Source organism: Actinocorallia libanotica, assembly GCF_039525175.1.
Lineage (GTDB): Bacteria > Actinomycetota > Actinomycetes > Streptosporangiales > Streptosporangiaceae > Actinocorallia > Actinocorallia libanotica.
Window position 1 is genome coordinate 167534 of the sequence record NZ_BAAAHH010000009.1, and the last position, 49432, is coordinate 216965.

Annotated in this window: 46 protein-coding genes, 1 rRNA gene and 1 pseudogene (1 of these 48 only partly in view); 31 read left to right on the forward strand and 17 right to left on the reverse strand. The window is 71.8% G+C overall.

The features are described from left to right. The 5 genes in view from ABD140_RS14120 to ABD140_RS14140 are tightly spaced (at most 44 nt apart) and all read left to right on the forward strand, a layout consistent with a single transcriptional unit that may run on beyond the window. On the forward strand, positions 1–305 hold the 3' end of the coding sequence (locus tag ABD140_RS14120; protein WP_344240756.1) for a VOC family protein. The gene continues 571 nt to the left of window position 1, outside the view; the window shows 305 of its 876 coding nt (coding positions 572–876); its start codon lies off the left edge, out of view; its stop codon occupies positions 303–305. Beyond that, complete coding sequence (locus ABD140_RS14125) at positions 302–1969, forward strand: FAD-dependent oxidoreductase (protein WP_344240758.1); 1668 nt, start codon at positions 302–304, stop codon at positions 1967–1969. The genes ABD140_RS14120 and ABD140_RS14125 overlap by 4 nt, the downstream gene beginning before the upstream one ends. Further along, positions 1966–3129, forward strand: a complete 1164-nt coding sequence (locus ABD140_RS14130) for a 3-ketosteroid-9-alpha-monooxygenase, oxygenase component (RefSeq protein ID WP_344240760.1) — start codon at positions 1966–1968, stop codon at positions 3127–3129. The genes ABD140_RS14125 and ABD140_RS14130 overlap by 4 nt, the downstream gene beginning before the upstream one ends. 44 nt (positions 3130–3173) lie before the next feature. After that, on the forward strand, positions 3174–3362 hold the full coding sequence (locus ABD140_RS14135; RefSeq protein ID WP_344240762.1) for a hypothetical protein: 189 nt from the start codon (positions 3174–3176) through the stop codon (positions 3360–3362). Further along, positions 3355–4347 (forward strand): 2Fe-2S iron-sulfur cluster-binding protein, encoded by a 993-nt coding sequence (locus ABD140_RS14140; RefSeq protein ID WP_344240764.1) that lies wholly within the window; start codon positions 3355–3357, stop codon positions 4345–4347. The genes ABD140_RS14135 and ABD140_RS14140 overlap by 8 nt, the downstream gene beginning before the upstream one ends. A gap of 7 nt (positions 4348–4354) precedes the next feature. Here the strand turns inward: ABD140_RS14140 and ABD140_RS14145 are convergent, their stop codons facing one another. Further along, positions 4355–5167, reverse strand: coding sequence for a class I SAM-dependent methyltransferase (locus ABD140_RS14145; RefSeq protein WP_344240766.1), 813 nt, complete (start codon positions 5165–5167; stop codon positions 4355–4357). Positions 5168–5352: 185 nt separating this feature from the next. Here ABD140_RS14145 and ABD140_RS14150 point away from each other — a divergent pair, with 185 nt between their 5' ends. The 13 genes from ABD140_RS14150 (at position 5353) to hypE (ending at position 15452) form a co-directional block, all read left to right on the forward strand. Further along, the gene (locus ABD140_RS14150) at positions 5353–5916 is read left to right on the forward strand and encodes an RICIN domain-containing protein (RefSeq protein ID WP_344240768.1); all 564 of its coding nucleotides are present in this window, start codon (positions 5353–5355) and stop codon (positions 5914–5916) included. A gap of 85 nt (positions 5917–6001) precedes the next feature. Next, a complete protein-coding gene (locus ABD140_RS14155) occupies positions 6002–6397 on the forward strand; it encodes a hypothetical protein (protein WP_344240770.1) in 396 nt (131 codons plus the stop codon). Positions 6398–6581: 184 nt separating this feature from the next. After that, positions 6582–7946, forward strand: a complete 1365-nt coding sequence (locus tag ABD140_RS14160; RefSeq protein ID WP_344240848.1) for a hypothetical protein — start codon at positions 6582–6584, stop codon at positions 7944–7946. Beyond that, the gene (locus ABD140_RS14165; RefSeq protein WP_344240772.1) at positions 7943–8476 is read left to right on the forward strand and encodes a hydrogenase maturation protease; all 534 of its coding nucleotides are present in this window, start codon (positions 7943–7945) and stop codon (positions 8474–8476) included. Before ABD140_RS14160 ends, ABD140_RS14165 begins: the two co-directional genes overlap by 4 nt. Beyond that, complete coding sequence (locus ABD140_RS14170) at positions 8469–8825, forward strand: hydrogenase maturation nickel metallochaperone HypA/HybF (protein WP_344240774.1); 357 nt, start codon at positions 8469–8471, stop codon at positions 8823–8825. Before ABD140_RS14165 ends, ABD140_RS14170 begins: the two co-directional genes overlap by 8 nt. Before the next feature lie 14 nt (positions 8826–8839). Next, positions 8840–9907 (forward strand): NADH-quinone oxidoreductase subunit B family protein, encoded by a 1068-nt coding sequence (locus tag ABD140_RS14175; protein ID WP_344240776.1) that lies wholly within the window; start codon positions 8840–8842, stop codon positions 9905–9907. A 19-nt stretch (positions 9908–9926) separates the two neighbouring features. Continuing rightward, a complete protein-coding gene (locus tag ABD140_RS14180) occupies positions 9927–11723 on the forward strand; it encodes a nickel-dependent hydrogenase large subunit (RefSeq protein WP_344240778.1) in 1797 nt (598 codons plus the stop codon). After that, complete coding sequence (locus ABD140_RS14185) at positions 11716–12237, forward strand: NifU family protein (protein ID WP_344240780.1); 522 nt, start codon at positions 11716–11718, stop codon at positions 12235–12237. The genes ABD140_RS14180 and ABD140_RS14185 overlap by 8 nt, the downstream gene beginning before the upstream one ends. Further along, the gene (locus ABD140_RS14190; RefSeq protein ID WP_344240782.1) at positions 12234–12827 is read left to right on the forward strand and encodes a DUF5947 family protein; all 594 of its coding nucleotides are present in this window, start codon (positions 12234–12236) and stop codon (positions 12825–12827) included. The genes ABD140_RS14185 and ABD140_RS14190 overlap by 4 nt, the downstream gene beginning before the upstream one ends. After that, entirely contained in the window at positions 12815–12928 is a 114-nt protein-coding gene (locus tag ABD140_RS40125; protein WP_425544113.1) for a DUF6893 family small protein, read from the forward strand. Before ABD140_RS14190 ends, ABD140_RS40125 begins: the two co-directional genes overlap by 13 nt. Before the next feature lie 5 nt (positions 12929–12933). Continuing rightward, on the forward strand, positions 12934–13206 hold the full coding sequence (locus tag ABD140_RS14195) for a HypC/HybG/HupF family hydrogenase formation chaperone (protein WP_344240784.1): 273 nt from the start codon (positions 12934–12936) through the stop codon (positions 13204–13206). A gap of 45 nt (positions 13207–13251) precedes the next feature. Continuing rightward, positions 13252–14379, forward strand: a complete 1128-nt coding sequence (gene hypD, locus ABD140_RS14200) for a hydrogenase formation protein HypD (RefSeq protein WP_344240786.1) — start codon at positions 13252–13254, stop codon at positions 14377–14379. Continuing rightward, positions 14376–15452, forward strand: a complete 1077-nt coding sequence (hypE, locus tag ABD140_RS14205; protein ID WP_344240788.1) for a hydrogenase expression/formation protein HypE — start codon at positions 14376–14378, stop codon at positions 15450–15452. Before hypD ends, hypE begins: the two co-directional genes overlap by 4 nt. Here hypE and hypF read toward each other — a convergent pair. From hypF to ABD140_RS14235, 6 genes are all read right to left on the reverse strand, one after another. Further along, a complete protein-coding gene (gene hypF, locus ABD140_RS14210) occupies positions 15417–17729 on the reverse strand; it encodes a carbamoyltransferase HypF (protein WP_344240790.1) in 2313 nt (770 codons plus the stop codon). The two genes, hypE and hypF, sit on opposite strands and share 36 nt — an antisense overlap. Further along, entirely contained in the window at positions 17729–18397 is a 669-nt protein-coding gene (locus tag ABD140_RS14215) for a D-sedoheptulose-7-phosphate isomerase (protein WP_344240792.1), read from the reverse strand. Before ABD140_RS14215 ends, hypF begins: the two co-directional genes overlap by 1 nt. Then, positions 18394–18615: a HypC/HybG/HupF family hydrogenase formation chaperone gene (locus tag ABD140_RS14220; RefSeq protein WP_344240794.1), complete on the reverse strand. Its 222-nt coding sequence runs from the start codon at positions 18613–18615 to the stop codon at positions 18394–18396. The genes ABD140_RS14215 and ABD140_RS14220 overlap by 4 nt, the downstream gene beginning before the upstream one ends. After that, positions 18612–19163, reverse strand: a complete 552-nt coding sequence (locus ABD140_RS14225; RefSeq protein WP_344240796.1) for a D-sedoheptulose-7-phosphate isomerase — start codon at positions 19161–19163, stop codon at positions 18612–18614. The genes ABD140_RS14220 and ABD140_RS14225 overlap by 4 nt, the downstream gene beginning before the upstream one ends. Next, on the reverse strand, positions 19160–19537 hold the full coding sequence (locus ABD140_RS14230) for a helix-turn-helix transcriptional regulator (protein WP_344240797.1): 378 nt from the start codon (positions 19535–19537) through the stop codon (positions 19160–19162). The genes ABD140_RS14225 and ABD140_RS14230 overlap by 4 nt, the downstream gene beginning before the upstream one ends. A 185-nt stretch (positions 19538–19722) precedes the next feature. Next, positions 19723–20613 carry a 1-aminocyclopropane-1-carboxylate deaminase/D-cysteine desulfhydrase gene (locus ABD140_RS14235; protein WP_344240799.1) on the reverse strand — a complete coding sequence of 297 codons (891 nt, stop codon included), beginning with the start codon at positions 20611–20613 and terminating at the stop codon, positions 19723–19725. Between the two features lie 29 nt (positions 20614–20642). Between ABD140_RS14235 and ABD140_RS14240 the strand changes: the two genes are divergently transcribed. From ABD140_RS14240 to narI, 5 genes are all read left to right on the forward strand, one after another. Next, positions 20643–21860, forward strand: coding sequence for an MFS transporter (locus tag ABD140_RS14240; RefSeq protein ID WP_344240802.1), 1218 nt, complete (start codon positions 20643–20645; stop codon positions 21858–21860). A gap of 69 nt (positions 21861–21929) precedes the next feature. Continuing rightward, complete coding sequence (locus ABD140_RS14245; protein WP_344240804.1) at positions 21930–25646, forward strand: nitrate reductase subunit alpha; 3717 nt, start codon at positions 21930–21932, stop codon at positions 25644–25646. After that, positions 25646–27364, forward strand: coding sequence for a nitrate reductase subunit beta (gene narH / locus ABD140_RS14250; protein WP_344240806.1), 1719 nt, complete (start codon positions 25646–25648; stop codon positions 27362–27364). The genes ABD140_RS14245 and narH overlap by 1 nt, the downstream gene beginning before the upstream one ends. After that, on the forward strand, positions 27361–28041 hold the full coding sequence (gene narJ, locus ABD140_RS14255) for a nitrate reductase molybdenum cofactor assembly chaperone (protein WP_344240808.1): 681 nt from the start codon (positions 27361–27363) through the stop codon (positions 28039–28041). Before narH ends, narJ begins: the two co-directional genes overlap by 4 nt. Further along, positions 28038–28820, forward strand: coding sequence for a respiratory nitrate reductase subunit gamma (gene narI, locus ABD140_RS14260; protein ID WP_344240810.1), 783 nt, complete (start codon positions 28038–28040; stop codon positions 28818–28820). Before narJ ends, narI begins: the two co-directional genes overlap by 4 nt. Positions 28821–28826: 6 nt before the next feature. On the opposite strand, the gene ABD140_RS14265 is transcribed toward narI, so the two are convergent. The 3 genes from ABD140_RS14265 to ABD140_RS14275 form a co-directional block, all read right to left on the reverse strand. Beyond that, entirely contained in the window at positions 28827–29897 is a 1071-nt protein-coding gene (locus tag ABD140_RS14265) for a threonine aldolase family protein (RefSeq protein ID WP_344240812.1), read from the reverse strand. After that, the gene (locus ABD140_RS14270; protein ID WP_344240814.1) at positions 29881–30501 is read right to left on the reverse strand and encodes an SDR family NAD(P)-dependent oxidoreductase; all 621 of its coding nucleotides are present in this window, start codon (positions 30499–30501) and stop codon (positions 29881–29883) included. The genes ABD140_RS14265 and ABD140_RS14270 overlap by 17 nt, the downstream gene beginning before the upstream one ends. Before the next feature lie 77 nt (positions 30502–30578). Next, positions 30579–32654, reverse strand: coding sequence for a DUF6421 family protein (locus ABD140_RS14275; RefSeq protein WP_344240816.1), 2076 nt, complete (start codon positions 32652–32654; stop codon positions 30579–30581). Between the two features lie 104 nt (positions 32655–32758). On the opposite strand from ABD140_RS14275, the gene gltX reads away from it, so the two are divergent. Both gltX and galT read left to right on the forward strand, forming a co-directional pair. Next, complete coding sequence (gene gltX, locus ABD140_RS14280) at positions 32759–34144, forward strand: glutamate--tRNA ligase (protein ID WP_344240818.1); 1386 nt, start codon at positions 32759–32761, stop codon at positions 34142–34144. 38 nt (positions 34145–34182) lie between these two features. Beyond that, entirely contained in the window at positions 34183–35244 is a 1062-nt protein-coding gene (galT, locus tag ABD140_RS14285) for a galactose-1-phosphate uridylyltransferase (RefSeq protein WP_344240820.1), read from the forward strand. Positions 35245–35248: 4 nt separating this feature from the next. Here galT and ABD140_RS14290 read toward each other — a convergent pair whose 3' ends face one another. The 4 genes and pseudogenes from ABD140_RS14290 to ABD140_RS14305 all read right to left on the reverse strand — a co-directional run bounded on the left by ABD140_RS14290 (position 35249) and on the right by ABD140_RS14305 (position 41873). Continuing rightward, on the reverse strand, positions 35249–36172 hold the full coding sequence (locus ABD140_RS14290) for an urease accessory protein UreH domain-containing protein (protein ID WP_344240822.1): 924 nt from the start codon (positions 36170–36172) through the stop codon (positions 35249–35251). A gap of 29 nt (positions 36173–36201) precedes the next feature. Then, positions 36202–37281 carry a DUF3616 domain-containing protein gene (locus ABD140_RS14295; protein ID WP_344240824.1) on the reverse strand — a complete coding sequence of 360 codons (1080 nt, stop codon included), beginning with the start codon at positions 37279–37281 and terminating at the stop codon, positions 36202–36204. Positions 37282–37331: 50 nt separating this feature from the next. Next, positions 37332–37799: pseudogene (locus tag ABD140_RS14300) on the reverse strand (response regulator); the annotation flags it as partial. 3 nt (positions 37800–37802) lie between these two features. Continuing rightward, positions 37803–41873 carry a HAMP domain-containing protein gene (locus ABD140_RS14305; RefSeq protein ID WP_425544114.1) on the reverse strand — a complete coding sequence of 1357 codons (4071 nt, stop codon included), beginning with the start codon at positions 41871–41873 and terminating at the stop codon, positions 37803–37805. A gap of 173 nt (positions 41874–42046) precedes the next feature. Here ABD140_RS14305 and ABD140_RS14310 point away from each other — a divergent pair, with 173 nt between their 5' ends. Genes ABD140_RS14310 through ABD140_RS14320 form a run of 3 tightly spaced genes read left to right on the forward strand, consistent with a single transcriptional unit; the run spans position 42047 to position 43911 of the window. Then, positions 42047–43180: a PP2C family protein-serine/threonine phosphatase gene (locus ABD140_RS14310; RefSeq protein ID WP_344240828.1), complete on the forward strand. Its 1134-nt coding sequence runs from the start codon at positions 42047–42049 to the stop codon at positions 43178–43180. Positions 43181–43201: 21 nt separating this feature from the next. Continuing rightward, positions 43202–43513: an STAS domain-containing protein gene (locus ABD140_RS14315; protein WP_344240830.1), complete on the forward strand. Its 312-nt coding sequence runs from the start codon at positions 43202–43204 to the stop codon at positions 43511–43513. After that, a complete protein-coding gene (locus ABD140_RS14320) occupies positions 43513–43911 on the forward strand; it encodes an ATP-binding protein (protein WP_344240832.1) in 399 nt (132 codons plus the stop codon). Before ABD140_RS14315 ends, ABD140_RS14320 begins: the two co-directional genes overlap by 1 nt. 187 nt (positions 43912–44098) lie before the next feature. Here the strand turns inward: ABD140_RS14320 and ABD140_RS14325 are convergent, their stop codons facing one another. Both ABD140_RS14325 and ABD140_RS14330 read right to left on the reverse strand, forming a co-directional pair. Then, positions 44099–45445, reverse strand: coding sequence for a class II 3-deoxy-7-phosphoheptulonate synthase (locus ABD140_RS14325; RefSeq protein WP_344240834.1), 1347 nt, complete (start codon positions 45443–45445; stop codon positions 44099–44101). A 121-nt stretch (positions 45446–45566) separates the two neighbouring features. Next, the gene (locus tag ABD140_RS14330; protein ID WP_344240836.1) at positions 45567–46577 is read right to left on the reverse strand and encodes a sigma-70 family RNA polymerase sigma factor; all 1011 of its coding nucleotides are present in this window, start codon (positions 46575–46577) and stop codon (positions 45567–45569) included. Positions 46578–46736: 159 nt separating this feature from the next. On the opposite strand from ABD140_RS14330, the gene ABD140_RS14335 reads away from it, so the two are divergent. Together ABD140_RS14335 and ABD140_RS14340 are read left to right on the forward strand one after the other, a co-directional pair. Beyond that, positions 46737–47093, forward strand: coding sequence for a thioredoxin family protein (locus ABD140_RS14335; RefSeq protein WP_344240838.1), 357 nt, complete (start codon positions 46737–46739; stop codon positions 47091–47093). A 20-nt stretch (positions 47094–47113) separates the two neighbouring features. After that, a complete protein-coding gene (locus ABD140_RS14340; RefSeq protein WP_344240840.1) occupies positions 47114–47935 on the forward strand; it encodes a putative RNA methyltransferase in 822 nt (273 codons plus the stop codon). Between the two features lie 19 nt (positions 47936–47954). On the opposite strand, the gene ABD140_RS14345 is transcribed toward ABD140_RS14340, so the two are convergent. Then, entirely contained in the window at positions 47955–48656 is a 702-nt protein-coding gene (locus ABD140_RS14345; RefSeq protein ID WP_344240842.1) for a hypothetical protein, read from the reverse strand. A 702-nt stretch (positions 48657–49358) separates the two neighbouring features. Here ABD140_RS14345 and ABD140_RS14350 point away from each other — a divergent pair. After that, positions 49359–49432: ribosomal RNA gene (locus ABD140_RS14350) — 16S ribosomal RNA — on the forward strand; the annotation flags it as partial.

A 49432-nucleotide genomic window follows, 5' to 3' on the forward strand; every position in this document is an offset into this window, starting at 1 on the left:
TCGGCGTCAACGCCCGCCACCACAGCCTCGGCCTGTGCGAGATGCCGATGCCCGGCATGCTCCTCCACTTCATGCTGGAGCTCTCCAGCCTGGACGAGGTCGGCCGCGGCCTCGACCGCTTCAACAAGGCGGGCCACGCCGTCCAGCAGTCCCTCGGCCGGCACACCAACGACAAGATGGTCTCCTTCTACGCCGCCACCCCCGGCCCGTTCCAGGTCGAGTACGGCTACGACGCGATCCTCGTCGACGATGCGACCTGGACCGTCAAGGAGATCACCGAGGACGCCTACTGGGGCCACCAGTGACCCGCGGCACGACCTGGGACCACGAGTACGACGTGGTCGTCGTCGGCTCGGGCGCGGGGGGCCTGGCCGCGGCGGCCACCGCAGGCCGGCGCGGCCTGTCCGCGCTGGTGGTGGAGAAGACCGACAAGTACGGCGGGTCCAGCGCCCTGTCCGGCGGCGCGATCTGGGTGCCGAACAACGTGTACCTGGAGCGCGCGGGCGAGCGCGACACGCTGGAGAACGCGCGTACGTACATGGACGCGACCGTGGGCGACCGGGTGCCGGCCGACCGCAAGGAGGCCTACCTGACGCGCGGTCCGGAGATGGTCGAGTTCTTCGACCGCGAGACCTCCCACGTGCGGTTCATGTACACGCCGGGCTACTCCGACTACTACCCGGAGGCACCCGGCGGGAAGCCGCAGGGGCGCTCCGTCGAGCCGTGCATCATCGACGGCAAGAAGCTCGGCCCCGAGTTCAAGAACCTGCGCCGGGCGGGGCTGCCCACGTACGGGCTGACGATGACGTCCGGCGAGTTCGGCAAGCTCAACATGGTCATGCGCACCTGGAAGGGCAAGCAGACCTCTCTGGTCGTCGGCCTGCGGGCCGTGAAGGCGCTGCTCACCGGCCAGAAACTGCTGTCGCTCGGCGAGGCGCTGGTGGCGCGGCTGCGGCTGGCGCTCCGCGAGGCCGGGGGAGAGCTGTGGCTGTCCACCCCCTTCCAGGACCTCGTCGTGGAGGACGGCCGGGTCACCGGCATCAAGGTGCTCCGGAACGGGCGGGAGGTGGCCATCCGGGCGCGCGGGGGAGTGGTCCTCGCCGCCGGCGGCTTCTCCCACGACCAGGAACTGCGCGAGCAGTACCTGCCGAAGCCGACGAAGACCGCGTGGACGCACGCCTCGGAGGGCCAGACCGGCGACACGCTGCGGGCGGGCCTGGCCGCGGGCGCCGCGGTCGATCTGATGGACAAGGTCTGGGGTGCGCCCTCGGTGCCGACCCCCGACGGGAAGCTGTTCTTCCTCGTGGCCGACCGCGCCGTCCCCTCGATGGTCATCGTCGACGCCGAGGGCGACCGGTACGTCAAGGAGACCCTGCCGTACCACGAGTTCCTCGACCGGATGTACGAGCACGGCGAGAAGGCCATGACCTCGTGGATGATCATCGACGAGTGGGCGCACCGGAAGTACGTCTGGGTCGGCCTGTTCCCCGGGCAGCCGTTCCCGAAGGACTGGAAGTCCACCGGATTCCTCAAGAGCGGTGAGACCGCCGAGGAGCTGGCGGCGCAGATCGGCGTCCCCGCGGACAGGCTGAAGGCGACCATCGAGCGCTTCAACGCCATGGCCGCCGGCGCCAAGGACGAGGACTTCGGCCGCGGAGACAGCGCCTACGACAACTACTACGGCGACCCGACGCTGCCCAACCCCAACCTCCGCCCCATGAAGGGCCCGTTCTACGCGGTGCCCGTCGTCCCCGGCGACATCGGCACCAAGGGCGGGCTGGTCACCGACACCGAGGCGCGCGTGCTGCGGCACGACGGCTCGGTGATCGAGGGCCTGTACGCCACCGGCAACTGCTCGGCCGCCGTCACCGGCGAGACCTACCCCGGACCGGGCGCCACGCTCGGCCCGGCGATGACCTTCGGCTATGTCGCCGCCACCCACATCGCTGCACAGGGAGCCACCGCATGAACCACCGCGTCATCGAGTCCGCGCCGCCGCCCGCCCGCTTCGCCCGGGGCTGGCACTGCCTCGGCCTCGCCGAGACCTTCAAGGACGGCAAGCCGCACGCCGTCGAGGCGTTCGGCACCAAGCTCGTCGTCTTCCAGGGCGCCGGCGGTGAGCTGAAGGTGCTCAACGCCTACTGCCCCCACATGGGCGGCGACCTCACCCAGGGGACCGTCAAGGGCGACGCCGTCGCCTGCCCCTTCCACGACTGGCGCTGGGGCGGGGACGGCAAGTGCGCGGGCATCCCCTACGCCACCCGTGTCCCCCGCGCCGCGCGCACCAGGGCGTGGCGGACCCTCGAGGTCAACCAGCAGCTGTTCGTCTACAACGACCCGCAGGGCAACCCGCCGCCGCCGGAGGTGACCATCCCCCAAATCGAGGGCGCCTACAGCGACGAGTGGTCGTCGTGGACCTGGAACCAGCTGCGGGTGGACGGCTCCCACTGCCGGGAGATCGTCGACAACGTCGTGGACATGGCGCACTTCTACTACGTGCACTTCGCGCTCCCGACATACTTCAAGAACGTCTTCGAGGGGCACATCGCCACGCAGTACTACGACGGGTACTCGCGCGACGACGCCAACCTCGGGCTGGTCCCGGGCGCGGAGACCGAGCAGATCAGGCAGCGGTCGGAGGCCGCCTACCACGGCCCCTCCTACATGATCGACTACCTCTGGAACGAGGCGTCGGGCAGCACGGTGGAGAGCGTGCTGATCAACTGCCACTACCCGATCTCCAACGACAGCTTCATGCTCCAGTGGGGCGTGATCGTCAAGAAGTTCCCGGGCATGGGCGACGAGGAGGCCGACGCCATGGCCAAGCAGGTCGGCGACGGCATCGGGCTCGGATTCATGCAGGACATCGAGATCTGGCGCAACAAGGCGGCCATCGACAACCCGCTGCTGTGCGACCAGGACGGCCCCGTCTACCAGCTGCGCCGCTGGTACGAGCAGTTCTACGTGGACGTCGAGGACGTCACGCCCGAGATGGTCGACCGGTTCGAGTTCGAGATCGACACCGAGCGGGCCGTCGAGGCGTGGAAGGAGGAGGTCGCGGAGAACGTCGCGAACGGCGTCTCCTTCTCCATGATCCCGAAGTCGATGCGCGAGACGATGCGGGGCTAGGAATGCAAGAGGTCGGCTGCCGGACGTGCGGAACCCGCGTCCTGGTGAAGAAGAACAGCCTTGCGCACACCAGCGTCCAGTGGACGACCGACGCCGCCGTCACCTGCGAGGAGATCTCCTCGCGGGTGGCGGGCGGAGAGTACGCGGCATGCGTCACCCACTGCGGTGCGCTGCGCGCGTTGATCGAGCGGGCGGTGCGCGAAGGCCTCGTGAAAGTTTCCTCCGATGACTGAATCCCTGCACCTCACCGTCGCCGAGGTCGTCCGCGAGACGGCCGACGCGCACACCCTGGTGTTCGACGCCGCGCTGCCGTTCGCTCCCGGGCAGTTCCTGACGCTGCGGCTGCCCGACGGCACGGCGCGGTGCTACTCGCTGTGCTGCGGGCCGGGAGAACGGCTGATGGTCACCGTCAAGCGGGTCACCGGAGGGCACGCCTCCAACTGGATCTGCGACAACGTGGCCGCCGGTTCGGTCCTGGAGGCGCTGCCTCCGTCCGGGGTGTTCACCCCGCGCTCCCCGGACGGGGACTTCCTGCTGCTGGCGGGCGGCAGCGGCATCACCCCGGTGCTGTCGATCCTCAAGACGGCGCTGGCCCGGGGGAGGGGGCGGATCGTCCTCGTCTACGCCAACCGGGACGAGGAATCCGTCATCTTCGCGGCCGCCCTGCGCGAGCTGGCGGCCGCCCACCCCGACCGGCTGACCGTCGTCCACTGGCTGGAGTCGGTGCAGGGGCTCCCCGCGGCGCCGCGGCTCGCGTCGCTGCTGCGGCCCTACCAGGCCTACGAGGCGTTCGTCTGCGGGCCCGGCGGCTTCATGGACGCCTGCTGCGAGGCGCTGGCGGGCCTGGGCGCCGCCAGGCCCAAGGTCGAGCGGTTCGTCTCCCTCGGCGGCGACCCGTTCGCGGCGCCGGAGCCCGTCGAGGGCGCCGGCGGAACCCTGGAGGCGGAACTCGACGGCTCCGTCACCTCCCATGCCTGGCCTGAGGGGACGCCCCTGCTGGACGTCCTGCTCGCAGGGGGAGTCGAGGCGCCCTACTCCTGCCGGGAGGGCGCGTGCAGCGCCTGCGCCTGCCGCGTCGTCGAGGGCGAGGTCAAGATGCTCGCCAACGAGGTCCTCGACGAGGCGGACCTGTCCGACGGCTGGGTCCTGGCCTGCCAGGCGATCCCGCTCACCGACCATGTGCGCATCACCTATTCCGAGGACCCGGCCGCCGGCTGAGCCCGCCTCAGCCCTTGGCCGCCCGGATGGAGTACATCATCGGGATGCGGGGCAGGCCCTCGGGCCGCCGGTAGACGGCGTTTGATCCGGCCTGGAGGTTGCCGTACCGGGGGAAGAGAGTGTCCTCGTGCTCGTGCAGGAACTCGATGCGCAGCCCCGCCCCGGCGATGGCCGACACCACGCTTCCCAGAGTGTGGTCCCAGGAGACCGAGACGTTGTTGCGGGTCTCGGCCGACAGATCGGCGTAGCTGCCCGGATCGTCCCAGATCTGGGCACTCTCGTCGAAGTAGTCGTGGGTGACGGTACCGCCCGTCGCGTCGTCCAGGATGTTGGTGAAGGGGTGGAACTCCGCCAGGTAGAGGAACCCGCCCGGCTTGAGCAGGTCGGCCACCACCCGTGCCCAGCGCGGCAGGTCCGGCAGCCAGAGCAGCGCCCCGAAGCCGGTGTAGACGATGTCGAAGGTCGCGCCCTCGAACGCCTCGACCGCGTCGTACACGTCGGCCTGGACGAACCGCGCGTCGATCCCGAGGTCGGCGGCGAGCACCCGTGCGGCCTCCACGGCGGGGCCGGAGAAGTCCAGGCCGCTCACCCGGGCCCCGCGGGCGGCCCAGGACAGGGTGTCCTGGCCGAAGTGGCACTGCAGGTGCACCAGGCTCCTGCCGGTGACGTCGCCGGCCTCGGCGGTCTCGAAGTCCCGCAGGACATCGCGCTTCTCCCGGAACCCCGGCAGGTCGTAGAACGATCCGGAGAGGTGGATGGGCACCCGTTCGTCCCAGTTGGCACGGTTGACTTCCCGCCAGCGTCCGATGATCTCTTCCATGGTCGGCGATCCTAACGCCGGCACCGAACCGAAAAAAGCGATTTTTCTGGACAATTGCAATTTGGTTTCTTGGCCGGGTAAAGAATGCTTTGTTGGTTGAACGGAGTGATGGATATTAATGTGATGACCATGGGGGCAGGAGACGGGTGAACTGACCCAGTCCCTTTTCGGGGGAGGAGAAAGTCATGCCCGCTCATCAACACGGCCGCCGGTTCTTCGCGCCGGTCCTCGTGGGATCGGCACTGCTGGCCACGGCGCTGCCCGCCCACGCGGCGCACACCGACGCGGCGGCGGCGCTGCCGACGACCAACGCGGTGATGCTCGTCAACGCCGAGACCGGGAAATGCCTGACGATCGCCGGCGGCCGGAGCACCGCCAACAACATGAACGCCGTGCAGTTCGACTGCGACACCGACCGGTCGCGCCGCTGGACGCTGAACCGGGTGGGCCGCGGCCAGACCTACCAGATCAGGAACAGCCAGACGGGCAAGTGCCTGACGATCGAGGGCGGGCGGAGCACCGCCGACAACGTGCGCGCCGTGCAGTTCACCTGCGACCGCGACCGGTCGCGCCGCTGGACGATCCGGCAGGTCGCGTCCAACGGGCAGTACCAGATCAGGAACAACCGGACGGGCAAGTGCCTGACGATCGCCGGCGGGCGGAGCACCGCGAACAACGTCGAGGCTCTCCAGTTCACCTGCGACAACGACAGGTCGCGCCGCTGGCTGCTGCGGCTGACCGGCCGGTGAGGGCGGCCGGGCCGGCCTTCGGGTCCGGCCCGGACGGGACCGCGGTCCCTGGGCGGCGGGGCGGGCCGGGACCGAGGATCGGGGGATGCGATTCTCCTCCCGTGTGGTCTCGTCCGCGGCCGCCCTCGCCCTCGTGATCGGCCCGGCCTCGCCCGTCCAGGCGGCGCCGGCCGAGAACGTGAAGATGGTGCTGTCCAGCCTGAGCGGCAAGCGCATCTACCTGGAGCACCACTTCGCGTACTGCCGGAAGAAGAACCGCTGCGTCCCCTCGGCCCAGGACGGCACCGACAAGGTCGCCCGCTACACGCAGGCGAGGAAGGTGCGCCGCGGGCACGGGGCGTGGATCAGCACCGTGGCGATCCGGCCGCACCGCCTCCGCGTCTACGTCGACGGCCGCCTGGTCCATAACAAGAAGGCGAAATGGCACGCCCAGGGCGACGGCGGTTTCTACATCACCGACTACACCTATTTCAACCGATGATGTGACGTCGCATTCTTCACAAAGGCACCTGCCCGGAAGGGTAGGTGCCTTTGTCACTTAGGTGACGGCTCCACTTACCGAGGCCGGTACCCGTTGATAGAACGAAAACGGTTGCTCGTGGAGAGATGTCCGCCGCGCGGCATGAGCACGGCGCGGCGCCGTTTTCGTGAAGGGCGTGACGCGCATGGGGGCGAGGCCGGTCGGCGCTGAGGACGTCTTCGCCCCGGTGCGGGCGGTGGCCGACGCGATCCTGTACGAGGGATACCTCCTGTACCCCTACCGGCGCTCGTCGCCGAAGAACCGGGTGCGCTGGCAGTTCGGGGTGCTCACCCCGCCGGAGTGGACGCGCGCCCGCGGCCCGGAGGACACCGGTGTCGCCGGTTCGGCCGAGGGGTGGTGGCAGCGGACCGAGTGCCTGCTGCACGGCGCCGCGGAGGCGGCGGTGTGCACCGTCCGGTTCCTCCAGCTGCAGCGCAGGACCGTGGAGCGCCACGACAGCGGCCGGTACCGCCCCGTGGAGGTCCTCGACCTCGGCGACCGCAGGGAGATCGGGTTCGACGAGGCGGTGCCCAGGGAGTTCTCCCTGCGGCTGCCCGTGCGCCACGGCGAGGAGACGGTGTTCCCCCTGGCGGTGGGCAGCGGCCTGGACGCCGAGACGGTCCGGGACGATCAGGGGCGGCCCGCCGGCCGGATCGTGCGCGAGCGCTGGCCGCTGTCGGTGAAGGTGCGCGTCTCGGCGGAGCCCGCGGGCAGCGGCCCGGCGGGGCCCCTCACCCGGCTGCGGGTCCGGGTGGAGAACGCCGCGCGCGGCATCCCGGCGGGCATGAGCCGGGACGAGGCGCTGCGGTTCTCCCCGCTGGCCTGCCACCTCCTGCTGGCCGCGCGCGGCCCCTCCTTCGTCTCGCTGCTCGAACCGCCGGACTGGGCCCGCGCCGCGGTCCGCTCCTGCCGGAACGTCCACACCTTCCCGGTCCTGGCGGGCGCCGCGGAGGACCACGAACTGCTCCTGTCGTCGCCGATCCTGCTGTACGACCACCCGCGCGTCGCCCCCGAGAGCCCCGGCGACCTGCACGACTCCGGGGAGATCGACGAGATCCTCTCGCTGCGCGCCCTCACCCTGACCGAGGCCGAGAAGCGGGAGGCCCGCGCCACCGACGCGCGCGCCGCGGCGATCCTGGACCGCGTCGACACCATGCCGCCCGAGGTCTTCGAGCGGCTGCACGGGGTGCTGCGCCCCCCGGAAGGCGCCGAGGGCACCGGGGACGCCGGGGACGCCGGCGGCCCGGCCGAGACCGTCGTGGCCGGGGTGCGGGTGGGCCCGGGCAGCCGGGTGAGGCTGCGCCCGCGCACGCACGGCACCGACCCCCAGGACCGCTTCCTGGCGGGCCGCACCGCCCTGGTGGAGAAGGTGCTGGTCGACGTCGACGACGCCGTGCACCTGGCCGTCACCGTCGAGGACGACCCCGCCGCGGAACTGGACCGCTGGTACGGGCGCTACCGCTACTTCGCCCCCGACGAGGTCGAGCCCCTGCCGGGGGTGCCCGAATGAGCGGGGCGGAGCGCGACGTCCTGGTGGCGGGCATCGGCAACGTGTTCCTGGGCGACGACGGCTTCGGCGTCGAGGTCGTCCGCCGGATCGACGCCGCGGCCCTGCCCGGCGGCGTCCGGGTCGCCGACTACGGCATCCGCGGCGTCCACCTGGCCTACGAGCTGCTCGACCGTCCCCCCGACACGCTGATCATGGTGGACGCCCTCCCGCTGGAGGGCCCGCCGGGCACGCTGGAGGTCCTCGAGGTCGGCGCGGCGGAGCTCGACGCGGCGGGCGGCGCCGTCCCCGTCGACGCGCACGGCCTGCACCCGCTGGCCGTGCTCCTGCTGCTGCGCAGGCTCGGCGGCGAGGCGGGCCGCGTGCTGGTGGCGGGCTGCCGCCCCGCCTCGGTGGAGGAGGGCATGGGCCTGACGGAGCCGGTGGCCGCCGCCGTGCCCGAGGCGGTCCGCCTGGTCACCGAGCTGGCCAGAGCCGAGGCCGCGGCGGCCCCGGCCGGTGAACCGGACACGAGGGAGCGTACCGATGCATGAGTGGGGGCTGTGCGACGCCATCGCCGAGGCCGTGCTGAAACGCGCCGACGGCCGGCGCGTCCGCGGCGTACGGGTGCGGATCAGCGGCCATCCCGTGGATCCGGCGGTGATCGACCAGGGGTACCGGCTGGCGACGGCGGGCACTCCCGCCGCGGACGCCCTGCTGGACGTGGTGCAGGAGCCGGGCACGGTGCGCTGCCGCGCCTGCGGCGCGAGCACCCCGGCCGACGACGCCATGCACCTGGTCGCCTGCCCGCGCTGCGGCGGCCTCGACATCGAGGTCGCCGCGGGGAGCGGCGCGGTCCTGGAGTCCATCACCGTCGACGAGCCCGCGAGTACGGGCGGCTGAAGGAGGGATCGGCGATGACCGCCACGAGGGAGAGCGCCACCGGCCCCGGCACGGGGTTCGAGGAGGTCCACATCCTCTGGATCTCCGAGGGGATGAGCTGCGACGGCGACACCGTCTCGGTCACGGCCGCCTCGCAGCCCGCCATCGAGGACGTCGTCGGCGGCCTGATACCGGGCCTGCCCAAGGTGCACCTGCACAACAAGGTGCTCTCGCCCACGCTGGGCGGTGAGGAGTTCCTCGCCCCCTTCCGGGCGGCCGCGGCCGGGGAGCTGGAGCCCTTCATCTTCGTCCTGGAGGGCTCGGTCCCCAACGAGAAGATCAACGGCGAGGGCTACTGGACCTCTTTCGGCAACGACCCGGTGACGGGCGAGCCGCTGACGCTGGACAAGTGGATCGACGCGCTGTCGGCGCGGGCCTGGGCGGTGGTCGCCGCGGGCACCTGCGCCACCTACGGCGGCATCCACGCCATGGAGGGCAACCCGACGGGGTCGATGGGCCTCGCCGACTACCTCGGCTGGGACTTCACCTCCCGGGGCGGCCTGCCCATCGTCAACGTCCCGGGCTGCCCCGTCCAGCCCGACAACTTCATGGAGACCCTCACCTGGCTGCTCTACCACGCGGCCGGGACCGCGCCGCCGCCCCCGCTGGACGAGATGCTTCGTCCGACCTGGCTGTTCGGCAACACCGTGCATGACGGATGCGACCGCGCGGCCTCCTACGAGCAGGCCGTCTTCGCCGACACCTACAACTCCCAGCAGTGCCTGGTGAAGATCGGGTGCTGGGGCCCGGTCGTCAAGTGCAACGTGCCCAAGCGCGGCTGGATGGGCGGCGTCGGCGGCTGCCCGAACGTCGGCGGCATCTGCATCGCCTGCACGATGCCGGGCTTCCCCGACAAGTTCATGCCGTTCATGGACGAGCCGCCGGGGGCGCGGCTGTCGTCCACGCTCATCAAGCCCTACGGGGCGTTCATCCGGCGGATGCGCGGCATCACCCAGGGCACGGTGAACAAGGAGCCCAAGTGGCACCACAACCGTGACGTGCTGACCAGCGGCTACCGGCCGCACAAGCGAGCTCGCAGGTAGCGGGGGAGGACCGCGAAAGATGGCCATCACCAATCCACGCACGGCACGGGCCGGGTCGCCCGGCCAGCTGGTCGAGATGTCGTGGGATCCGATCACCCGCATCATCGGCAACCTCGGCGTCTACACGAAGATCGACTTCGCGAACCGGAAGGTCGCCGAGTGCCATGTGACGTCCTCGATGTTCCGCGGCTACTCGGTCTTCATGAAGGGCAAGGACCCGCGCGACGCCGGGTTCATCACCAGCCGCATCTGCGGCATCTGCGGCGACAACCACACCACGTGCTCGGTGTACGCGCAGAACATGGCGTACGGGATCAAGACCCCGCCGCTGGGCGAGTGGATCATCAATCTCGGCGAGGCCGCCGAGTACCTGTTCGACCACACGATCTTCCAGGACAACCTGGTCTTCGTCGACTACTGCGAGGCCATGGTCAAGGACACCAACCCGAGCGTGCTGCGGCGGGCCCGGGAGACCCTCGCGCCGAACTCCGGGGTCCACGGGTACCGCACGATCGCCGACATCATGACCGCGTACAACCCGTTCGAGGGCGAGGTCTACAAGGAGGCGCTGCGCGTCAGCCGCATCACCCGCGAGATGTTCTGCCTGATGGAGGGGCGGCACGTGCACCCCTCCACCGTCTACCCGGGCGGCGTGGGGACGGTGCCGACGCCGACGCTCTTCACCGACTACCTGACGCGGCTGATGAAGATCGTGGACTTCGTGAAGAAGGCCGTCGCCATGAACGACGACGTCTTCGACTTCTTCTACGAGGCGCTGCCCGGCTACGAGGAGGTGGGCCGCCGCCGCGTCATGCTCGGCTGCTGGGGCGCCTTCCAGGACCCGAACGTCGTCGACTACCGCTACGAGACGATGAGCGACTGGGGCAGGTCGATGTTCGTGACGCCCGGCATCATCGTGGACGGCCGGCTGCTCACCACCGACCTCGTCGACATCAACCTCGGCATCCGCATCCTGCTGGGCAGCTCCTACTACGACGACTGGGTGAACACCGAGCCGTTCGTCCCCACCGACCCGCTCGGCAACCCGGTCGACATGCGCCACCCGTGGAACCAGACCACGCTGCCCGTGCCGCAGAAACGCGACTTCGGCGACAAGTACAGCTGGGTGATGAGCCCGCGCTGGTACGACCAGGCCTCCGACCAGCACCTCGCCCTGGACACCGGCGGCGGCGCCTTCGCCCGGCTCTACACCACCGCCCTGGCCGGCCTCGTGGACACGCCGTACGTGAAGTCCACCGGCTCGAGCGTGCGGATCTCGCTGCCCCGCGGCGAGAAGCTGCCGGAGACGACGCTGGAGTGGCGCATCCCGCTGTGGTCCAACGCGATCGAGCGCAACCGCGCCCGCACTTACTTCATCGCCTACGCCGCGGCGATGGCGGTGCACTTCGTCGAACAGGCGCTGGGCCTGGTCCGATCGGGGGACTGTGAGGTCTTCCAGCCGTTCGACGTCCCGGACGAGGCGATCGGCGCGGGCTTCCACGAGGCGGTGCGGGGCGTGCTGTCGCACCACCTGGTGGTCCGCGACAAGAAGATCGCCAACTACCACCCGTACCCGCCCACGCCCTGGAACGCCAGCCCGCGCGACATCTACGGCACGCCCGGCCCGTACGAGGACGCGGTGCAGGACATGCCGATCTTCGAGGAGAACGGGCCGGACGACTTCCGCGGCGTCGACATCATGCGCGCCGTGCGCAGCTTCGACCCGTGCCTGCCCTGCGGCGTGCACATGTACCTCGGCAAGGGCCGCACCCTGGAGAAGCTGCACTCGCCGATGTTCGGGGCCTCCCATGGCTGAGCGGCTGGACGCCCCCGCCGTCGCCGACCGGCTGACCCGGCTCGAAGAGGTGCTCGGCGAACTGGAGACGATCCCGGGCGCGACCGCGGCCAAGGCGCTGGACGCCGTCACCCTGCTCACCGAGGTGTACGGGGAGGCGCTGGCGCGGGTCCTGGAACAGGTGCCCGAGGCCGAGGCGCTGACCGGCGACGAGCTCGTCGGTCACCTGCTGGTCCTGCACGAACTCCACCCCGAGCCGCTGGAGCAGCGGGTCGGACGGGCGCTGGAGCGGCTCCGCCCGCTCCTGCGCGGCGGCGAGGCGCGGTTCGACGGCGTGGAGGGCACCGTGGCCCGCGTCGTGCTCGCGGGCGGCGGCTGCGGCGGCCCCGGACAGGCGGCGGAGGTGGTGCGGGACGCGGTGCTGGCGACCGCGCCGGAACTGACCGAGGTCCAGGTGAGCCCGGCGCGCCGGAAGGCCGCCTTCATCCCGGTCGAGTCGCTGCTGGGCGCCGCCGCTCCGAAGGCGGCGCCGTGAACGCGACGGCGCTCGGCCGGATGATCCGGCGCGCGGAGTCCCGCTCCCGCCGGGGAGCCGAACCGTGCGGGATGTGCGGAGTCCCGACCGGGGAGGAGCACGCCCACCTCCTCGACGAGCGCGGCGAGTCCCTGCTGTGCGCCTGCCGCGCCTGCGCCGTGCTGTTCCCCCAGGAGAGCGGCCGCTACCGGCGGGTGCCCGACCGCAGGATCCGGCTCACCGGCGTACGCCCCGACGACCTGGGCGTCCCGGTCGGGCTGGCGTTCTTCACCCGCGACGCCCAGGACGCCGTCACCGCGCACTACCCGAGCCCGATGGGGACCACCCGGTGGACGGTCGAACCGGCGGCCTGGGCGGCGGCGGTCGCCGGCTGCCCTCCGCTGGAGACCCTGGGACCGGGCGTCGAAGCGCTGCTGGTCAACAAGGTCCGCGACGCCGACGAACGATGGCTGGTGCCCGTGGCCGACTGCTACCGGCTGGTGGCGCTCATCCGCGGGACCTGGAAGGGCCTGTCCGGGGGCACCCGGGTGTGGCCGGAGATCGAGGCGTTCTTCGCGCGCCTCGCGGAAGGAGAGTCATGCCGCACGTGAGGAAGTCCACGATCCTCGTGCCGGCGGGGGCGTTCGCCGCGTTCCTGTTCTGGCAGAACCTGCCGGCGATCCGGCGCTACCTGCGCATCCGGCGGATGTGACCGGGATGTGCCTCGGGATCCCCGGAGAGATCGTGGAGCTCCTGCCCGGCCGCGGCGACCTCGCCACGGTCGAGGTCGCCGGCGTCCGGCGGCCGATCAGCACCGGCCTGCTCGGCCCGGAGGGCGTGCGCCCCGGCGACTGGGTGCTGGTGCACGTCGGCTTCGCCATGTCGAAGATCGACGAGGAGGAGGCGGCGGCGACCCTGGCCCTGCTCGAAGGGTTCGGCCAGGCCTACGCCGACGAGCTGGAGGCCATCGCGGGCTCCGACATCGCCTGACGGGCCACATCACCTGACGGGCCACAACGACGAGGAAGGACCGGCATGCGGTTCGTCGACGAGTACCGGGACGGCGGCAGGGCCAGGGCGCTGGCCGCGCGGATCGCCGCGCTGTGCGAGCCCGGCAGGCGCTACAAGTTCATGGAGGTGTGCGGCGGCCACACCCACACCATCTACAAGCACGGCCTGGAGGACCTCCTGCCCGAGCAGGTGGAGCTGGTGCACGGGCCGGGCTGCCCGGTGTGCGTGATCCCGATGGGCCGCGTCGACGACGCCATGGCCATCGCCCGCGAACCCGGCGTCATCATGACCTCGTTCGGCGACCTGATGCGGGTGCCCGGAGGCACCGGCTCGTTCCTGGACGCCAAGGCGCGCGGCGCCGACATCCGCATGGTCTACTCGCCCCTGGACGCGCTGCGGATCGCGCGCGAGAACCCCGGCCGCCGCGTGGTGTTCATGGCGATCGGCTTCGAGACCACCGCGCCCTCCACCGCGATGACCGTGCTGCGGGCCGCCGCCGAGGGCGTCGCCAACTTCTCGGTCTTCTGCAACCACGTCACGATCATCCCGGCGATCAAGGCGATCCTGGATTCGCCCGGCCTCAGCCTGGACGGCTTCCTGGGCCCCGGCCACGTCTCCACCGTCATCGGCTGCCGCCCGTACGAGTTCATCGCCCGCGACCACGGCAGGCCGCTGGTGTGCGCGGGCTTCGAGCCGCTGGACGTGCTCCAGTCGGTGCACATGCTGCTGGAGCAGCTCGCCGAGGGGCGCAGCGAGGTGGAGAACCAGTACGCGCGGGTCGTCCCCTGGGAGGGCAACCCCAAGGCGCTGGAGGCCATCGGGCGGACCATGGAGCTGCGCCCCCACTTCGAGTGGCGCGGGCTCGGCTTCATCTCCCACTCGGCGCTGCGGCTGCGCGAGGAGTTCGCCGCCCACGACGCCGAGCGGATCTTCGACCTGCCGGGCGTCCGGGTCGCCGACCCCAAGGCGTGCCAGTGCGGCGAGGTGCTCAAGGGCGTCATCAAGCCGTGGGAGTGCAAGGTGTTCGGCACCGCCTGCACCCCGGAGACCCCCATCGGCACGTGCATGGTCTCCTCGGAGGGCGCCTGCGCCGCCTACTACAACTACGGCCGGTTCACCAGAGAACGCGCACGGGAGGCGACGCACGCATGACGACGACCGAACAACAGGTGCTCGACCGCATCGAACGCGCGCGGCGGCGCGCCCCCAGGGTGCGGGAGGAGCACATCACGCTCGCGCACGGCGCGGGCGGCAAGGCCACCCAGACCCTCGTCGAGGACGTCTTCGCCGGCGCGTTCGCCAACCCGGCCCTGGAGCCGCTGGACGACGGCGCCGTCCTGGAGCTGGGGGAGTCCCGGATGGTCATGACCACCGACTCCTACGTCGTCTCCCCGGTGTTCTTCCCCGGCGGCGACATCGGGGACCTCGCCGTCAACGGCACGGTCAACGACCTGGCCGTCTCGGGCGCCCGCCCCCTGTACCTGTCGGCGGGCTTCATCCTGGAGGAGGGCTTCCCGGTCGCGGACCTGCGGCGCATCACCGCGTCCATGGCCGCCGCCGCGCGGCGCGCCGGCGTCGCGATCGTCACCGGTGACACCAAGGTCGTCCAGCGGGGCAGGGGCGACGGCTGCTACATCACCACCACGGGCGCGGGCCTGGCGGACCGGTCCGGCGGGCTCGGCGCCGCCCGGGTCCGTCCCGGCGACGCGATCCTCGTCTCCGGCCCCGTCGGCGACCACGGGGTGACCGTCATGCTGGCCCGGGGCGAGCTGGACCTGGCCGCCGACGTCGTCTCCGACACCGCGCCCCTGCACGAACCGGTCGCCGCCCTCCTGGACGCCCTCCCCGAAGAGGTGCACATGCTGCGCGACGCGACGCGCGGCGGGGTGGCGACCGTCCTCAACGAGGTCGCCCAGGCCGCCGGTGTCGCGATGACCGTGCACGAGTCGGCCGTGCCGGTCCGGCCCGCCGTCAACGGGGCCTGCGAGCTCCTCGGCATCGACCCCCTCTACGTGGCGTGCGAGGGCCGCTTCGTGGCCTTCGTCGACGGAGACCACGCCGACACCGCTCTCGGCGCGCTCCGCTCCCACCCGCAGGGCCGGGACGCGGCCCTGGTCGGCCGGGTGGAGGCGGCGCCCTCGGGCCTCGTCCTGCTGAAGACCGCCTTCGGGGGCACCCGCATCATCGACCTACTCGTCGGCGACCCGCTGCCCCGCATCTGCTGACCGGTCCCGGGCGGCGGCGACCACGGCCTGGCCGAAGGAGACGCCGCCGTCGTTGGGCGGGGTCCGGGTGTGGGTGAGGACGCGGAGACCGGCGTCCTCCAGGCCGGACACGACCAGGGCGAGCAGGGTGAGGTTCTGGAAGACGCCCCCGGACAGGGCGGCCGTCGCCAGGCCCGTGCGGTCGCGCAGGACGACCGCGGCCCGGACGACGGCGGCGGCGAGCCCGTTGTGGAAGCGTGCGGCGACCGTCGCCGCGGCGGCGCCCGCGCGCACGTCCTCGGCCGCGCCGCGCACCAGGTCCGCGCAGGAGATGACCAGGGGATCCCCGTCCTGTACCTCCGCCGGGTAGGCGGCGCGCTCGTGCGGGTCGACGTGCCGCTCCAGCTCGACGGCGGCCTGCCCCTCGTAGTGGATCTCGTCGCGGACGCCCGCGATGGCGGCGACGGCGTCGAACAGGCGGCCCGCGCTGGAGGTGAGCGGGGAGTTCACCCCGGAGCGGGCCAGGGAGGAGACCGCCTCCCAGTGCGCGGCGCGGCGCCGGACCAGGGAGAGCTCGGGGAGGTCGCCGCCGTAGGCGGCCTGGAGGTGGGCGGCGGCCATGCGCCAGGGACTGCGGACCGCCGCCGTGCCGCCCGGCATCGGCACCGGCTCCAGGTGGCCCGCCCGCCGGTAGGAGGCCAGGTCGGCGACGAGCAGCTCACCGCCCCACAGGGTGCCGTCGGGCCCGTAGCCCAGGCCGTCGAAGGCGATGCCGATCACGGGGCCGTCCTCGTCGTTGTCGGCCAGGCAGGCGGCGAGGTGGGCGTGGTGGTGCTGGACGCCGGCGAGCGCCAGCCCCTCGGCGCGGGCCAGGTCCAGCGCGTACTTCGTGGACGGGTACTCCGGGTGGAGGTCGTGGGCGACGACCTCGGGATCGATGCCGAACAGGCGGCGGAAATGGGCGATCCCCTCGGTGAACGCGCGCAGCGTCTCATGGCTCGCCAGATCGCCGATGTGCTGGGACGGGAACGCCCGGCCGTCCCTGCCCAGGCAGAAGGTGTTCTTCAGTCCGGCGCCGCAGGCCAGGACGGGCCGGGGGAAGGGCAGGCGCACCGCCAGCGGGGCGGGCGCGTAGCCGCGGGAGCGGCGCAGCGGCAGCTCCCGGCCGCGGAAGACGCGGACCACGGAGTCGTCGACGCGCACGTGCACGGGGCGGTCGTGGGTCAGGAACCCGTCGGCCAGCCCCGCCAGGCGTTCCAGCGCGTCGGCGTCCCGGTGGACGATCGGCTCGTCGCGGAGGTTGCCGCTGGTCAGGACGAACGCCTCGCCGATCCGCGCGGCCAGCAGGTGGTGCTGGGGCGTGTACGGCAGCAGCACGCCCAGCTCCCCGGCGCCGGGCGCGACCGCCTCGGCCACGGGCGCGGCGGCACGGCGCGGGGCGAGCACGATGGGGCGGCGGGGCCCGGTGAGCAGGCGGACGGCGGTCCCGTCGAGCACGGCCAGGGTGTGGGCGACGGCGAGGTCCGGCGCCATCACGGCGAACGGCTTGGCCTCCCGGCGCTTGCGGGCGCGCAGCAGGCGGACGGCCTCCTCCCGCGCGGCGAGCACGGCCAGGTGGTAGCCGCCGAGCCCCTTGACCGCCAGGATCCGCCCGTCGCGCAACCACGCGGCGGCCTCGGCGAGCGGGTCGCCCGGGACGGGCGCGCCATCGGCGCCCAGCAGCCGCAGCGACGGCCCGCAGCCGGGGCAGCACACGGGCTGGGCGTGGAAGCGCCGGTCCGCCGGATCGCGGTATTCCCGCTCGCAACCGGCGCACAGCTCGAAACCGCTCATCGTGGTGTTGTGCCGGTCGTAGGGCACATCGACCGTGATGGTGAACCGGGGGCCGCAATGGGTGCAGTTGGTGAAGGCGTAACCGAACCGCCGGTCATCGGGATCGGTGAGATCTCCCAGGCACCGGGCACAGGGCGCCATGTCGGGGGAGATGAGCGTCGAACGCCCCGCCATCGGGACACTGGGCACGATCTGGAAGCCGAGCTCCCCGGCGGGCTCCGCCGCGCTCGTGGTGACCCGTTCGACGAGGGCCAGCGGCGGCGGCCGCGACTCCAGCTCGGCGACGAAGGCGGCCAGCGCGGACGCCTCCCCCTCGGCCTCGGCGAAGACGCCGTCGCCGTCGTTGCCGACGAAACCGGCGAGCCCGTAGCGTCCGGCCAGCTCGTGGACGAAGGGCCGGAACCCCACCCCCTGGACGATGCCCTCGACCCGGATCCTGATCCTGGACCGGGGCGGCGCGTCCATCACCGCGCGTCCCGCAGCGCGGCGAGCGTGAGCTCCCCCAGCCGGTGGTACAGGGTCGTCTGCGCCTCCTGGATGCGGTGCACGGAGGCGGACGGGACGACGAAGAGGTGGTCGACGGCGCCGGATCCGGCCATCGGGCCGCCGTCGTACCCGGCGAACCCGACCGTCACCATGCCCAGGCGCGCCGCCTCCTCCAGGCCGCGGAGCAGGTTCGCCGAACCGCCGCTGGTGGAGAGCCCGACGGCCACGTCGCCGCGCCGGCCCAGCGCGGCCACCTGCCGCGAGAAGACCACCTCGAACCCGACGTCGTTGGCGAGCGCGGTGAGGGACGCCGTGTCCTGGGCCGGGCAGAACGCCGGGAGCGGCCGGTCCGGCGGGGGAGGGGCGGCGAGCAGGGTGGTGAAGGCCTGGGCGTCGGTGGCGCTGCCGCCGTTGCCGAACGCCAGGAGCCGTCCGCCCGAGGCGAAGGACTTGGCCACGGCCTGCGCGCACCGGGTGAGAGCGGGTTTGAGGCGGGCGCTCAGGGAGGCGCGCAGCGCGGCGATCTCGGTGAACTTCTCGGCCGTGGACCTCTCCGCGTCGGCCAGCAGGGCGTCGAGGCCGCCCTGCGCCGGGTACAGGAACGGGTACAGCGCCTCCACCCCGCCGGGCTCCCCGCCCGCGGTCACGACGGCTCCTCCACCCGGGCGATGGCCTCCTTGGCGTGCACCAGCACGAGGTCCCCGGGCCCGGCGTCGACCAGCGCCACGCTGATCTCCTCGATCCCGCTCCCGGTGTCGACGAGCGCGAGCCCGTCGGGGAGCACCTCGCGCACCCGCATCGCCTCGGCGGAGTCCGAGCAGGTGACGCAGACGCCGTCGGGGCAGTGCGGTCGCGTTCCCGTCATGCGGGCACCTCCCGTTCCAGGGATCCAGGGTGTTCGAGGAAGACGTGCACCAGTTCCCAGAGCACGTGGTAAACGGTCACGTGCGTCTCCCGGACGACATGGGGGTCGTCCGAGGCGACGGCGAGCACATGGTCGGCGACGAGGCCGGACCCTTCGTCGCCGGTCAGGGCGACGGTGAGCGCTTCGTGCTCGCGCGCCATGGCCAGAGCACGCGGAAGGCTCGTGCTCCCGCTCTCCGAGGAGAGCCCGAGGACGATGTCGTGCGGCCCCGCCAGGGAGGCCAGCCGCGCGGAGTACACCTCGGCCAGGCCGTCTCCGGTGACGGCTCCGCTCAGCGCGCCGGCGTCGCAGCTCAGCGAGAGCGCGGGCAGGGCGGGCTTGCCGACGACCACCGGATGCACGAACTCGACCGCGAGATGCGCGGCGTCCGCGGCCGCGGTGCCGTCGCCGAAGGTGAAGAGCGTGCCGCCGCGGCGGAACCGCGCGGCCATGGCGTGGCAGGCGCGGACGACGCGGTTCGCCTCCGGATACGGCAGGACGCCCTTCACCGGCCACCGCCCGTGAGCCCGCCGGCCCGCGAGACCTCGGCCCGCGAGATCTCGGACCAGCGCTCCACGCAGGAGCCGAGCACCCGCGAGAAGGCGGCCAGCCTCGGCACCCAGCCCTCCAGGTCGCCCCGGCCCTCGGGCGTCAGTTCGTAGCGGCGCCGCGCGGGCCCCGCCCCCGAGGGCTCCCAGGCGGATCGCAGCAGCCGCGCCCGCTCCAGGTCTCGCAGCACCCGGTAGGCGTGGCCCGGCTCCACCCCCGGCACGCCCAGCTCGCCCAGCCGCTCGATGAGCTCGTAGCCGTGCCCCGGCCGCTCGCAGAGCAGCAGGAGCAGGAAGGGGCGCAGCAGGCTCCGGATCTCGTTGCCCTCGACCACGTCCCCTCCCGCCTGCGCGCGCTCACTCTCCGTGTTCCTCTCCTACCTGTTTCCGGAAAGGGGAAAACACGAAGATCACCGGGACTGTGGACCGCAAGGGAAAGGACCATCGACTCTAAGTCCGGCATGTCGCCCGGCTCGAAGATCGAACCATGCGATTGCTCCCCCGCACGGAACGAACGGAACTAGCCGGTGATGACCGCGACGATCCGGGTGCCCGGCGGGAAGCAGCCCCGCCGCACCATGGTGTAGAGCCCGCAGAGCATCTTCCCGGTGTACACCGGATCGAGGCGGACGCCGTGGCGCGCGGCGAAGTCCGCGACGAAGGCGTCGAGCTCGGGCGTGCGGCGGGCGTAGCCGCCGAAGTGGAACTCCGTCCGCACCGCCCACGCGGAGCTCTCGCCGCCGTGCTCCCGCTGCAGACGGGCCACCTCGTCCCGCAGGAAGCCCCCGCCCTTGAGCACCGAGAAGCCCATCGCCCGCGCCCCCGCGCGCAGGCCCAGCGCCAGGCCCGCCAGCGTGCCGCCGGTGCCCACGGGGCAGCACAGCACGTCGTACGGCTCGGTGATCTCCGCCGCGAGCTCGGCGCAGCCCCGCACGGCCAGGGCGTTGGAACCGCCCTCGGGCAGGACGTAGAAGCGCCCCGGGGGAACGGGCTTGTCGCGGTAGGCGGTGCGCGAGACGTACTCCAGCCGCATGCCCCGCGACACCGCGAACGCCAGGACGGGATTGAGCGGCAGGTGCTCCTCGCCCCGGATGACGCCGACCGTGCCGAACCCGAAGCGGTGCCCGGCGGCGGCCGTCGCCCGGATGTGGTTGGAGTAGGCGCCGCCGAACGTCAGCAGGGTGTCGTGCCCCTGCGAGGCGGCGGCCTCCAGGTTGTACTTGAGCTTGCGCCACTTGTTGCCGGGCAGCTCCGGGTGGATGAGGTCGTCCCGCTTGAGGAGCAGCCGCACGCCGCCGAGCCGCTCGTCGGCGATCTCGACCAGGGGAGAGGGCAGGAGGAGCTCCACCCGCCCCAGATTAGCCGCGGCGCCGGTTTTCTTCGCCCGGTGGCAGGGGATCAAGATCTGCATCAGGACGGCCGACGGACGGACGTGGTGTCATGAGCGCGCGGAACACCGAAGCGGGCGGCCGTCCCGTACCGATGCTGGTGGTCGCGACCGTGGGGTTCGCGGTGAACTTCTGGGCCTGGGCGCTGCTCAGCCCGCTGGGCCCCCGCTTCCAGGAGGACCTGGGGCTGAGCGCGCTGGAGCAGGCGCTGCTGGTGGCGGTCCCGGTGATCGTGGGCTCGCTGGGCCGCATCCCGGTGGGCGCGCTGACCGACAGGTTCGGCGGCCGGGTGATGTTCCCGCTGGTCTCGGCGGTGACCATCGTCCCGGTGCTCTACCTCGGCCTGCTCGGCCACGACTCCTTCGCGGCGCTGCTGGTCGGCGGGTTCTTCCTCGGCGTGGGCGGCACGATCTTCGCCGTCGGCGTCCCGTTCGTCAACGCGTGGTTCCCGCCGGAGCGGCGGGGCCTGGCGATCGGGATCTTCGGCATGGGCATGGGCGGCACCGCGATCAGCGCGCTCACCACGGTGCGGCTGGTCGACATGTCGGGCATGGCGATGCCGTTCGTGCTGACCGCCGTGCTGCTGGCGGTCTACGCCGTGGTCTCCTTCCTGGTGCTGCGCGAGGCGCCCGGCCGCCGGGCGCCCACCGGTTCGGCCCTGGGCCGCCTGGCCCAGACCCTGCGGCTCCCGGTCACCTGGCAGGCGTCGGCGCTGTACGCCATCGCCTTCGGCGGCTACGTCGCCTTCTCGGTGTACCTGCCGACCTACCTGAAGTCGGCGTACGACCTGGAGCAGGCCGACGCCGCCAACCGGATGGCCGGCTTCGTGGTGCTCGCGGTGCTGATGCGCCCGCTGGGCGGCTGGCTGTCCGACCGGCTCGGCGCGGTGCGCGTCCTGGCCGTCAGCCTGGCCGTCGTGGCCGCGGGCGCCGCCCTGCAGGCCTTCACCCCGCCCCTCATGCCGCTGGGGACCCTGGCGTTCCTGACGATGGCCGCGGCCCTGGGCGCCGGGAGCGGCGCGGTGTTCGCGCTCGTGGCCCTGCTGGCCCCGCAGGACAAGGTCGGCTCGGTCACCGGGGTGGTGGGCGCCGCCGGCGGGCTCGGCGGCTTCGTCCCGCCCCTGGTGATGGGCGCGATCTACAGCGCCTACGGCGGCTACGCCCTGGGCCTGGCGCTGCTGTGCCTGGTCGCGGCCGCCGGGGCGGCCTTCACCGCCACGGCGGTGCGGCGGAACGTGGCGCGGCGGCGCACCGAGGCGGCGCCCGTCTGAGCAGACCCGCGGAAGAACCGACAGCAGCACGGAGAGGACGCCTTCGAGGACGTCCCAGGAAGGCGACAGATGAGCACCGAGACCGGATCCAGGGCGGAAAGTCCCGAGCTGGACGGCCCGCTGGTCCAGGCGCTGGTGGGCACCCGCCGGTTCTTCACCCGTTCGGAGGTCTCCCCCGACCTGCGGGCCATGTACAAGAAGGGCGGCCGCGAGGCCGACACCTTCTACCGCGACCGCTGGTCCTACGACAAGGTGGTCCGCTCCACCCACGGCGTGAACTGCACGGGCTCCTGCTCGTGGAAGGTCTACGTCAAGGACGGCATCATCACCTGGGAGGCCCAGCAGACCGACTACCCGTCGGTGGGCGCCGACCGCCCCGAGTACGAGCCCCGCGGCTGCCCGCGCGGCGCGGCCTTCTCCTGGTACACCTACTCGCCGACCCGGGTGCGCTACCCGTACGTGCGCGGCGTGCTGCTGGAGATGTACCGGGAGGCGAAGGCCCGCACGGGTGACCCGGTGCTGGCCTGGGAGGAGATCGTCTCCGACCCGGAGAAGGCGCGCCGCTACAAGTCGGTGCGCGGCAAGGGCGGCCTGGTGCGGGCCACCTGGGAGGAGGCCGTGGAGCTGGTCGCCGCCGCCCACGTGCACACCATCAAGGAGTTCGGGCCCGACCGCGTCGCCGGCTTCTCCCCGATTCCGGCGATGTCGATGGTCTCGCACGCCGCGGGCGCGCGGTTCACCTCCCTCATCGGCGGCTCCATGCTGTCGTTCTACGACTGGTACGCCGACCTTCCGGTCGCCTCACCGCAGGTGTTCGGCGACCAGACCGACGTGCCCGAGTCCGGAGACTGGTGGGACGCCGCCTACCTGATCATGTGGGGCTCCAACCTGCCGGTGACCCGCACGCCCGACGCGCACTGGATGGCCGAGGCCCGCTACCGGGGCCAGAAGGTCATCGCGGTCTCGCCCGACTACGCCGACAACGTCAAGTTCGCCGACGAGTGGCTGCCGGCCCGCCCCGGCACCGACGGGGCGCTGGCCATGGCGATGGGCCACGTGATCCTCAAGGAGTTCTTCGTCGACCGGGCGACGCCCTACTTCATCGACTACACCAAGCGCTACACCGACCTGCCGTTCCTGGTCCGGCTGGAGCCCAACGCCGCGGGCGACGCCTACGTCCCCGCCAAGTTCCTCACCGCCGCCGACCTGCCGGGAGCCGAGGCGCAGGCCGAGAACGCCGCGTTCAAGACCGTCCTGCTGGACTCGGCCACCGGCAGGCCGCTGGTCCCCAACGGCTCGCTGGGCTTCCGCTACGGCCAGGCGGGCGAAGGCCGCTGGAACCTGGACCTGGGCGACGCCGACCCGCTGCTGAGCGCCGAGGGCGGCGGCGAGGCGCCGGTGGAGATCGACCTCCCGCGCTTCGACACCCTCGACGGCTCCCCGGGCCTGCTGCGGCGCGGCGTGCCGGTGCGCCGGGTCGGCGGGCACCTGGTCACCACCGTCTACGACCTGACCCTCGCCCAGTACGGGGTGCGCCGCGACGGCCTGCCCGGCCGCTGGCCGACCGGCTACGACGACGCCGAGGAGGGCTGCACCCCCGCCTGGCAGGAGACGTTCACCGGCGTCCCGGCGCAGGCGGCCGCCCGCATCGGCCGGGAGTTCGCCGCCAACGCCGAGGAGTCCCGCGGCCGCTCCATGATCGTCATGGGCGCGGGCACCAACCACTGGTTCCACTCCGACACCATCTACCGGGCCTTCCTGGCCCTGACCACGCTGACGGGCTGCCAGGGCGTGAACGGCGGCGGCTGGGCCCACTACGTCGGCCAGGAGAAGTGCCGCCCGGTGACCGGGTGGGCGCAGCTGGCCTCGGCGCTGGACTGGACGCGCCCGCCCCGCCAGATGATCCAGGCCGCCTACTGGTACCTGCACACCGACCAGTTCCGCTACGACCCGTTCACCGCCGAGACCCTGTCGGCCGCCACCTCCACGGGGAAGATGGCGGGCCGCACCACCGCCGACGTCATCGCCCAGTCGGCGCGGCTCGGCTGGATGCCCTCCTACCCGACCTTCGACCGCAACCCGCTGGACCTGGCCGACGAGATCGCCGCCTCGGGCCGCTCCGCCGGGGAGTATGTTCCCGAGGAGCTGAAGGCCGGGCGGCTGAAGTTCGCCTGCCAGGACCCCGACGCGCCGGAGAACTTCCCCCGCGTCCTGACGATCTGGCGGGCCAACCTGCTCGGCTCCTCGGCCAAGGGCAACGAGTACTTCCTCAAGCACCTGCTGGGCACCGACTCCAACCTCCGCGCGAATGAGGCGCCGCCCGGCCTGCGCCCCAAGGAGGTCGTCTGGCGCGAGGAGGCGCCCACCGGCAAGCTCGACCTGCTGCTCACCCTGGACTTCCGGATGACCAGCACCACCATCTACTCCGACGTCGTGCTGCCCGCCGCCACCTGGTACGAGAAGCACGACCTCAGCAGCACCGACATGCACCCGTTCGTGCACGCCTTCAGCCCCGCCATCGCCCCGCCGTGGCAGACCCGCACCGACTGGGACGCCTTCCAGACCATCGCCGCCTCGTTCAGCAGGCTCGCCGCCACCCATCTCGGGGTGCGCAAGGACCTCGTCGCGATGCCGCTGCTGCACGACACACCCGACGAGATGGCCGTCCCGCACGGGAAGGTCGCCGACTGGGCCGAGGGGGAGTGCGAGCCGGTCCCGGGCGCCACGATGCCCAAGCTCGTCGTGGTGGAGCGCGACTACGGGGCGGTCGCGGCGAAGATGGCGTCGATCGGGCCGCTGGCCGACGAGCTCGGCGCCACCACCAAGGGCGTCACGTTCGACCTGACCCGCGAGCTGGAGTACCTGCGCGGCAAGAACGGCACCGTCCGGGGCGGCCCCGCCGACGGGCGGCCCGCGCTGCGCAGGGACGTCCACGCCTGCGAGATGATCCTCACCTTCTCCGGCAGCACCAACGGGCACCTGGCAACCCAGGGCTTCCGCACGCTGGAGCGGCGCACGGGCACCCGGCTGGCGGACCTGGCCGCCGAGAACGAGGGCAAGCACATCACCTTCACCGACACCCAGGCCCAGCCCGTCCCCGTCATCACCTCGCCCGAGTGGTCGGGGTCGGAGACGGGCGGGCGCCGCTACTCGCCGTTCACCATCAACGTGGAGCGCCTCAAGCCCTGGCACACCCTCACCGGGCGCCAGCACTTCTTCCTCGACCACGACTGGATGACCGAGCTGGGCGAGCAGCTCCCGGTGTTCCGGCCCCCGCTGAACATGCAGGCGCTGTTCGGCGAGCCGCGCATCGGCGAGAACGGCGAGCTGGGCATCTCGGTGCGCTACCTGACCCCGCACAACAAGTGGTCCATCCACTCCGAGTACCAGGACAACCTGTTCATGCTGTCCCTGTCGCGCGGCGGCCCGACGATCTGGATGAGCGACAGGGACGCCGCCAAGATCGGGGTGTCGGACAACGACTGGATCGAGGCGGTCAACCGCAACGGCGTCGTGGTCGCCCGAGCGATCGTCTCGCACCGCATGCCCGAGGGCACCGTCTACATGCACCACGCCCAGGACCGGCTCATCGACGTGCCCCGCACCGAGACCACGGGGCGGCGCGGCGGCATCCACAACTCGCTGACCCGGCTGCTGGTCAAGCCCAGCCACCTCATCGGTGGATACGCCCAGCTGTCGTTCGCCTTCAACTACCTGGGCCCCACCGGCAACCAGCGCGACGAGGTCACCGTGATCCGCCGCCGCTCCCAGGAGGTGACGTACTGATGCGGGTCATGGCGCAGATGGCGATGGTGATGAACCTCGACAAGTGCATCGGCTGCCACACCTGCTCGGTCACCTGCAAGCAGGCGTGGACCAACCGCAGCGGCGTCGAGTACGTGTGGTTCAACAACGTCGAGACCCGGCCGGGCCAGGGCTACCCCCGCCGCTACGAGGACCAGGAGGCCTGGCGCGGCGGCTGGACCCTCAACCGGCGCGGCAGGCTGGCGCTGAAGGCCGGCGGGCGGCTGCGCAAGCTGCTCACGATCTTCTCCAACCCCAAGCTGCCGTCCCTGGACGACTACTACCAGCCCTGGACCTACGACTACGAGACGCTCACCAACGCGCCGCTGCAGGAGCACACGCCCGTCGCCCGGCCCAAGTCGCTGATCACCGGCGAGGACATGAAGATCTCCTGGTCGGCCAACTGGGACGACGACCTGGGCGGCATGCCGCAGTACGGCGCCCAGGACCCGGTCCTGGCGGAGATCTCCGAGAAGGTGAAGCTGGAGTTCGACAAGACCTTCATGTTCTACCTGCCGCGCATCTGCGAGCACTGCCTCAACCCCAGCTGCGCGGCCTCCTGCCCGTCCGGCGCGATCTACAAGCGCACCGAGGACGGCATCGTCCTGGTCGACCAGGACCGCTGCCGCGGCTGGCGGATGTGCGTGACCGGCTGCCCGTACAAGAAGATCTACTTCAACCACCGCACCGGCAAGGCCGAGAAGTGCACCTTCTGCTTCCCCCGGATCGAGGTCGGCATCCCCACGGTCTGCTCCGAGACCTGCGTGGGACGGCTGCGCTACATCGGCCTGGTGCTCTACGACGCCGACAAGGTGCTCGAAGCCGCAGCCACGCCGGACGAGACCGACCTGTACGAGGCGCAGCGCCAGGTCTTCCTCGACCCGAACGACCCCGCGGTCGCCGCTGAGGCCGAGCGGGCCGGCATCCCGCGGGACTGGATCGAGGCGGCTCAGCGCTCGCCCGTGTACGCGCTGATCAACCGGTTCAAGGTGGCGCTGCCCCTGCACCCGGAGTACCGGACGCTGCCCATGGTCTGGTACATCCCGCCCCTGTCGCCGGTCGTGGACGTGGTGCGCGACACCGGCCACGACGCCGAGGACGGCGGCAACCTCTTCGCCGCGATCGAGGCGCTGCGCATCCCCGTGGAGTACCTCGCCGAGCTGTTCACCGCCGGCGACACCGCGCCCGTCGACGCCGTCCTGCGGCGGCTGGCGGCGATGCGCTCCTACATGCGCGACATCAACCTCGGCCGCGACGCCGACGAGTCGATCCCCGAGCGGGTCGGCATGACCGGCGAGGACGTCTACGACATGTACCGGCTCCTGGCGCTGGCCAAGTACGACGAGCGGTACGTCATCCCGCCCGCCCACGCCGAACAGGCGCACCGGCTGGAGGAGCTCGCCACCGAGTGCAGCCTCGACTACGAGGGCGGCCCCGGCATGGGCGGCGGCGGCCCGTTCGGCGAGTCCTCCGGCGGCGCCCCGCCGATCGCGGTGGAGAACTTCCACATGCTCAAGCAGCGGCAGACCGCCGACCGGATCACCGATCCCGCCGACAAGAGCAGCCGCGTCAACCTCCTCAACTGGGACGGCAAGGGCGTGCCGCCGGGGCTCTTCCCCGAGCGGACCGGCGCCCCCGGCCCCGGAGACGCCAACCCGCCCGCCGACTCCGGCGCCGGCAGAACGGAGCCCAAGCCGTGAAGACGGGACGCGCGCTCACCCGGGAGGAGCGCACCATCACGTGGCAGGCGGCATCCCTGCTGCTCGGCTACCCCGACGACCGCCTCCTGGCGCTGCGCCCGCTGCTGCGCCGCGCCGCGGCCGAGCTGCCCGACGCCACGGGGGGACCGCTGGGCCGCTTCCTCGACCACCTCGACGCCACGCCGCCCGCCGCCTTGGCGGCCGACTACGTCGCCACCTTCGACCACCGCAAGCGGTGCTGCCTCTACCTGACGTACTACGCCTACGGCGACACCCGCGAACGCGGCAAGGCGCTGCTGCGGTTCAAGACCGCCTACCGCGAGGCGGGGCTCGACCTGGACGACGGGGAGCTGCCCGACCACCTCTCGGTCGTCCTGGAGTTCGCCGCCACCGCCGACCCCGAGGCCGGGCACCGGCTGCTGACCGGCCACCGGGCCGGGCTCGAACTGCTGCGCCTGGCGCTGACCGAGGCGCGCTCCCCGTGGAGCGCGGTGCTCCAGGCGGTCTCGGCCACCCTGCCGCCGCTGAGCGGCGACGACCACGAGGCGGTCCGCCGCCTGGCCGCCGAGGGGCCGCCCGAGGAGGAGGTCGGCACCCAGACCTACGGCGGGCCGGTCCTGCTGCCCGAACCCCGCGTCCGCACGGCCGCCGGCCTCTCTCCAGGAGCACGAGCATGACCTCCTACCTCACCGCCCCGGCGGCACTCGCCGCACCGGCGCCCGCCGAGCCCGGCGGCTGGGACATCCTGCTGTGGGTGGTCCTGCCGTACGTGACCATCGTGGTGTTCGTCCTCGGCCACATCTGGCGCTACCGCTACGACAAGTTCGGCTGGACGACCCGCTCGTCCCAGCTGTACGAGAACCGCCTGCTGCGCATCGGCAGCCCGCTGTTCCACTTCGGCATCCTCGTCGTGCTGCTCGGCCACGTCGGCGGCCTGCTCATCCCCGAGAGCTGGACGGAGGCCGCCGGGATCAGCGAGCACACCTACCACATCGTCGCCGTCGTGCTCGGCACCGTCGCCGGGGTCTGCACCCTCGGCGGCCTGGCCATCCTCATCTACCGGCGGCGCACCGTCGGCCCGGTGTTCTCGGCCACCACCCGCAACGACAAGATGATGTACGTCTTCCTGACCGCGGTGATCGTGCTCGGCCTGTCGGCCACCGTCGTGGCCAACATCGTCGACGGCGGCTACAACTACCGGGAGAGCGTCTCGCCCTGGTTCCGGTCGGTGTACCTGCTCCAGCCGAAGCCGGAGCTGATGATGGGCGCGCCGGTGCTGTTCCACCTGCACGCCCTCAGCGCCCTGGCCCTGTTCATGATCTGGCCGTTCACGCGCCTGGTGCACATGCTCACCGCGCCGATCGGCTACCTGACCCGGCCCTACATCGTCTACCGCAGCAGGGACGAGCAGCTGGGCAGCCGGACTCCCCGCCGGGGGTGGGAGCGCACCACCTGACGGGGATCAGCCGGTGAGGTCCGCCGTGATCGCCGCCGCGAAGACGTCCACGTCCTCCTCCGTGGTGTCGAACGCGGTCATCCAGCGGACCTCACCGGTGTGCTGGTCCCAGGTGTAGAAGCGGAAGCGCTTCTGCAGCCGCTCGGTGACGTCCGCGGGCAGCACGGCGAAGACCGCGTTGGCCTGGACGGGCCGGGTGATCTCCAGTCCGGGCAGGCCGCGGACGCCGTCGGCCAGCCGCGCGGCCATGGCGTTGGCGTGCCGGGCGTTGCGCAGCCACAGGTCGTCCTCCAGCAGAGCCAGGAGCTGGGCGGAGACGAACCGCATCTTGGAGGCCAGCTGCATGGCCGACTTGCGCAGGTACTTCAGCGACGGCGCGAGCCCGGGGTTCAGCACGACCACGGCCTCGCCGAGCATCAGGCCGTTCTTGGTGCCGCCGAACGACAGCACGTCCACCCCGGCGTCGGTGGTGAACTCCCGCATCGCGACGCCCAGCGAGGCGGCGGCGTTGGCCAGCCGGGAGCCGTCCAGGTGCACCAGCATGCCGCGCTCGTGCGCGTGGTCGGCCAGCGCCCGGATCTCCCCGGGCTCGTAGACGGTGCCCAGCTCGGTGCTCTGGGTCAGCGACACCACGTGCGGCTGGGCGCGGTGCTCGTCGCCCCAGCCCCAGGCCTGCCGGTCCACCAGCTCGGGCGTCAGCTTGCCGTCGGGGGTCGGCACGGTCAGGAGCTTGATGCCGGCGACCTTCTCGGGGGCGCCGCACTCGTCGACGTTGATGTGCGCGCTCTCCGCGGCGATCACCGCCGACCAGCGCCGGGTCATCGCCGACAGGCCCACCACGTTGGCGCCGGTGCCGTTGAACACCGGGAAGGCCTGGGCGTCGGAGCCGAAGTGGCGCTGGAAGACCTCCTGGAGCCGGGCGGTGTAGACGTCGTCGCCGTACGCCGTCTGGTGGCCGCCGTTGGCGGCGGCCATCGCGGCCATGGCCTCGGGGTGGATCCCGGCGTAGTTGTCGCTGGCGAAGCCGCGGGAGGCGGGGTCGTGCAGGGGCTCAAACGGTTCAGACGGTGAGGTCAAGGCGGGTTCCGTTCAGTTCGGTGGCGGGCGTGTCCCACAGTTCCACGATCTTCGAGGCGAGCTCGTCCACCGGCGTCCAGCCGGGCCGGGGCTCCCCGGTGGCCAGGGCCTTGACCACGAGGACGACCGCGGCGCTCCGGGTGCCGGTGAAGGAGTCGGCGAGCGCGAGCGTCCAAGCCTCGGAGGCGGCCTTGGCGGCGGCGTAGGCGGCGTTCCCCTGGCCGGGGTGGCGCACGCCCGTCTGGGAGACGATGGCCACGCGGGCGCCGTCGGCGAACTCCAGGGCCAGGGTGGTGTGCTGGAGGGTGCGGATCAGCATGTCGTGCAGGAAGGCCCAATCCGCGAGCTTCGTCTCGGCGAAGGTCCTGCCGCCGCGCCAGCCGCCGACCAGGTGCACCAGGCCGTCCACCGGGCCGAGCCCGGCCGCCAGCGCCCGCACCGCGTCGAAGTCCAGCAGGTCGATCGCCTTCCCGACGACGTTCGGGTGCTCCCATTCGGTCTCCCGCACGTCCAGGGCGATGACCCTGTGCCCGGCCTCGGCCAGCGCCCGCACCGCGGGAGGCCCGGCCGCGCCGCCCGCCCCCGCCACCACGATCGTCTTCACGCCGCTCGCGCCCTTTCGTCCGGGGGACGACCCCCGGGCCCCCGTAAGGGGATCAGATGATCCTCGCTTCGCTGCGGTCACCTGATCCCCTTCGTGGACTCGATGACCTCACCCAGCCGCTTGGCCAGGGCCTCGTAGAACATGCTCAGCGGGAACTCGTCCGGCAGCACGGCGTCCACCCATGCCTTCGGCGGCTCCCCGGTCGGCAGCTCCCGCACCCCCTGCGCCCACCGGGAGGCCGGATGCGGCTCGACGTACCGGGCGACCAGCGCGTGCGCGGCCAGCCAGTGCGCGAGCTTGGGCCGGTCGATGCCCTCGCGGTACAGCGCCTCGACCTCCTCGCACAGGGCGACGACGGCTTCGGGCAGGCGCTGCCAGTCGATCGTCAGCCGGTTGTCGGACCAGCGGACCACATGGTTCCGGTGCAGGTGGGCGAACAGGAGCTGACCGCCCAGGCCATCGTAGTTGCGCACCCGGGGCCCGGTGATCGGGAACCGGAACAGCCGGTCGAAGAGGATCGCGTACTGCAGCAGCCGGGCGTGCGGCACGTCCGTCAGGCGGGTGGCCTCGCGGAAGGTGTTCAGGTCGCAGCGCAGCTCCTCCAGGGAGTACAGCCAGTACGGCATCCGCTGCTTGATCATGAACGGGTCGAACGGCAGCTCGCCGTGGCTGTGCGTGCGGTCGTGGACCAGGTCCCACAGCGCGAACGTGTCCTGCGCCAGCTGCTGGGAGGCCAGCAGCCGCGCGGCGTCCGGGGGCAGCGGCAGCCGGAGGGTCTCGGCGGCCGCGCCGCACACCCGGCGGAACCGGGCGGCCTCCCGGTCGCAGAAGATCCCGCCCCAGGTGAAGCGCGGCGGCGTCTCGCGCACCGCGACGGTCTCGGGGAACAGCACCGCCGAGTCGGTGTCGTAGCCGGAGGTGAAGTCGGTGAAGGCCAGCGGCACGAACATCGGGTTGTCGTAGCGGTCGGCCTCCAGCCGCGCCAGCCAGTCCGGCCACACCACCCGGCACAGCACGGCCTCCAGGTTGCGGGCAGGATTGCCGTTCTGGGTGTACATGGGGAAGACGACGAGGTGCTCCAGGCCGTCCTCGCGCCGCAGCTGCGGCTGGAAGGCTTGCAGGGAGTCCAGGAAGTCCGGGACGCCCAGGCCCTCGGCCGACCAGCGGCGCAGGTCCGCGGCGGCGGCCGCGAGGTATGCGGCGTCGTGCGGGAAGAGCGGGGAGAGGTCCTCGACGCAGGCGACGACGCGGTCGAGGAGCTTGGCGACGCGGGTCCGCTCGCTCTCGGGAACGGAGCCGTCCGCGGCCTGCAGGGGCCGCAGCTGCTCGACGGAGTCCCGCAGCTCGGCCCAGGCCGGGTGGGCCAGGGCGGGGGAGGGGCCGACGGCGCCGGCGCTCTCGCGGGGCGCGCCCGCCGCCCAGGTGACGAGGCTCCGCCACAGCTCGGCGTGGTCGTGCTCGTCGATCGAGTCGTCGCCGAAGAGGTCGGAGTCGGCGAACACCGCGACCCTGCCCTCGCCCGCCGCCACGGCGACGGCCAGGGGCGCTCCGGCGGGGTCGGCGGTCGCCGCGGAGCGCAGCAGCACCGAACCCCCGTCGGGCGCGCGCAGGGCGCCCGCCCGGTAGAAGCAGACGTCCCGGATCCCGGCCAGCGGGTCCTCCGGGCCGCCGGGCTCCTGCGGCTCGGCCATCACCCAGTGGGCGACGTCCCGGTGGTTGCTCCGGGGGTCCTGGACCGTTCCGTTCCAGATCCCGATCCCGAATCGGTCCAGCAGTTCGTCCAGGTTGGTCCCGTACTTGTCCTGCTCGCACTCGGCCAGGACGACGAGCCCGCCTCCGGCGCGCACGAACGCCTCGACCGCGTCCAGTTCGGCCGGGGCGAGGCGGGGCTCGCCCAGGCCGGTGGTGCGCTCCCAGCGGTCCTCCGAGGGATGGGCAATCACCAGGACGTCGCGGCCCTCCAGCGCCGCGGCGTCCAGGGGGCCGGCGGTGTGGGCGTCGACCCGGTGCCCGGCCGCGCGCAGCAGCCCGGCCGCGCGGATGTAGCCCGCGTCGGCGGGGTGGCCCGGGTTCATCACGCGCACCTGCTCGGGCCGGATGCTCCAGGCCTCCCGATGCGCCTCGTCGAACAGCACCTGTGCAAAGCCCTTCACGGCAAACCTCCCGGAAGATCGCTCCATCACTGAAAAATTTATGGCAAAAAGCCTAACACTCGAAATGTTCTTCTGTTTGTCATGGGCGCCGCTAGGCTTGCTCCATGTCATCTGCGTCTTCCGAGATCCGCGTACGCTTCGCTCCTTCCCCCACCGGGATGTTCCACGTCGGGGGCGCCCGGTCGGCCCTGTTCAACTGGGCGATCGCCCAGCAGACCGGCGGCACCTTCGTCCTGCGGATCGAGGACACCGACGCCAACCGCAACCGGCCCGAATGGACCGAGGGCATCATCTCCGCGCTCGCCTGGATCGGCATCAACAAGGACTCCTCCCACTTCGAGGGCCCGCTCATGCAGTCCGACCAGGACGCCCAGCAGCGCGCCGCGGTGGCCGGGCTGCTGGAGCAGGGCCGCGCCTACCACTGCGACTGCGACCGCCAGCAGGTCATCGCCCGCACCGGCGACCCCAACCGCGGCTACGACGGCCACTGCCGCGAGCGCGGCCTGGCCGAGGGCCTGGTGCGCTTCCGCACCCCCGACGAGGGCGCCACGGTCGTCCAGGACGAGATCCGCGGCCGGGTGGAGTTCCCCAACGCCGCGATGGAGGACTTCGCGATCGCCCGCAGCGACGGCTCGCCGCTGTTCATCCTCGCCAACGTCGTCGACGACATCGAGATGCGCATCAGCCAGGTCGTGCGCGGCGACGAGCACCTGTCCAACACCCCCAAGCAGCAGCTGCTGTGGGAGGCGCTGGGCGCGGCCCCGCCGGTCTGGGCGCACGTGCCGGTGATCGTCAACGAGAAGCGCCAGAAGCTGTCCAAGCGCCGCGACAAGGTGGCGCTGGAGGACTACCAGGCCGAGGGCTACCTGGCCGACGCCATGGTCAACTACCTGATGCTGCTGGGCTGGGCGCCCGGAGGCGACCGCGAGATCGTGCCGTGGGAGGAGATGGTCGCCGAGTTCAGCCTCGCGAACGTCAACACCTCCCCGGCGTTCTTCGACGTCAAGAAGCTGCGCGCCATCAACGGCGAGTACATCCGGGCGCTGCCGCTGGAGAGGTTCATCGCCGAGAGCGACAGCTACCTCGACCCGGCCTGGGACCGCAAGGTCTTCGCCGAGCTCGCCGAGCTCGCCCAGACCCGGGTGGCGGTCCTGTCGGAGCTGCACGACCTGCTGGACTTCGCCTTCCTGGACGAGCCGGTCTTCGACGAGCAGTCCTGGAACAAGGGCATGAAGGAGCCCGCCGCCGAACTGCTGGCCGCCGCCGAGGAGGCGTACCGCGAGGCGCCCTGGACCGCCGAGGAGCTGAAGAACCGGCTGGAGGAGGTCGGCGGCCGCTTCGGCCTCAAGCTCGGCAAGGCCCAGGCGCCGGTGCGGGTCGCCGTCACCGGCCGCACCGTGGGCCTGCCGCTGTTCGAGTCCCTGGAGGTGCTCGGCCGCGAGCGCACCCTGGCCCGCATCGCCGCGGCGCGGGCACGCTTGACCTCCTGAGCAGTTCTCTTTGGGGAAAGTAGGGAAAGATCCCTTTTATGCGGAGTACTCCGATCCGGCTGGCGGACGGCCGGGAGCTCATCTACTTCGACCTGCCGGACGACCCGCTCCGGGAGGGCGAGGACCTTCGTGAGCTCCCGCCCCCGCCGCCGGCGTCGGAGCTGCGCTTCGACGGGCTGCGCGGCGAGTGGGTCGTGATCGCCGCCCACCGGCAGGGGCGCACCTTCCAGCCGCCCAGCGACCGCTGCCCGCTGTGCCCGTCCACCCCGGACTTCCGCTCGGAGATCCCCGGGCCGTACCGCGTGGTGACCTTCGAGAACCGCTTCCCCTCCTTCAGCGACCGGACGGACGAGGGCCGGGTGCTGCCCGGGATCCGGCCGGGCGAGGGCCGCGCCGAGGTCATGTGCTTCACCTCCGACCACGAGGGCTCCTTCGCCGACCTGGGCCCCCGGGACGTCCGCCTCGTCCTGGACGTGTGGGCGGCCCGCACCGAGGCGCTGACCGCGATGCCCGGCGTCGAGCAGGTCTTCCCCTTCGAGAACCGGGGAGCGGAGATCGGCGTCACCCTCTCCCACCCGCACGGCCAGATCTACGGCTACCCCTTCGTCCCGCCGGCCGTCCGCCAGATCCTCACCTCCCTGGAGCGCGACCCGGGCCACTTCGCCTACCGCCTGATGCGCGAGCAGACCGACGAGCGGGTGGTCGCCGCCAACGACCACTGGACGGCCTTCGTCCCGCGCGCCGCCCGCTGGCCCTTCGAGGTCCACTTCTACCCGCACCGCCAGATCCCCGACCTGCCCGCCCTGACGGACGCCGAACGCGACGCCTTCGCACCCCTGTACCTGGACGTCCTCCGCCGCTTCGACGCCCTCTTCGACCTGCCCATGCCCTACATCGCCGGCTGGTTCCAGGCGCCCGTCAACGAGGCGCGCGACTCCTTCCGCCTGCACCTCCAGCTCTTCTCCATCCGCCGGGCCCCCGGCAAGCTCAAGTACCTCGCCGCCTCCGAGTCCGCCATGGGCGTCTTCATCAACGACGTCGCCCCGGAGACCGCGGCGCAGATGCTCCGGGACGCCCTGCCGCCCTTCACCGGAAGGTGACGGATCACCGGAAGGTGACGGAGCCGGAGTAGTGGCCCGCGGCGCAGACGAAGCGGAGGCGGCCGGGGGCGGGGACGCCCAGCTCGACGCGGGTCCGCCCGGTCTTCGGAAGCACCCGGGAGACGTTGCGGTCGGGGAGGGTGAAGGCGGTGGTGCAGCCGGTGGTGTCCCGGGTGACGAGTGTCAGGACCGTCGTGACGCCCGCGCGGGCCGACAGGAGGGCGGGGCGGTAGCCGCCGTCCAGGACGTGGACGGTGACGGTCTGGACGCCGGAGGCGTCGGTGGCGACGAAGCGGGCGTCGACGGCGGGGGAGGCCGGCGCCCGGTCGGGGAGCCAGCCGCCCAGGCGCAGGGCGCCGAGCATCGTCCAGGCGGCGACGCCCAGCAGCGCCACGCCGAGGAGGCGGGCGGGCAGGCCGCGCAGCAGGGCGGCGCCGGCGCCCAGGACGCCGGTGGCGGGGGCGGTGCCCAGGACGAAGCCCGCCATGACGGCCGCGCCCGTCCAGGGAGAGCGCGAGGCGACGGCCAGCAGCTCGGCCGAGAGCGTGATGCCGCAGGGCACCAGGACGGTGGCCGCGCCGACCAGCGCGGGACTGCCGAACCGGGAGGGCCGCGGGCAGGCGTGCTCGGGGGCGCGGGGCCGGACCAGGCGCAGGGCGAAGACGGCCAGGACCACGGCGGCGACCGCCAGCAGGAGGGCGCGCGGCAGCGGACCCGGCTGGACCGCCGCGCCCACCCCGCCCAGGAGGGCGCCCAGCGCGGTGTGGGCGGCGAGCTTGCCGGTGAGGAAAGACGCGACGAGCCGCGTCGTGCCGCCGGGGCGGCCGGCCAGGCCGGCCAGCAGCCCGGTGTGCAGGGCGGCGCAGGTGGTGAGGCCCGCGAGCAGGCCCATGCCCGTGCCGGTCACGAAGGAGGTCGCGGCGCTCACGCCTGGTCAGTGCCCGGAACGCGGGGAGATCACCCGTTCTGGAAGGTGAGGTCATCCCTCCCCGGGAAGCGGAGGAGATCGGCGAGCATGCCGCCGCCGGGAGTGTGGCGGGACTCGGCGGGGCTGTCGTAGACCACCAGCAGCCGGCCGTCCACCACCACGATGCCCTCGGCGTGATCCTCCCCGTCGCCGTGCGGCAGTTCGCCGACGTGGACGAGGTCGTGCACGAACTCCGGCGCGTCGCACTTCACCGCGTCCACCCAGCGGAACAGGCGCACCGGACCGCTCAACGCCATCGACGGGCCCGCCAGGACGAGCAGGTCGTCGCCGTCGGGGCACAGGTCGCGGATCCCCAGACCGCGCAGGTCCAGGAAGTGCGAGTGGTAGCGCGTCCCGTTGAGAGCGCGCAGCCGCAGCCGGTGCGGGTCGTCCGGATCGGTCTCGGGCCAGATCTCCACCATCGCGGCCCAGCCGCGCAGCACGGGCCCGCGGAACCCCACGTACAGCCGGTCGCCGTGCACGGCCAGGCCCTCGATGTCCACGCCGTTGTCCTTGGAGGGGACCGACAGGAACGGCGCGAGGTGCGGATCGTCGCGCAGCAGGTCGGCGACGGAGTCGCCGCGCCCGCCCAGCACCGCGGCGGTGCGTCCGTCGGCGGCCGTGCGGACCGGCACGGGGAGCCCGTCGGGGCCCTCCTCCAGCGGCAGCCGCACCAGGATGTAGCGGTTCTCCTCGCGCACGACCGTCGCCAGGCGGCGGCGGGACTTGCGGCCGGAGTGCTCGGCCTTGACGCGCTTGCGTTTCAGGCTGTGCGAGCCGATCGCCCACAGCCAGCCGTCCGCGCTGGCCAGCCCCTCGATGTCGGCCTCCTCGTCGGGCCCGGCGGGCAGATCGACGAAGTCGGCGAGCCGGTAGGTCACCTGGCCGGCATAGCCGGTGAGCGCCCCGTCGGCGTCGTGCGTCTCGGTGAGCCGCTCGATGGTGGCGGTCTCGTCACCGGCCACCCACAGGCAGCGTCCCTCCCTGCGCACCGCCGAGAGGTTCACATGGGTCTGGGCCTCGCGGCTCAGCGGGTCAAAGAGCAACTCGATCTGTCGTTCGACGAACATAGCCCCAGATGGTGGCACATGTTTCAGGCTTTCTCGCCGGTCCGCAGGCCGCGTTCCCGCAACAGCTCGGCCTGCTCGCGCAACTGCTCGGCCTGCTCCCGGATCAGCACGGCCTGCCGCTCCAGCTGCTTGTTCTTGTTGTACAGGTCCACGAACACCGACACCTTGGCCCGCAGCACCCACGGGTCGAACGGCTTGGCGATGAAGTCGACGGCGCCCGCGGCGTACCCGCGGAAGGCGTAGTCGGGGTCGCTGTTGAGCGCGGTGAGGAAGATGATCGGGATGTTGCGCGTCTTCTTGCGTCGCTTGATGTCGCGGGCGGTCTCGAAGCCGTCCATGCCCGGCATCACCACGTCCAGCAGGATCACCGCGTACTCGTCGGTGAGCAGCGCCTTGAGCGCCTCCTCCCCGGACCGGGCGCGCACCAGCTCCTGGTCCAGCGAGCTGAGGATGGCCTCGAGGGCGATGAGGTTCTCCTCGCGGTCGTCCACGAGCAGGATCTTCACCTTGTCGTCCATCGTTCAGTCCACCTCCGGGTGCTGGAGCCAGGTGCGCATGACGCTGAGCAGGTGGTCGATGTCCACCGGCTTGGCGACGTAGTCCGAGGCGCCGGCCTCCAGGCCCGCCTCCCGGTCTCCCTGCATCACCTTGGCCGTGATCATGATGATGGGCAGTTCGGCGAACTGGGGCATGTTCCGGATCGCCTCGGTGGTGGCATAGCCATCCAGACCCGGCATCATCACATCCATCAGGACGATCGCGACATCGGGGTTGCGCTGCAGCAGGTCGATGCCGGCCTGCCCGTCCTCGGCGTACAGCACGTCCATGCCGTAGCCCTCCAGCACGCTGGTGAGCGCGAACACGTTGCGCACGTCGTCGTCGACGACCAGGACCTTGCGCCCCGACAGGATCCGGTCGAGGTGCTCGGCGGGCGGCTCGTCGGACTCCGCCGCCGGCGACAGGTCGTCCACGACCGGCGTGTGCGGCTGTGGCAGGGATGGCAGATCCGGCAGCTCCGGGAGCTCCGGCAGGCCCGGCACCGCGTGCTCGGAGGCGCCCGCGCCCGGGTACTCCACCGGCAGGAAGAGGGAGAAGACGCTGCCCTCGCCCAGCACGCTCTCGGCCTGGATCTCACCCCCCAGCAGGTGGGCGATGTTGCGGCTGATCGACAGGCCCAGGCCCGTGCCGCCGTACCGGCGGCTGGTGGTGCCGTCCGCCTGCTGGAACGCCTCGAAGATCAGCTGCAGCTTGTCCTCGCCGATGCCGATGCCGGTGTCGACCACCCGGAACACCACCAGCGGGCCGGCGTCCCGCAGCGCCGGGGAGGCGACCTCCTCGGCGTCGGCGGAGGCGATCACCATCTCGGCCTTGCCCTGGGAGGTGAACTTCACCGCGTTCGACAGCAGGTTGCGCAGCACCTGCTCGAGCCGCTGCTCGTCGGTGAACAGCGTCTGCGGGGTGCCGGGCTCGATCCGGACGTCGAAGTCCAGGCCCTTGTCCGCGGCCATCGGCTGGAACGTGGCGTCCACGTAGTCCATCAGCGTCGCCACCTCCAGCGGCTGCGGATGGACGTCCATCTTGCCCGCCTCGACCTTCTCCAGGTCGAGGATGTCGTTGATGAGCTGGAGCAGGTCGGTGCCCGAGTCGTGGATGGTCCGGGCGAACTCCACCTGCTTGGGGGTCAGATTGCCCTCGGTGTTCTCCGACAGCAGCTTGGCCAGCACCAGCAGGCTGTTGAGCGGCGTGCGCAGCTCGTGCGACATGTTCGCCAGGAACTCCGACTTGTAGCGCGAGGACACCGCGAGCTGCTCGGCCCGCTCCTCCAGTGCCCGCCGCGCCTGCTCTATCTGGAAGTTCTGGATCTCGATCGCCCGGTTCTGCTTGGCCAGCAGCGCCGCCTTGTCCTCCAGCTCGGTGTTGGAGCGGCGCAGCTCCCCCTGCTGGCGCTGCAGCTCGTCGGAACGCTCCTGCAGCTCCCGGGTGAGCCGCTGGGACTCCTCCAGCAGCGAGGAGGTGCGGGTCGTGGCGATGATCGCGTTGATGGTGACGGCCATCGTCTCGGTGAACTGGTCGAAGAACGCCAGGTGCACCGGGTTGAAGCCGTCGAAGCCGGCCAGCTCGATCACGCCGAGCACCCGGTCCTCGAAGACGATCGGCAGCACGATCACGCTCGCCGGAGCGGCCTCGCCGAGCCCCGACCTGATCTTCAGGTAGTCCTCGGGCACCTCCAGGACGTGGATCGTGCGGCGCTCCATGGCGGCCTGGCCGACCAGGCCCTCGCCGGCGGTGAACCGCACCCGCCCCACCTGCTCGCGGGCCAGCCCGTAGCCGGCGGTCAGCACCAGCTCCCCGTAGGCCTCCAGGTACAGCGCGCCGTGCTGGGCGCCGACCATGGGGGTCAGCTCGTTCATGATGAGCTGCGAGACCTGCGCCAGGTCGCGCTGGCCCTGCATGAGCTGCCCGATCCGGGCCAGGTTGGTCTTCAGCCAGTCCTGCTCCTGGTTGGCCCGCGTGGTCTCGCGCAGGTTGGCCACCATCAGGTTGACGTTGTCCTTGAGCTCGGCGACCTCGCCCTTGGCCTCCACGGTGATGGAGCGGGTGAGGTCGCCGCTGGCCACGCCGGAGGCGACCTCGGCGATCGCCCGCACCTGGGTGGTGAGGTTGGAGGCCAGCTCGTTCACGCTCTCGGTCAGGCTCTTCCAGGTGCCCGAGACGCCCTCGACCTCGGCCTGGCCGCCCAGGCGGCCCTCGCTGCCCACCTCGCGCGCCACGCGGGTGACCTCCGAGGCGAAGGACGACAGGGTGTCGACCATGGTGTTGATGGTCGTCTTCAGCTCCAGGATCTCGCCGCGCGCGTCGACGTCGATCTTGAGGGTGAGGTCGCCGTGGGCGACGGCGGTGGTGACCTGTGCGATGTTGCGGACCTGGTAGGTGAGGTTGGTGGCCATGCCGTTGACGTTGTCGGTGAGGTCTTTCCAGACGCCGCTGACGCCGCGGACGTTGGCCTGCCCCCCGAGGTTGCCTTCGGTGCCGACTTCTCGGGCCACCCTGGTGACCTCGTCGGCGAAGGCCGACAGCTGGTCGACCATCGTGTTCAGGGTGTCCTTGAGCTCCAGGATCTCGCCCCTGGCACTCACGTCGATCTTCTTGGACAGGTCGCCCTCGGCCACCGCCGTCGCCACCTGTGCGATGTTGCGCACCTGGTAGGTGAGGTTGGAGGCCATGTTGTTCACGTTGTCGGTGAGGTCTTTCCAGACGCCGCTGACGCCGCGGACGTTGGCTTGTCCGCCGAGGTTGCCTTCGGTGCCGACTTCTCGGGCCACCCTGGTGACCTCGTCGGCGAAGGCCGACAGCTGGTCGACCATCGTGTTGACGGTGTCCTTGAGCTCCAGGATCTCGCCCTGGGCGTTCACCGTGATCTTCTTGGACAGGTCGCCGTGGGCGACGGCGGTGGTGACCTGTGCGATGTTGCGGACCTGGTAGGTGAGGTTGGTGGCCATGCCGTTCACGTTGTCGGTGAGGTCTTTCCAGACGCCGCTGACGCCGCGGACGTTGGCCTGCCCCCCGAGGTTGCCTTCGGTGCCGACTTCTCGGGCCACCCTGGTCACTTCGTCGGCGAAGGCCGAAAGCTGGTCCACCATCGTGTTCAGGGTCGTCTTCAGTTCCAGGATCTCGCCCTGGGCGTCCACAGTGATCTTGCGGCTCAGATCGCCGCGGGCCACCGCCGTCGCCACCTGTGCGATGTTGCGGACCTGGTGGGTGAGGTTGGAGGCCATGCTGTTCACGTTGTCGGTGAGGTCTTTCCAGACGCCGCTGACGCCGCGGACGTTGGCCTGCCCCCCGAGGTTGCCTTCGGTGCCGACCTCTCGGGCCACCCTGGTGACCTCGTCGGCGAAGGCCGACAGCTGGTCCACCATCGTGTTGACGGTCTGCTTCAGCTCCTGCAGCTCGCCCGTGGCCTCCACCGTGACCTTGCGGGTCAGGTCGCCCTTGGCCACCGCCGTCGTCACCACCGCGATGTCGCGGACCTGCGCGGTCAGCCGCCCCGCCATCGTGTTGACCGCGCTCGTCACGTCCCGCCAGCGGCCCGACATCCCCCGCAGCGGCGCCTGGCCGCCCAGCCTGCCCTCGGTGCCCACCTCCCGGGCCACCTGGGTGACCTGCGAGGTGAAGGTGTCCAGCTGGTCGACCATCGTGTTGACCGACCGCGCCATCCGCAACATGTCACCGCGCAGCGCCCGCCCGTCCGCCCGCAGCTCCACCTTGCGCGACAGGTCGCCGGAGGCGACCGCCTCCACCACCTGGGCCATCGCCACGGTCGGGCCCGCGAAGGCGTCCATCAACCCGTTGGCGGCATCGATGGTCGCCGCCCAGGAGCCCGCACCCGGCCCGGCGCTCAGCCGCTCGTCCATCCGCCCCTCGCGCGAGACCTCCTTGCGCACCCGGATGGCCTCCTGGTGGTGGTGGGAGGCCCGCTCCCGGATCTGGTCCACCAGGAGCAGCGCCGTGGCTATGGCACCCTGACCCTCGAGGGAGTTGGGTCGAAAGTCCCCATCGCGCAGCTTGGACAGGGCCTGGAGCAGCGGTTCCATATCGGCGTCGCTGTAACGTGGGTTTCCGTCCAGACGAGAATTCACGCTTATCGTTCTGGGCATAGGGTGCTCCTAGTACATCCGGTGGGGAGTCTGTCACTGGTCGAGCGAATGGACAGGACCGAGTAATGCCCTCTTCGGCTGAGTTCAGCGAGAGAACCTGGCGCGGGTGGATGACCTTCGTCGCGGAGGCGAGCGAGCTGCTCGCCGGCACTCTGGACCCCAAGGAGATCCTGGCGCTGACGGCGCAGCTGTTCGTGCCGCGGCTGGCCACCTGGTGCGCGGCCTACACTGACGAGGATCAGCCGCCGGTCTATGTCTGGCACACCGACGAGGACTGTTCGGATGACCTGAAACACCTCCTGCAGCTGGAGGGGCGGCCACCGTCGGGGCCGCCCGTTCCCTGGGGCGACGACCTGGCCTGCACGATTCCCCTGGTAGCCCGGGGGAGGGAGCTGGGCGCGATCGCCATCGGCCGGACCGGACGGTTCCCACCAGACTACTTCGAGCTGGCGGAGGAGCTCGTCCGGCGGTCGGCGCTGGCGCTCGACAATGCCAGGCTTTATGCGGAACAGAAGTCCACAAGCCTAGCGCTCCAGCGCAGCCTCCTGCCCCCTGAACTTCCCGAGCTCCCCGGTTTCGATCTGGCGGTGACCTACAACCCCGCCGGCGAGGGCGCCGAGGTGGGGGGTGACTTCTACGATGTGTTCACCTGCCCGCCGGGTGAGGACGGACGCACCCGCTGGCGGTTCGCCATCGGCGACGTCTGCGGCACCGGCCCCGAGGCGGCCGCGGTCACCGGCCTGGCCCGCCACGCGCTGCGGATCCTGGGCGCCGAGGGCATGCCGCTGCCCGACGTCGTGGAGCGCCTGAACCGCCTGATCCTGGCCGAGGGCGACCGCGGCCGCCTGCTCACGCTCGTGCACGGCGAGCTGTCCGACCAGGGCGAGCTGTCCCTGGTGTGCGCCGGCCACCCGCCGCCGCTGATCCTCGCGCCCGACGGCAGGGTCACCGAGTGCGCCACCCCGCAGCCCCTGCTCGGCGTGGTGGACGGGATCGAGTTCACCGTCGACACCACCAAGCTGGAGCCGGGCGATGTGCTCTTCTCCTGCACCGACGGCGTCACCGAGCGCCGCGACGGGGACGTCCTGCTCGGCGACGGCAACGGCCTGGAGGAACTGCTCGCCTCCTGCGCCGGGCTCAGCGCCGGCGCGGTGGCCGCCGCGGTCGACCAGGCCGTCCGCGACTTCTCCACCGTTCCCGGCCATGACGACATGGCGGTGGTAGTGCTGCGCGCACTGGATTGACGCCCGGGTTATGTTGGTCGGGTGAGGCTGGCCCTGGACACGAGAAGAGACGAAGACCGGACGCTGGTGACCGCTCGCGGCTCCATCGACCTGCACTCCTCCGAGAGTCTGCAGTCCCACCTGATCGGCCTGCTCGACGAGGGCGATCGCCAGATCGTCGTCGACCTGGCCGCGGTGGACTTCTGCGACTCCTCGGGGCTGAACGTGCTGGTACGCGCCTACAAGCACGCCCGGGTGACCGACGCCGCCCTGGTCGTGACGGGCGCCCAGGGTCGGGTGGAGAACGTCCTGCGCACCACCGGCCTGGACAAATACCTGATACGCGAGCTGTGATGTACGACGAGACCACCTTGCGCGCCGCCCCCCTGACCGAGGCCGTGGAGCAGTCCCGCAGACTGGTGGCCCGCACCATGCGGGCCTGGAACATGAGCGCGGGGGAGGAGCCGGTGACCGCCATCGTCGCCGAGCTCGTCGCCAACGCCGTCACCCACGCCGCCACCCCCTTCGAGCTGCGGCTGGTGCGCGGCGAGGGGCACGTCCGGGTCGAGGTGCGCGACCGCGACCACCGGCTGCCGGTCCTGCGCGACCTCCAACCCCTGTCCGACGGCGGCCGCGGCATGTTCCTGGTCGACTGCTACGCCCGCTCCTGGGGCGCAGAACCCGCTCCGGACGGCGGCAAGCTGGTCTGGGCCGAGATCGACGTCGCCCCCCGCGCCGCCATCGCCGGCTGATCCGCCCGACACCCCGGACGCCCAGCCCCCGAAGGGGGCCGGTCTTCAGTGCCCCGCAGGCTCTCGCCCGGGCTTCGGGCCCCGAGGGGCTCGTCCGGCCTGCCGGACGCTCCGTGAGACGGCGAGAGGGGCACGCCTACGGGTGTGCCCCTCTCCTCGTCGTCCCCCGGTGCCCCGGTGCCCGGTGTCAGCGCCGGTACATCTCCGCGACGAGGAACGCCAGGTCCAGGGACTGCTGGCGGTTCAGACGCGGGTCGCAGGCGGTCTCGTAGCGCTCGTGCAGGTCGCTCTCGGCGATCTCGTGGCCGCCGCCGATGCACTCGGTCACGTCGTCGCCGGTGAACTCCAGGTGCACGCCGCCCGGGTGGGTGCCCAGCGCGCGGTGCACCTCGAAGAAGCCGGCGACCTCGTCGACCACGTCGTCCAGGCGGCGGGTCTTGTGCCCGGACTCGGCCTCGAAGGTGTTGCCGTGCATCGGGTCGCACAGCCACACCACCGGCGCGCCCGAGCCGTTGACCTTCTCCACCAGCGGCGGCAGCGCGTCGCGCACCTTGCCCGCGCCCATCCGGGTGATGAAGGTGAGCCGGCCCGGCTCGCCCTCGGGGTTGAGCCTGTCCACCAGCGCCAGCGCGTCGTCCGCCGTGGTCGTCGGGCCGAGCTTGACGCCGATCGGGTTGCGGATGCGGCGCAGGAACTCCACGTGCGCCCCGTCGAGCTGCCGGGTGCGCTCGCCGATCCACAGGAAGTGCGCCGAGACGTCGTAGGGCAGGCCGGTGCGGGCGTCGATCCGGGTCAGCGCGCGCTCGTAGTCCAGGATCAGCGCCTCGTGGCTGGAGTAGAAGTCGACCTCGGCGAACTCCTCGGGGTCGGCCCCGCAGGCGCGCATGAACGTCAGCGCCCGGTCGATCTCGCCCGCGAGCAGCTCGTAGCGCTGGCCCGCCGGGCTGCCCGCCACGAAGTCCTGGTTCCAGGCGTGCACCTGGCGCAGGTCGGCGTACCCGCCCTTGGTGAAGGCGCGGGTGAGGTTCAGCGTGGTGGCCGCCGAGTAGTAGGCGCGCAGCAGGCGCTGCGGGTCGTTGCGCCGGGCCTCGGGCGTGAACTCGAGGCGGTTGACCATGTCGCCGCGGTAGGCCGGGAGCGTCACCCCGTCGCGGGTCTCGGTCGGCTTGGAGCGCGGCTTGGCGAACTGGCCGGCCATCCGGCCGATCTTGACCACCGGGACGCTGCCCGCGTAGGTCAGCACCACGGCCATCTGCAGCAGGGTCTTGATCTTGTTGCGGACGGCGTCGGCGTTCGACCCCTCGAAGGTCTCGGCGCAGTCGCCGCCCTGCAGCACGATGGCCTCGCCGCGGGCGACCGCGGCCAGCCGGTCCTTCAGCTGGTCGCACTCGCCGGCGAAGACCAGCGGCGGCTGCTGGGCCAGTTCCGTGGTGACGGTCTCGAGCTCGGCGGGATCGGCCCACTCCGGCTGCTGCAGGGCGGTCAGCCCGCGCCAGGCGTCGAGATCGAACGAGGTGCTGCTCTGGGTGCTCACGACATATCAGAGTAGAACAGGGGACGGGATGACGGCACCGTCCACCCGCGGAGATCTTTCCCCGGTGACCGAGGTCTGACCTCGGCCGACAGGGCCGTCTCACCCGGGGGACAGGTGTCGATCATGCGGCGGCGGGGGTGGCGGGGTCGTTGCGGGCGGCGGTCTTGCGGGCGCGGACCGGGGCGGCCTGCACTGTGATCCCGCTCTCGGCGTCGGACTCCAGCACCAGCTGGCGCAGCCGCCGCAGCGAGCGGTCGGTGATCTGGCGGACCCGGTTGTGCGAGAGGCCGTAGCGGGCGCCGATCTGGGCGTAGGACTGCGGCTCGCCGCTCTCCATGCCGAACCGGGCGCGCAGGATCGCCTGCTCCCGGGACGGCAGCCGCTCCAGCATGCGGGCCAGGCCCACCAGGTCGTCGGCGGCGACCACCTCGGTCTCCGGCGAGATCGCCTCCGGGTCCTGCAGCAGGGTGCCCATCGGGGTCTCGCCCTCGTCGTCCACGCTGGCGTCGAGGCTGGCCGGGTCGCGCCGCCAGCCCAGCAGTTCGTCCACGTGTTCGGGCGTGGTGTCCAGCAGGGCCGCCAGCTCCTCGCGCAGCGGGTCGCGGCCCAGCTCCCGGCCGAGCGTGCGCTCGGCGCGGCGCAGCCGCGACAGCTCCTCCTCCACGTGCACCGGCAGCCGGATGGCCCGCGCGGTGTGGCTGAGGCCGCGGCCGATCGCCTGCCTGATCCACCAGGTGGCGTAGGTGGAGAACTTGTAGCCGCGCCGGTAGTCGAACTTCTCCACCGCCCGCATCAGGCCGAGGTTGCCCTCCTGGATCAGGTCGATCAGCGGCAGCGACTCGGTGGGGTACTTCCGCGCGATCGACACCACCAGCCGCAGGTTGGCCTCGACGAACCGCTGCCTGGCGTCCAGGCCCTGCTCGGCGATCTCCCGCAGCTCCTCCGGCGCCACGCCGTCGGGCAGCCCGCCGGTCTCCAGCAGCCGCCGGGCGTACAGGCCGGCCTCGATCGCCTTGGCCAGTTCGACCTCCTCGACGGCGTCGAGGAGCGGCCTGCGCCCGATCCTGTCGAGGTAGGCGCCGACGAGGTCCTTGTCGGGGTGGTCCGCGATCGCGCCACGAGTTGCAGCCATCCTGCCCCTTCTCCGGTCGAGGGTTCCCTACACTGCCAACGTTAATTACGGCTCTGTGATTCCCGGTTCCGCCGGGGAATAGCCGTAGCCGCTCCGTTTGCTCTACGGGGTGCCCACTTCACAGGCTTCCAATACGCGGTAGAACGGGAGAACCCAGGCATGGCGACGGTCCAGCTGACCGAGGACACCTTCGACGAGGTGGCACAGGGCGAAGGCATCGTGCTGATCGACTTCTGGGCCTCCTGGTGCGGCCCGTGCATGCGCTTCGGACCGGTGTACGAGAAGGTCTCCGAGCGCCACCCCGACGTCACCTTCGCCAAGGTCGACACCGAGGACCAGCCGGGCCTGTCCGCCCGCTTCGACGTGCGCTCCATCCCCACGATCATGGCGGTCCGCGACGGCGTCATCGTCTACGCCGAGCCGGGCGCCCTGCCCGAGCAGGGGCTGGAGAGCATCATCGAACAGGTGCGCGCGCTGGACATGGACGACATCAGGAGCAAGCTCGGCCAGGACTGAGCACGCCCTACCCTGGACGGGTGCTGAGCGACGTCGCGGACCTCCTGGCCTGCCCCCTGTGCCGGGGCGATCTCACCCTCCAGGAGCGCGCGCTGCGCTGCCCGGCCGGACACTCCTTCGACGTCGCCCGCCAGGGGTACGCCGCCCTGCAGGCGGGCGCCGCCGCCACCGGCACCGCCGACACCGCGGCGATGGTCGCCGCCCGCGCGGCCTTCCTCGACGCAGGCCACTACGCGCCGCTGGCGGCCGCGCTGGCGGGCCTGGCCTTCGGCACCGTGCTGGACGCCGGCGCGGGCACCGGCCACCACCTCGCCGCGGCCCTCGGCGGCGGCGCGGCCGACCGGGGACTGGCCCTGGACCTGTCGAAGTACGCCATGCGCCGCGCGGCCCGCGCCCACCCCCGGATCGGCGCGGTCGTGGCCGACCTCTGGCGCGGCCTCCCGGTGCGCGACGCGGCGGTCGACACCGTCTACGACGTCTTCGCCCCCCGCAACGCCCCGGAGTTCCGCCGCGTCCTGCGCCCCGGCGGGCGCCTGCTGGTGGCGACGCCCACCGAGGCCCACCTCGCCGAGCTCGTACGCCCGCTGGGAATGCTGTCCGTCGACGGACGCAAGGCGGAGCGGCTCGCCGAGACGTTCGCGGGCACCTTCCGCCTGGAATCCGCCGACCTGGTGACCATGCCCCTGCGGCTCACCGCCGAGGAGGCGGCGACCCTCGTCGGGATGACGCCCAGCGCCCACCACGTGCCCGAAGAGGAGCTGCGCGAGCGCGTCGCGGCACTGGGGCCGAGGATCGACGCCACCGCCCAGGTGCGGGTGGCCGTCTACCTCCCCGAACGCTGAACGCCGCAGTCGCCGGGCGTCACAGGCCGGTGCGCGCCAGCTCCACCGCGATCTGCGGGACCTCGCCCGGGTTGAGGCCCTCCAGCGCGCGCGGCACCCGCCGCACGTCGTAGAGGAAGGACACCGAGACCGCGCGGACCGCCCCGTGCAGCAGCAGGCTCTGCAGCGCCTGGCCGGCGCGCAGCCACGCGGCCGGACCGTCCCCCGCAGTGGCGAGCACCGCCGTCTGCGGGCCTCCGCCGGGCGGCGGCAGGTGCAGGATCGCGCCCTCCAGCCGCGCCGCCTCCACGAGCTCCTGCAGCACCGGAAGCGGCGGACGCTGGTCTCCGTAGGGCTGCCTGCCGGGAAGAGGCCGCAGGCTCGTCGCGTACAGGAGCCGCTCCTCCGGCCGGGAACGCCGGGGCCCCGCCAGCCGCACCGACGCCAGCAGCGTCGGATGGCCGCGATCGGGAAGCAGCCGCACGACGGGCTCGTAGCCCACCTGCACCGAGGACAACCGCAGATTGAAGAGGGCGGCGCCGCAACTCAGATGAAGGCCGCGGGCGCGGGGATCGGCGGCCGCGCGGAACCGCACCGGATCCGCGTGCACCTCCACCAGGCCCGGCCGCGCCCGCAGGCGGGAGGCCCGGATGTCGTGGAGCGCGGGCGCCAGCGCCCCGGCGACCACGAACCGGCTGGCGTTGTGCTCGTTGAGGGCACCCGCGATGGTCGGCGTCGCCACTGTGCCTCCTGGAACGTCGACGGGACGGTAGAAGCTACTGGACGCGTTGTGGCGTCCGCCACCTCCGGGGCCTGTGGTTTGACCTCACCCCTGGGCGTACGTAAGCTCGGTGAGCCGAACTACGGAAAACCCCGTGCGGACTCTCGTCCGCGGGGCTACCCTGGTTCAGGTCGGCCCCGTTGAGGGGATGCAGGACGCCGTAGGGCGGCCGGCCCCGGTGGGACCCCACTCCAGCAGGAAAGCGCGGACTCCTCGAAGTTCGGCATTACCGCTGTGCGTGGGAATGGGCCGGGAGAGGGAAATGAAGCGGGGAATCCCGCTGATTTGACACTCCAGAAGGGCCTGCTAAATTAGAGACATCGCAGCGAGGGAAACGCCGAAAGGCGCAGAACGAACTGCAGGGTCCCACTCCAAGGGGAATTCGGCCGAAAAGCCGGGTTTGACAGGGAAGAAAGACCTGATAAGTTAAAGACATCGCCCCGGAGCGAAGGTCGAAAGGCCAGAGCGAAAGAGCGAGTCCGTTTCTTGAGAACTCAACAGCGTGCTAAAAGTCAGTGCCAAATAAAAGGCCAGGACTTGTTCCTGGTCATCCTCGTCAGAGGATTTCTTTGAGGCAAACGACAAGGTCTCGCCAGACCTTGTTCTTGCCGGGTTTTGAACACCATGGGTTTGGCTTCCGGGTTTCCCGGGGGTCGTTGGACCTTAATGGAGAGTTTGATCCTGGCTCAGGACGAACGCTGGCGGCGTGCTTAACACATGCAAGTCGAGCGGAAAGG

Coding starts and splice junctions, on each gene's coding strand:
- ABD140_RS14145 (WP_344240766.1), bottom strand. CDS start 5,167: ATGGAAGAGATCATCGGACGCTGGCGGGAAGTCAACCGTGCCAACTGG.
- ABD140_RS14180 (WP_344240778.1), top strand. CDS start 9,927: ATGGCCATCACCAATCCACGCACGGCACGGGCCGGGTCGCCCGGCCAG.
- ABD140_RS14330 (WP_344240836.1), bottom strand. CDS start 46,577: ATGGCTGCAACTCGTGGCGCGATCGCGGACCACCCCGACAAGGACCTC.
- hypE (WP_344240788.1), top strand. CDS start 14,376: ATGACGACGACCGAACAACAGGTGCTCGACCGCATCGAACGCGCGCGG.
- ABD140_RS14160 (WP_344240848.1), top strand. CDS start 6,582: ATGGGGGCGAGGCCGGTCGGCGCTGAGGACGTCTTCGCCCCGGTGCGG.
- hypD (WP_344240786.1), top strand. CDS start 13,252: ATGCGGTTCGTCGACGAGTACCGGGACGGCGGCAGGGCCAGGGCGCTG.
- ABD140_RS14235 (WP_344240799.1), bottom strand. CDS start 20,613: ATGCAGATCTTGATCCCCTGCCACCGGGCGAAGAAAACCGGCGCCGCG.
- ABD140_RS14305 (WP_425544114.1), bottom strand. CDS start 41,873: ATGGAACCGCTGCTCCAGGCCCTGTCCAAGCTGCGCGATGGGGACTTT.
- narH (WP_344240806.1), top strand. CDS start 25,646: ATGCGGGTCATGGCGCAGATGGCGATGGTGATGAACCTCGACAAGTGC.
- ABD140_RS14165 (WP_344240772.1), top strand. CDS start 7,943: ATGAGCGGGGCGGAGCGCGACGTCCTGGTGGCGGGCATCGGCAACGTG.
- ABD140_RS14170 (WP_344240774.1), top strand. CDS start 8,469: ATGCATGAGTGGGGGCTGTGCGACGCCATCGCCGAGGCCGTGCTGAAA.
- ABD140_RS14155 (WP_344240770.1), top strand. CDS start 6,002: ATGCGATTCTCCTCCCGTGTGGTCTCGTCCGCGGCCGCCCTCGCCCTC.
- hypF (WP_344240790.1), bottom strand. CDS start 17,729: ATGGACGCGCCGCCCCGGTCCAGGATCAGGATCCGGGTCGAGGGCATC.
- ABD140_RS14195 (WP_344240784.1), top strand. CDS start 12,934: ATGTGCCTCGGGATCCCCGGAGAGATCGTGGAGCTCCTGCCCGGCCGC.
- ABD140_RS14320 (WP_344240832.1), top strand. CDS start 43,513: ATGTACGACGAGACCACCTTGCGCGCCGCCCCCCTGACCGAGGCCGTG.
- ABD140_RS40125 (WP_425544113.1), top strand. CDS start 12,815: ATGCCGCACGTGAGGAAGTCCACGATCCTCGTGCCGGCGGGGGCGTTC.
- ABD140_RS14175 (WP_344240776.1), top strand. CDS start 8,840: ATGACCGCCACGAGGGAGAGCGCCACCGGCCCCGGCACGGGGTTCGAG.
- ABD140_RS14310 (WP_344240828.1), top strand. CDS start 42,047: ATGACCTTCGTCGCGGAGGCGAGCGAGCTGCTCGCCGGCACTCTGGAC.
- ABD140_RS14240 (WP_344240802.1), top strand. CDS start 20,643: ATGAGCGCGCGGAACACCGAAGCGGGCGGCCGTCCCGTACCGATGCTG.
- ABD140_RS14295 (WP_344240824.1), bottom strand. CDS start 37,281: ATGTTCGTCGAACGACAGATCGAGTTGCTCTTTGACCCGCTGAGCCGC.
- ABD140_RS14245 (WP_344240804.1), top strand. CDS start 21,930: ATGAGCACCGAGACCGGATCCAGGGCGGAAAGTCCCGAGCTGGACGGC.
- ABD140_RS14220 (WP_344240794.1), bottom strand. CDS start 18,615: ATGACGGGAACGCGACCGCACTGCCCCGACGGCGTCTGCGTCACCTGC.
- ABD140_RS14150 (WP_344240768.1), top strand. CDS start 5,353: ATGCCCGCTCATCAACACGGCCGCCGGTTCTTCGCGCCGGTCCTCGTG.
- ABD140_RS14140 (WP_344240764.1), top strand. CDS start 3,355: ATGACTGAATCCCTGCACCTCACCGTCGCCGAGGTCGTCCGCGAGACG.
- gltX (WP_344240818.1), top strand. CDS start 32,759: ATGTCATCTGCGTCTTCCGAGATCCGCGTACGCTTCGCTCCTTCCCCC.
- narI (WP_344240810.1), top strand. CDS start 28,038: ATGACCTCCTACCTCACCGCCCCGGCGGCACTCGCCGCACCGGCGCCC.
- ABD140_RS14335 (WP_344240838.1), top strand. CDS start 46,737: ATGGCGACGGTCCAGCTGACCGAGGACACCTTCGACGAGGTGGCACAG.
- galT (WP_344240820.1), top strand. CDS start 34,183: ATGCGGAGTACTCCGATCCGGCTGGCGGACGGCCGGGAGCTCATCTAC.
- ABD140_RS14185 (WP_344240780.1), top strand. CDS start 11,716: ATGGCTGAGCGGCTGGACGCCCCCGCCGTCGCCGACCGGCTGACCCGG.
- ABD140_RS14130 (WP_344240760.1), top strand. CDS start 1,966: ATGAACCACCGCGTCATCGAGTCCGCGCCGCCGCCCGCCCGCTTCGCC.